This window comes from Paenibacillus sp. FSL R7-0198, from assembly GCF_038000415.1.
Classification (GTDB): Bacteria; Bacillota; Bacilli; order Paenibacillales; family Paenibacillaceae; genus Paenibacillus.
Genome location: NZ_JBBOCB010000001.1, coordinates 5,190,433 through 5,248,103, shown reverse-complemented (window position 1 = coordinate 5,248,103; position 57,671 = coordinate 5,190,433). Strand labels below are relative to the sequence as shown.

Here is a 57,671-nt window from a genome sequence, read left to right as displayed (position 1 = left end):
CCTAATCATGGTCATCAACACCGTACTGGTCGCCTTGGTTGCCATTCCATTCTCCAAATGGATAGGTCGCTTCCAGTCCCGATCTATCATGACTGTCGGTATGCTCCTCTATACCGCAGGTTTCACCGTACTTGCTTTCAGCAACTGGGCCTGGTTACTTATCTTCTCCGCTATATTGCTGACCATTGGAGAATTGATGTACGCCCCTGTTCGTCTGGTCATGCTCGCGGGTATGATTCCAGATTCGGACCGTGCTGCCTATATGGCTGCTGACGGGTTGAGTTATAACGTTGCTGCCCTCCTCGGCAGTATTGGGTTAACTATTGGAGCCTTTCTGCCCTCCTATGCGATGGCTGGTCTGTATATCCTGATGGGGCTTGGAGCGCTCATCTTTTTCCGAATGTTACTTCGGAAGGCAGAGGAACAGAATCAACATCTGCCGTGTGCAGATGCATCTTGATTTCACTTTTCCGACAACTTTTCCGACAACAAAATAATCATCCAAGGGAGCCTGCCAGGCTCTCTTTTTCATGACCAATCTCATCGCATACAGGTAAATTATCTTTAACATTTTGTAAATTATAGTTTACATTTAGTAAAATATCATGTACATTAGGTTCATGGAGGTGAGCAAGTGGAAGAATTACACAATCACGTTCGGGAGTTACGAGCCAGAGACCGGCTATCCCAAGCGGAACTGGCCAAACTCATTGGTGCATCCCGTCAAACCATTGCCCTGATTGAGCGTGGAGATTACTCTCCGTCGGTCGTTCTGGCACTAAAAATAGCACATGTATTTCGTGAACCTGTCGAAAAAATCTTTGAACTGAAAGGTGGAGATTAAAATGAAAAATTCATCATCCTCGTCCATTAAAAAGCGGTTGCGTCTTCCCTTGTATGCAGCAGGTGGCGCTGTAGTTGGTTTTCTCGGAGCTAGCGGAGTCAGTAAAGTCCCTTCTGACTTGAACTGGACGCTGTCCGTGTACTATGACTATGATCTTTTATTCGCAATACTGGCGGCTCTTGTGGTAGTTATGACGGTGTGGAACATCTTCAGTCTCTCCCGCACGCCATCTGTCCCTCCCATGGAAGATGATGCATATGGAGACTCCGATTCACTCATCTCTCCCGCAGAGCGCTCCCTCGGAAAAGCGATGATACTCAGCGGATTCAGTGTTATTCTTACGTTTACCTGGGCAGCACTTGCCTTGTCCTTGTATGCATCCAACCGAACCATGCCGAATTCTCCAGAACTGTTTAACCTCTTGAATCTTGTTGCTTCGTGCATCTCTATTATCATCGTTGTGGTCGTGCAAACTCTGACTGTGAAGCGATACAACCTTTATTTCCCTGATCGTGCGCTGGATTTGAACTCGCGCAATATGAAAAAAGATCACTTCGAGAAATTAGATGAAGGTGAGAAATGGATCGTGTATCGCGCAGCCTATCGTTCTTTTCAGATGATGAATGTACTTCTTGGTGTTGGAATGGTCTCTATGTTTCTATATTCGATGCTCTTTACCTTTGCTCCATTCCCAATTGTAATGCTCTCTGTGATCTGGATTGCCAACATTGGAATCTATTATCGTGAAACCTATCGTGCGAGTAATCAGTAATACATGGGTAAGTAACTATTTTGTAAATATTTTCATAAAGGAGTGTTTGCATGCATTTATCCAAACGAAAGACCCGTTTCAGGTTCACCTCCCTAACAGGAGCTTTCATGGCTGTGGTTCTGTCTCTCAGTCTATGGGTACCCGCAGTCCAGGCGGAGACAGCGACTCCAGTAGCTGCTGAACAAGGAAAGACGAAAGCGCTGACAACTGAATCGGCTACAGCATTTCTGGATTCATTCTTCGATTCACCTGAGGCAAAAGCCCATTATGTGGGAGCCTCCGTTGTTGTTGTGAAGGATGGCAAAGTTCTGGCGGAAAAAGGCTATGGCTTCTCCGATGTGGAGAGCAAGACAGCGATCGATCCGAAAAATACGGCCTTCCGTGTAGCCTCTGTCTCCAAAACGTTCACGTCTGCTGCTGTAATGCAGCTGGTGGAGCAAGGCAAGGTTGATCTGCAAGCTGATTTTCAGACCTATGTGAAAGGGCTCGAATTTGATAATCCTTTTGACAAACCTGTAACTGTGGAGAACCTGCTCACCCACACGACCGGATTCGAGATCCGTGATCCGCAGCAGGAAGACATCCATACTGATTTTGACAAGTACATAGCGATGGAGGATTACGCACAGCAACACATGCCTCCTGTCGTTCGAGAGCCTGGTAGCGCCTACATGTACGATAATTTTTCGTTTTTGCTGCTTGGCATGATTGTCGAGAATGTAAGCGGCGAGCCTTTTGAATCCTACATGCAACAGCATATCTTCAAACCGTTGGGAATGGATAACAGCAGTTTCGTGCTGGACAAAAAGTTCCAGAAGCAGCTTGCTACAGGCTATGATGCGGCACACAATCCGCTTGATCTGTACACCATCTCTCCAACACCAATGCCTCAAGGTGGCATGTTGTCTACCGCAGAAGACATCGGGAAGTTCATGATTGCGTTCCTGAATGATGGCGTGAAAGACAACGAGCGTATTCTCAAGGAATCCACAGTGAAAAGCATGGAACAGTACCGGTCTTCCATTCATCCACTGTTACCAAACACCACGTATGGATTCGAAGCTGCATTTCAGCTTCCCGGAGCAGGAAGTAATCCAAGTATCATTACAAAAGGAGGCGACCTGACCGGATTCAGCTCTTATCTCTTCCTTATTCCCGAGCAAAATACAGGCGTTTTCCTGACGTATAATCAAAATGGAGCACTTCGTAATCTGTTCTACCCGGCATTCATTCAAAGTTTCTTCCCGCAATATGCAGAGCCTGTACAGTTCAAGGAATACACGCCGCAATCCGCAGCTGAGCTACAACGCTTCACCGGATTGTACGCGGATTTACGAATTAGCACGATCGTCAGCTCCCTGAAAAATGAAGGTACAGAGCCTGGACAACTGAGCATTTCGGATGTTTTTCTGGGTCAACGCAACCTGATTCAAGTGGAAGATAATCTCTTCAAAGATGAATTGACTGGTCAATTCACAGCATTCAAAGAATATACAGATGGTACCACATACATGAAAGAACCTTATCTCAACCCTATGGGTTATGAGAAAAAAGGACAAAAGCCTATGGGCTTCCGGGATGTTCGTGAGAACAGTCCTTATGCTGAAGCCATCTATGCCATACAATCTCTTGGATATTATGAGAATGATGCTAACAAGTCTTTCCAACCAAAATCAGCTGTGACACGAGCTGAATTTATTGAGAACACGCTTAAACTGAGTGGATTGAAGCCCAGCAAAACAACACCTCCTGCAGGCACCGACTGGGCAGACCATGAAGCAGCCGGTTATATTCAACTTGGATATGAATTGGGTATGATTACGGGCGCAGATGAAACGCAGTTTAAACCGGATCAAGTGATTATCCGACAGGAAGCCATGGTCATGATGTGGAGAATTCTGCAACTGCAATATCCTAGTGAACTGTTCACAGATGTCAAACTTGCGGGACACACGGACCCATGGGCTGTACCAGCCGTTCAGATGATGGCGAAGCTTGGTATCCATGGACCTGAGGTAAAAGTGCTGGAAGATGGGTCCATTGATTTACTTTCCCGCAAACCTCTGATTCGTCAGGAAGAGGCTGCGATTATGTATGCGCTGCTTACCCAACCAACAGATCAAATCGTCGCTGAACTGATGGCTGCTCAGCAGCCGCAAGCTGAACCTGCTGAAGGAGCCGAGCCTGCAGAGGAGACATCTGAAACTGCGCCGGTTCCTGTACCAGCGCCGGTCCCTTCTGCAGCATCAGCACAATAAAAATAAAATATCTCATACCGATTAGATTTATCATGCTTATGACAAGAAAAACAGGCTTGTTCAGAAGGATACGATCCTTCTTGAACAAGCCTGTTTCGTTACTTTTCATAACTTATTATTATAGCGATCTGTTACTGAGTGATATCCGTCTCTATTCGATCAACGAAGATACATGGTGGTTCCCGTTGCGCTGATCAAACTTGGCTGCAGCGGTCTGAGCATGCTCCGCAAAGTAATCGGCCAGCTTGAGCAGATCGCCTGGATCGCCTTCATACGGGAAGGACGCTGGCAGACGCAATCGGTATTCTGGAGATTCTTCCGCCCAACGGCGAAGCAACGATGCTGCTCTGGCATAAAACAACATTTTGGCGTAAGGATCTTCATGATCCGCAGCGAACACCAGTGTTTCCTCCAGCACATCAATGCCTTTTGCAGGGTTCGTACGTGTGAGATAATCCATCTGTTCCGCAAAACTCTGCACAAAATCGTTCTGGCCTTTGATCAGGCGATATCCCTTGGTCTGATGTTTATCTGCTTCTGCAGTCCGTCCCAGACGGTATAGCGGCATCAAAATCTCTGACAAGGTCAGATGAGGAATCTCCGCGCAGCTCATACGCCCTTTCAGGATAGGCTGTGCCGCCTCCAACACCTTCTCATCGTCTCCTTTTAACAGGAAATATCGCATAATCTCATCCTGCTCACAGGCTTCGCAGTCACTCATAAAGTCACGGTCCATCGTTCTGAATCGATCATAACTGCGTCCCGCTTCCTCCAGCTCCCCAAAATCCATAAAGATCCGGAACCGATAATACCAGTATGAGCGTTCGCTGTAACCGTACGACTTGAAACGCCGTCCAAAATCCTCCAACAACTCCAGGATCTTCTCGCGTGATATTTCCGGGAAGTCGGGCATCTTGCCCAATATCCATTTGTACGACCACATTAATGTTTCTTCATCATATTCTTCGGGCTGTTGGTCGAACTTGCCCAGCTGCCAGGAAAAAGCAATCAAAGCTTTCATCGGATATCCACAGAAGGTGGCTACATCCACAATCTCTGAGCGTGCTTCGTACGCCTCCATAACCATGCCATTGACATCGGCAACTCTTGCCGCTTCCTCCAGCATACCAAGCTTCGCCGGACCATTGGGTAAGCCATAGGCCTCGTCCATCAATTCTTCAAAATCCATCTCTGTCTTCATCAGGCATCCCCCTTACGATCTGTATTTGCACGTAAACCCCAATCTATAAAACGAACAATGCCCTGATTTAACACTTCAAGCTCCTGTTTGCTCATCGCATAATGCCCCATCATCAGTGCATTGACATATAACATTTCAATGGCAATCGGTGTCATCTGATCATCCGGTGATGTCAGTACCCGCTGAATGATCGGATTACTCACGTTCAGATACAAGGTTGAGTATCCTGCTGAACTCATGCCAGAAGACAATGAACCCAGAACGGATGAGAACAATTCCGTGCTCTCCTCGCTTGCTTTTTCCAGTGCACGAAGTGTTGAAGATTCCTGAGACAGCGTGAACAACACCGGCAGATCCGATGGCTTGAAACCTTTCACCTCAGCCCGACAACGGAAGCGCTGTAAGGCAGAATCTGCGAGTCGCAATGCATCATAATATTGATTGCGTTCAGCGGGAGATACATCGGTGAAACTCATCGAAACCTGGTCCGGTTGTAGACGCTCCGTCTGTACATTATGCACAGCCATCGGCAATGTCTCCATCAACTCACCGTCATAGATATAACCACCATTAATCACCAGCATCGATTGTGCGGATGCTACATGGTGAATCTGACGGTACTCATCGACAGAAGACGTGAAATACAACTTCTCTCCTTCATCGATTAGCTCACCCAGTTCACGGTGACCCCTCGTGCTCTCAAATGGCAGCCAGCGATGAATCATGGCATAGAATGCCTGATCCTGTACAGCCAGTGCCTTCATGGACAAGGCATGCAGGCGAATCAGTTTCTGTAGCCGTTCCGTCTGACTCTCAGCCATGTCGGCCAGTCCCTTGCGAAGTGCGTCTCCAAGTTCGGAGCGAACTTCCTCCAGCTTTTCATTTTCATAAAAATGTTCCCGTGATGCCGTCGGTTGAAGCTCATCTGTCCAGATCAGGCATTTCACGAAGAAAGCCCATTCTGGCAAAATGTTCTCAGCCTTCTCCGAAATCAGCATTCTCTTCAGGTAAACCCGGTGAGAACGCTTGGCATTCAGATTAACCGCGTGTGGCAGTACAAAAGCAATACCCCCGGTACGGCCTGAAGCTGTCGTCAACGGAATGAAGTCCTGGAACTGCTCTCCAAGCAGCCGTTCACCAAATGCCAATACCTCCGCTCTGCGTGAGCGTGCGAGTGCAGGGTCCATCAGCCAGATCGGTGTCTCGCTGTTCACCACATGTTGCGCTCCGTCATGATCCAGCGTGACTGGATACGGTAATAACGCTCCGTAATAGAACAGAGCTTCTTTCACATAATCTGGTTCAAAGTAGTGCGCTGCGTCCGGTGTACAACGCAGATATACTTTGGTCCCCGGGGACAGCTGTGTATCCAACTGTCGAATCGTATAGGTGCCATCCGGCTTGCCCCGCCACTCCATCGAAGGGCCGCCCTTCGCGGATTGCGTCAGCATGACAATTTCGTGACTCACCATGAAACAGGATAACAACCCGATCCCGAAACGCCCGATAAACGAAGTCTCTCCATCCAGCAGCGCTTGCTGCCCCCTCTTCGAGGATTGTCCAATCATCGCCAGGAATTCATGGATGTCAGCTTCAGTCAAGCCGATGCCGTTGTCCTCCACCATCATGGTCAATTGCTCACCTGTTCCCGTCAGTTCAACACGCACTTCACCCTGATACCCTGGCTCCGCCTCCGTTCGTGCGGTAATCGCATCCGTCGCATTCTGCATCAGTTCTCGCAAGAACACTTTCGGACTGCTATATAGATGGTTGGATAAAATCTGGATCATCCCGCTCAGGTTCACTTGAAAACGATATTCATTGGATGCTGTCATGACTCACTCACCTTCCTCTAAGTCCAAACACAATATGTACCCATACGATGTAATCATATGGATGTGTTAGACGAATTCATTATGTAATCGTTAAAAACAGACGTTCCCGTGACAGGCACGCCTAAACATCACGTCAAGCCGCCCCTGGATAACCAAGACCGGCGTTATATGAATATTAAAGGCATTCATGAGACGTAAGGCCTTATCTTTCATTACCACGTTATGAATAGCAATGAAACGGATGTTCTACCCTAAAATAAGGATACATGTTACAAGACAGAGTGAAAACAAACCTGAGACCCGATTTCAGGCAGACTTCAGGGTAATTGTGCATCCTCCATTCGGGACTATTGAAGGAGGAAAATATCTTTTTTGTCGTCCATTTGAACGATATCAGCCTACCACACGTATAATCTCCAAACTCAGATCGGACGGTGAATATACATGATCGAAGTACGTAACATATCCAAGCAATTCAAGGTGCATCAAGCACTGCATGATGTCAGTTTCACAGTTAAACAAGGCAGTGTCACAGGGTTGATTGGACCCAACGGTTCGGGCAAAACCACACTGATCCGTATCATGAATGGTGTTTTGGGCGCTTCCGGTGGACAGGTAACCATTAACGGATTGGACGCCGCTCGTGAGGCGGAGAAAGTACTGGCCATGTGTGGCACCCTTACCGAACAAAGTGGATTATATGAAAATATGAGTGGGCGTGACAATCTGACTTTCTTCGCAGATGTTTTTGGCCTGAAGCATGCCAAGAAACGAATCGACGAGCTTGTAACTCTGTTCGAGTTACAGGATTATCAGCATCGAAAAGTCGGCACCTATAGCACAGGCATGAAGAAACGCTTGGGCCTTGCACGAGTACTCTTGCACCGTCCTTCCATCCTGTTTCTGGATGAGCCCACCAATGGCCTTGATCCGGATGGAATTCAGATGGTGCTGCGCATTATCCGTCAGTTAAATAAGGAAGAAAAGATGACGATTCTGGTCTCATCCCATGTGCTGTCCCAGCTGTCAGCCGTCTGTGATCATTATATTTTCATGGAAAAGGGGCGCATCGTTGAGGAAGGCACGGAACAGGAGATTGTTAGCCGGTACCTGTCCACGCCGAAGCTCGAAGTAGAAGCCGACATACCCGATGGATGGCACACGGCAACCGACTTTACACCTGAAATAATCTCCGCACATCAAGCAGTATTTCAGCTTACATCGCGTGAAGATATTCCATTACTGCTAAGGCAATTAACGGAGCATGGTCAAGTCTATCAGGCCCGCATCACGGGCAGTGATCTGGAAAGTATCTATTTTGCCATAAGGGAGGCACAACAACATGAATAACCGCCAAGCCGTACGTGCACTGGTACGCAAAGATATTAGGTCTGTCACAGCCAGCGTTCAGCTCTGGTTGCCCATGTTGATCGTCCCACTGATTATTGGAATCATTATGCCCTCTGCTCTCCTGTGGGCGGCCTCCAGAATGGAACTTCGTTCTCTGGGCAACATCAGCTTTCTACTCGAATCATTGGATGCGTTAACCCATGGTGGACAGATTCCTCAGCTTGCTTCCATGCCTACAGATAATCATCGTATTGTCTATTACTTGGCCATGTATATGTTCGCCCCCTTGTTTCTCATCATTCCGGTGATGGCCTCCAGTATTCTGACGGCCAATAGTTTCGCTGGTGAGAAGGAACGTAAGACGCTGGAAGGATTGTTGTTCACACCGATCAGTATGAACACTCTTTTTAAAGGCAAAGTGCTAGCTGCACTGATTCCTTCCATTCTATTATCCTGGGTTACTTTCCTGATCTACGGAATCATTGCCAATATTCTGATGTACCCCATGTTTGGAACGTTGATGTTTCCCAATCTGAACTGGATAATACTTGTCATCTGGGTTGTTCCCGCTTGCAGTCTTATGGTCATTTTATTGAACGTTCTGATCTCGGCCAAGGTCCGTGGGTTCCAGGAAGCCTATCAGCTCGGCGGATTAATTGTCCTTCCCCTCATCGCCTTAGTCGCTGGTCAAGCCAGTGGCATGCTGCTGATTGGTCCTTGGATGTTACTCATGATTGGAGCAGTGCTCCTGCTCATAAGTTTGGTTCTTCTTCGTCTGGTCACAGCGTGGAATAGTCGTCAGCAACTGGCGGAAAGTCAGATCTGAATGATGTGGAGTGTAACGAGGAAATTCAACAGATCACACTGTCGCTCCGCTATACAGATTGAGAAATAAATATACGCGGGTTATGATGTGGAGATATATGCTACGGGATGATTCTAGAGAGGAATGGAACAACTGTATGGAATCCAAACTACTTCAAAAATTAAAATATGCTTCACAATTAACGGCACAGGAGAAACATATTGTGGACTATATCCTGAACAATCCCGAAGTTGTATTTGATTCTACAGCCCATGAACTGGCTCAGCAGACCTATACAAGCTCATCCACTATTGTTCGCTTATGCAAAAAGCTGGGTACCAAGGGGTACCCAGACTTTCAGTTAAAGCTTGCTCTTGAATACCAACAGATACCTTCCGCGTTGCAGACGCAGGATCATGCAATTGCAGAACAAGGCAACGTGCTGGCTGCCATCGACTCGGTTCCTTACCTGTACCAGCAGGCGCTGGAGGATACCCGCCGGATGTTAAACGCTCCTGTTTTGCTACGAATCGCTAGCTGGGTCAAAGAATCCGTACGCATTGATGTCTATGGCAGTGATATGAATTATTATCTGGCTCAACAGGCTTGTACCAAGTGGAATGAACTCGGCATATCTGCGATTGCTCACAATAGTCCGAACATGCATTATTTGAACACGATGAATCCGAATAGCCTGACGCTGTCTTTTGTTATATCGCACACAGGTGAGAACCAATCCATGATTGAAGCCGCCAAAGTGCTCAATAGCAAACAGATGAAAGTCATCGCGGTCACGGGCAACAACCATTCAACCCTATCCAAGCATTGTGATGAAACGCTGCTGGCTTATGGATACAATGAACAATTAAGGCTATCCAAAATGTCTTCGATGGTCTCGGTACTCTACATTTTCGACATGTTATACATGGGGAGCATTAGCGATACGTATTAACGATTAAAGCTGGTCCGCTGCAAATACAATCGCGGCATCCTTACGTGCACTCATGAGTACACTCATCACAGACTGGCTGTGTTCGAGCAGTTCGTAACACCGTTTGTGATCCCCACTTGCATGGATGTCCCTAAACGCTTCCCACTCATAGTACAGCCAATTGGATTTGGTCTGCTCATTATACCCCTCAGCAGGCTCATTCCCGATCTGAAGCTTGATCTCCCGGCAACCGTTTGCTCCTCCCACAACCTGAAGATAACCTTTCTCGCCCTGAATGAGCACAAAGTTCATGCTGTTTGTGTCTTTGGCACCTACACATTCGGCAATAAAATCCGGATACTTGAGAACCACTACTCCTGATGTATCAATGCCGTTTGCATGCTGGTTCGCGGTATACGATACGGTATTCGGACTGCCAAACAGATTCATGACCAGATGAAGATTATAAATATTGATATCCATCAGCGCGCCACCAGAGAATTGTGGATTAAATACATTTGGTGTTTGCCCTGCAAGCAGATCATTGTATTTGCGCGAGTATTGACTGTAGTTACACTGGATGAGTTTGATCGGACCAAGCTTTGGTAGTTGCTCCTCTATGACTTTAATATTGGGCAGATGAATGTTGGAGATGGCTTCAAACAACAACAGATTCTTTTCTTTTGCAAATGCAATCAGCGTTTCTGCTTCCTGAAGCGTGGACGTGAACGGTTTTTCGCAGACGACATGTTTGCCATGTTGAAGTGCCTGATAGGCCTGTTCGTAATGCATGCTGTTTGGTGAAGCAATATATACGAGATCTACATTTGTATCTGAAAATAGAGATTCCAGGTCCGTATAGATGGTATCGACCCCATACTTACCCGCAAGCTCCTGTGCTGTCTCTCTCTTCCGGGAGTACATCGCTGTACACGTAACATCATCCAGTTCATTAATCGCAGCTAAAATGGCATCCACAATGGACCCTGTACCAATCGTTGCTATATTCATCATATCGTCTCGCTCCTGTCGTTGGTTGTTTGTCAGTTGGCTCTCTTCGCCGCTTCGATTCCGTCATGTAAAATATCCAATACATATAAAACCTCTTCATCCTTGACCGGTTTATCACCGTTATGTCGAATGGCTTGAAGCAGTTGATCATATAAAATGCCATAGTCTGTCGCTTCCGAAGGAACTTTCTCCGTATGTGATGTCCCCTCATCGTCCACATAACTAATCATACCCCAGTTATCCTCCGGTTCAGCTTGAATGGATACCCGGGTTCGTCCATCTCCATTTTTCGTTTGATGCCCACTGCTATATTTAACAAAGCTCCCTCGATCCCCGTGGACAATGAATTTTGGATGCTCGATCTTCACAAGCAGACTGCACTTAATCGTGGCCTTCATTCTTCCATATCGAAAATCAATATCGATGTAATCATCGGATTCACCCGGCGCGATCAAACTCCGAACATCATAATCAATTCGGTCAGCTACGCCATAGATGAAGATCAACTGATCGATGGTATGTACGGCCAAACCATGCAGCAGTCCAAATCCACTTCTGGCGTACTGTGGGTGAAAATAATCATAGTGGGACTGAATTTCAACAATATCCCCCAGTTTGCCGCTCTCAATCACTTTTTTCAATGTCAGAAAGTCACCATCAAATCTGCGATTTTGATTCGCCATGGCGATGAGATTTTTACGATTGGCTAGTTCAAAGATATCTTTGGCTTCCGCAGAAGTGGAGGCAAAAGGTTTCTCGACCAGCACATGTTTCCCGTTCTCCAATGCCAGCTTGGCGTATTCTACATGGCTATCCACATGGGTGGCGACAACAATCAATTCAATCTCATCATCTTGGAATATGTCTTCGAAATTGGTCGAAAAAGTAATCTCGGGATAAAGTAATTCACGCTCTGTATCGCCAACCCGGTCTTCCTCGCGACGGTATATTGTCTTCACCTTGATATTTTCTTTCTTGTCCAGATAAGGCAAATGATAATTCACCACTGCGTTCCCAAATCCGATGATCGCCATATTCAATTCCATAATCGCTCACTCCTCTGCTCTGGTTGAGAGTTATGTTATCACGATCAAGTCAGGCGGAGAATGCTTTGGGACGGGATTGGCAGCATCATGCGCAATTCGATTTCAGGTTTGAATGACTATGAAATTCAATTTCATCCTCTTCTTTTTTTCATGTTTGAGATCTAACATATCTTCCATAGTTTACCGATATAACATAAGGAATTAACGACATACATATAGAAGAACGAGGGGGACGATGAACGAATGAAAACAGGGTATACATACTTACAACGCACCATCTGTACATTGCTGTTATTTACACTCATTGCAGCAGTGACATTGGGAGGTGGAACCGCAGCCCAGGCAGCTTCACTCAGCCAATCCACAGTGTATTATGAATCTGACGGAGTTTTGTACAAAGTATCCGCGGATGGCAGCAATACAACAGAAGTATTAATTGATTTCCAAGGTGTAGACTTGCTCGCGGCAGGCTCTTATCTCTACTATACGCAGACTGCTTCTTCCACAACCTTACTTCGGGTTCCGAATGACGGGTCCAGCGATGCGGCAGAGACATTTGCTACAGATGTACTCAGCTATTATACGGATAACGGATTCATCTATTATCTGGATGCTACAGGTACCATTTATCGGGCGAATGGCAATAGTGACGCTTCATCTGTCACCAAGATTGCTGACAAGGCCGATACCGACTTTCCGTTTCTCCTGGTAACCAAAGGGCGTGCCTACTATAATGCGTTGGTTAATGGAAACACGTGGATCGTGTCCAAAACGTCCAACGGTTCTGGAGCTGTGCAGCGGATTGCCGCAGGCGCAGTGGAAGGACGTTATTTTACAAATCAAGCCAAAAACGAACTGCAACTGATGGTAAATACAGACCCGTACGAGGATTTCTATTCCACCAATGCTGTTGTCATGTATAAGGTGACTTACAACACTGGTAAGGCGACCGCTGTTAATCCCAAAGCCAAACTGGATGTGAATGCTGTATATTCCGGTGGTTGGGGAAACAATCTTTACGTGTATAACAAAGGAATCGTTCTCGACAGCAACAAGGATTACAATTATGCCAAAGGCAAAGCGTTTGCGTTAACGACTTCAGCCAAAACACTTCAACTTCATAACAAGAGCGTTCGTGAAGTAAGTGCCTTAGGTACAGACAAGGTTGTCCTTATTGATACAGACAAAAAGGCTTATGCCAAAACGGTCTCGGGCAACAAAGTGACCAAGTCTGCCAACCTGAACCTGAACAATGTAACGTATGTTGCGAATCAATTGACCAATGGTACAGCTACGGCTGCATACATCTCGGGCAACAACGGACTCTATTCGGTTAATACAGCTCTCAAGGTAACGAAACTTACCGGGGACGAATGGGATGCATTCCATATCAGAGATGATGTTGCGGGCCTCTTCTACATCAATGCCAAAGATCAATATCGCTTATATCACGTGCAAACGGGTGGAACAGGGAAAAAAGTAATGAGTGACGTTTTCCTCGACAATATTCTATTGGTGACACCGTACTAACATATATTGTTGATTCAGGCTTATAGCCATTCAACGGACTTGTCCATATCAAAAGGATTACCCGGTAGCCATAACGGCGCTTGGTAGTCCTTTTTTGGTTATCGAAAACTATTTTTTAAAAACATCTTCCATATGAGAATGATAATTGTTATCATTAAGAAAATAAGACAAAAGGATGGTCCGTATGACTGAACAGTTTCCCTTCATTGCTGAAACCTCATCTCTACCGCTCCTCTCCTCCATGTGCCGTGTGCGTCGTGGGGAGAATTTCCGTGTGCAAGGCAAGACGGTGTCACGGCCCATGCTCTGTCTTATTTTGCAAGGAGACGGTGTTCTGGTCCTGAATGATACAGTCTATACGGCGCAAGCAGGCAGCTTGTTTGTACTGAAGCCAGGAACAACCATTGAGGCCGCTGCACGCTCGAATGTGACCGAATGTATATTGCTCAGCATGGATACGGTTCGTTTGCAGCAAGTACGCGGGGAATGGAAAATGGCCTCCTCACCCGCCTTCCCGCTGGATTGGCAAACAGGCAGATTGCTGGTCCGTCACGAGCAGCAGGCTAAATTACGTTTCGAGCAACTCTATGAAACCTATCGCGGTCTTCAACCGGATCACTTTATCAGCATACATAGCCAGCTGCATGATCTGCTGCAGTTTCTCTCGGAGAACAGGCTGGAAGCCAATCATGAGAAAGTGGACCCTGCCTTGGAACGCAGTATTATGTATATGCGACGTTACATGAGTGAAGGAATTAGCATGGATCAGCTTGCCAAGATTGCTGGACTCACACCCAGCTCCTATTCCCGCAGTTTCAAGAAGGCCAAAGGCATGTCACCGACCGATTACCTGAATCGTTTACGTATAGAAGAAGCCAAAAAACAGCTGGCAGAGGAATCATGTGTCCTCAAAGACGTCGCGGTATCTGTCGGGTATGGCAATGAGTATTATTTTAGCCGCAAATTCAAACAAACCTTGGGGATTGCCCCCAGCGTATATATGAAAAGAGACCAACTTCGCGTAGCTACGGCATCTATTATGGGATTCCATGAGAACTTGGCCTCGCTTGGACTGCGCCCGGTAGCTGTGCTGGAAGGTGAAGGTGTGTTTGACCAAGAAACGGATGAATATGAACAAGAACGCCGATTAACCAGACAATTCGATCAACTTCGGCAGGCGAAGCCAGACTTGATCATCGGTGATTTTTACCATAAGCCCTATTACGATCGCCTGAAAAATATTGCACCCACCATCATCTTGGAGTCCACTGATGACTGGAAAGAGAACCATATTCGCATAGCCGAACTGGTTGGACGTGAGCAGCAGGCGTTGCTGAATTTCAAAGAACTAGAGTTTCGCAAGCTTGAAACAAGCCTGAACCTGCAACCCTATTTCGGACAAAAACGATTGACTCTGATGGAGGTTACGAATCAGTTCATTCGCTTACAAGGGACTGGCGAACATCCATTAAATCACTTGTTGTATGCTGAATTGGGACTCCAGCCTGCTCAGCTTGTATCTCCCGAAAGCTCCAGAAATGAGTATGTTGCGGATAGTATTCCCGTGCTGGACACGGATTACCTGTTGATCCATCGTGCTTCGCTTCAGCCTGCCAGTGAAAAGCTGTTCCGACGCATGAAACAGACAGCATCGTGGAATCGATCTCCTGCTGTATTGTATGGTAACGTTCACGATATCTCGAACTGGCAACGTTTATGCTGGACCCCGGCGGGCCGGTTGCAGATTCTGAACGAACTCGAAGAGATTGCTCAGCAGTCTGTAGTCTTTCCTCAGGCAGGTCTGATCGGACATTAGATGTGAACATAGGTCGATACGATGGGCAAGGTTATCTTTTACATCGTGTTTCTTCATTATAATTCAGTAAGATATTGCACAGGCCAAAGGGCCCTCTCCTATAACGGAAAGGGCCCTTTGCGTGTAATTATAAATGTTCCTTGATTTCTTCCTTCGGAACAAGCTTGTATATCTCTTCATTTTCCATGGTATCAATCAACCGATCCAACCATTTGTAATATGCTTCCGCTTGCAAAACTTTGTGTTTGTCTTCCATCAGGATGTGGATCAGTTCAGCATCCGCCTCTTCATCCAGATCTTCGAGTAATCGATTCAGTTCTTCAATTGATTTGCGTAGAACCTGAAGGTTACTCTCCACGGCTTTTCTCCACTTAATGGCAAAATAATCCGTAAACGTCTGATGCCAGTCATATTCCACTTCATATAGGTCTTTTCTGGAGCCCTTGCTCCACACTTTATTTACCATTTTCAAATCCAGCAGTGTTCGTACACCTGTACTCATACTCGTTTTGCTCATTTCCATTTCCCGTCCCATATCGTCAAGGGTCATTGGTTTGTCTGCAAAAAATAGCAATCCATATAAGTGTCCCGTCGACAGCGTAACGCCGTAAAGATCCATATTACGTCCAATGGCTTCAATGACGCGCTTACGAATCTTCAGCACGGTTGCCTGCTGTTCCTCTTGTAAATGGTCCAAGCCCATGCTTGCAACCTCCATTCTGAACATTCCACAGTCTTTGGCGAAATAATTGCAACACTTTAAAAGTCCTGCTTACATGGGAAAGCACTCGGCCGGACATCATATATGCCAGAGGGCTTTCATTCACCCAATGTATGAAAATGGGAACTTTACCAGGCTACAATTGCCTATGACTATCTTTTAACCAAAAAATTCAGCTTCAATTCAGCTCATTTTCTATTGTAGAAAAAGCGATATCAAATGTAAAGGAACCTTATTAGGCAGAATAAGGAGAATGACGGAGCATATGGGAGGAAAACTTTGTACAGTTTTTACTGTACAAACATTATGTACTGTTTATTCGGTTGCTATACGGGGTAAGTATTGTTAGAATACAAAACGTTACCCAGAAAGACGGGAAGCGAAGCAACAACTACCGGATTTCGTGGCTGGGCGCATAAGTGTATGGGCTTATGGATGCTGAAAGCCGTTCGAAGTGCACAACACATCAGAAGGGGTGAAAACATGACCATACTTGAAGTGAAAAACGTAAGTAAATTGTTTGGACCCCAAACCGAGCAAGGTCTGCAATTACTGGAGCAAGGTTGGGGTAAAGAAAAGTTGGCCAAAGAAAAACAGATAACGGTTGGTGTCAACCGGGTCAACATGGACATTAAAGAAGGCGAGATTTTCGTTATTATGGGACTGTCCGGGAGTGGTAAATCCACACTGGTTCGGATGTTCAATCGTCTGATTGAACCAACATCCGGAGAAATCCTGGTCCATGGTAAGGATCTACGCAAGATGAACAAAGAACAATTGCGCGAAGTGCGCCGGAAAACGATCAGCATGGTCTTCCAGAAGTTTGCGTTGTTCCCGCACCGTACCGTTCTTGATAATGTGGAGTATGGATTGGAAATACAAAAAGTAGATAAGGAAGTACGCCGGGAGAAAGCAAAAACCTCACTTGAGCTGGTTGGCCTTAAGGGCTGGGAAGACAAAATGCCAGATGAACTCAGTGGCGGGATGCAGCAACGTGTCGGCTTGGCGCGTGCACTTGCCAATGACCCGGAAGTACTGCTAATGGATGAAGCCTTCAGTGCACTTGATCCATTGATTCGTCGTGATATGCAAGATGAGTTGATCGAGCTTCAGGATAAAATGAAAAAGACGATTATTTTCATTACCCATGACTTGGACGAAGCGCTGCGCATCGGCGATCGTATTGCCCTTATGAAAGACGGCGCAGTTGTGCAGATCGGTACACCGGAAGAAATCATGATTCAACCGGCCAACTCATATGTGGCCCGCTTCGTCGAAGACGTGGATCTGTCCAAGGTCCTTACAGCATCTCACGTAATGCGCCGCCCTGAAACAATTACGCTTGATCGTGGTCCTCGTGTTGCCCTCGAATTAATGCGCGAACGTGGTATTTCCAACCTGTTTGTCATTGACCGTTCGATCAAACTACTTGGTGTTATTACAGCTGAAGATGCAACCCGTGCCATGCGCGAAAACAAATTGTTGAACGACATTCTGATCACGGACGGGCCGACGGTGTCGCCTGAGACCCTGATTCATGAATTGTTCGAGATTGTAAGTTCTGCCCATGTGCCGCTCGCTGTTGTTGGTGAGAATGGCCGTCTGCAAGGTGTTATCGTCCGCGGTGCCCTGCTGGGTGCGCTTAGCGGTGAAGTTGCAGTAAAGGAGGAACTTGTGAATGATTCCCAAAATACCACTAGCATCGTGGATTGAATCCATCGTTGACTGGATGAGCTCCTCGCTCTCCGGATTGTTTAATGTAATCTCTGTTGTTATTCAGGCAGTAGTCGGATTCTTCTCCGGGCTGTTCATGCTGCCGCATCCACTCTTGTTCATTGCTATATTGGGAGTTCTTGCGTTCCTCGTAGGTCGACTCCCACTGACACTATTTACGGTTATCGGGTTCTTGCTCGTAGATAACTTGGGATACTGGTCCCAATCGATGGACACACTCGGTCTGGTTATCACTTCAGGATTGGTTTCGATCCTGCTTGGTGTGCCTGTCGGAATCTGGCTTGCATACAGTAAAACTGCGGCGCGTATCATTACACCGCTGCTTGACTTCATGCAGACAATGCCTGCATTTGTCTACTTACTGCCTGCGGTCACATTCTTTAGTCTAGGTGTCGTTCCAGGTGTTATCGCGTCCGTTATATTTGCGATTCCGCCAACGATTCGTCTGACTCACCTGGGTATCAGACAGGTATCTGGCGAATTGGTTGAAGCAGCTGATGCATTCGGCTCAACTTCCATGCAAAAGTTGTTCAAAGTACAGCTTCCACTCGCTTTGCCTACCGTGATGTCGGGTATTAACCAGACCATCATGCTGTCACTGTCCATGGTTGTTATTGCATCCATGATTGGTGCACAAGGTATTGGTGCGGAAGTCTATCGTGCCGTAACACAACTGCAAATCGGTAAAGGTTTCGAAGCCGGTCTCGCCGTTGTTGTACTCGCGATTGTTCTGGACCGTTTTACACAAAATGTGTTTATGCCAGGTCGCAAAAAGACCTCACGCATTACAGCCAAGCAAAAAGCATGGATTACTGCTGCGGCAACATTCCTTGTGCTTGTAGCTGGTTTCTCACAATACTTTGTTGGTGGCACAACTTCCGCTGGTGGCAACAATTCAGCAGCCAATGCTGTAGGTGAAGAAGTAAATTATCAGATTATTGGTATCGATCCAGGGGCTGGCATCATGAAGTCCGCTGCAAAAGCGATCGAAGACTATAAACTGACTGACTGGACTCTGATTGAAGGCTCTGGTGCAGCCATGACTGCTACATTGGACAAAGCCATCAAAAATGAAGATCCAATCATTATTACAGGTTGGACTCCGCACTGGATGTTCAACAAATATGATCTGAAATATCTGGAAGATCCAGAAAAATCTTTCGGTGATGCTGAAGAAATTCACACCATCGCCCGTAAAGGTCTGAAAGAAGATCACCCTGTTGCGTTTGAATTCCTGTCCCGTTTCCAGTGGACATCGGATGAAATGGGTGAAATGATGACTGCCATTCAGGATGGCACATCCGCAGAAGAAGCAGCTAAAGCTTATGCTGAGAAACATGCTGATCAGATTGCTGAGTGGACCAAAGGTCTGACTCCAGTGAACGGTGATGCATTCAAACTGAGCTATGTGGCTTGGGATTCCGAAATCGCAAGTACGAACTTGCTGAAATATGTGATGGAAAACGAATTGGGTTATAAAGTTAACGCTCTACAAGTCGAAGCCGGACCAATGTGGACGGGTGTTGCCTCAGGCGACGTAGATGCCTCTCCAGCAGCTTGGCTGCCATTGACACACGCAGACTACTGGGAACGTTACAAAGACCAGGTGGACGATCTGGGTGCCAATATGACAGGTGTACGTACTGGCCTCGTGGTTCCTAGTTACATGACTGAAGTCAATTCGATTGCAGATTTGGAGACAGGTGCCGCTTCTTCCACTCCATCGGCAAGTGCTAATGTGGGCGAAGAGGTTAATCACCAAATCGTTGGTATTGATCCAGGTGCAGGAATTATGAGATCCACAGCAAGTGCCATTGAGAAATACGGTTTGTCTGACTGGAAACTGGTTGAAGGTTCAGGAGCCGCAATGACAGCTACGCTGGATAAAGCTGTTAAGAATAAGGAGCCGATTATCGTTACTGGTTGGACACCACATTGGATGTTCAACGCTTACGACCTGAAATACCTGGAGGATCCGGAAGGTGTCTACGGTGAAGCCGAACAGATTCATACGATTGCCCGTAAAGGGTTAAAGGAAGACAAACCTGTCGCTTATGAATTCCTGGATCGCTTCTCTTGGACAACTGAAGAGATGGGTGAAATAATGATCGCTATTCAAAATGGAGAAGATGCTCAGCAAGCTGCTGCTACATATGCAGAGAAGCATAGTGACCAAATCGCTGAGTGGACCAAAGATCTTACCCCGGTGAATGGCGAATCCATCAAACTAAGTTATGTGGCCTGGGACTCCGAAATTGCAAGTACCAACTTGCTGGAGTATGTTCTGAAGGAGAAACTCGGTTACAACGTAACTTCCCTTCAAGTTGAAATCGGTCCAATGTGGACGGGAATCGCCAACGGTGATGTAGATGCTACGCCAGCCGCATGGCTGCCACTTACTTCATCCGATTATTACAACAAGTATAAGGATCAGATCGATGATCTGGGTCCGAATATGGACGGTGCCAAAACTGGTCTGGTTGTACCAGCCTACATGGACATCAACTCCATTGCAGACTTAAAAGATAATTAAACCAGATTGAGTTGTATAAACCTGAATTTGGTAAAAAGACCACCGAAATTTTTCGGTGGTCTTTTTGAGTGTAACTTTTACTTGGTAATGTTTTCAAACCTAATCAAAGCCTGAATGTACCTGAAGTGCCGTTAAAGTGGATTTTCTCCCTTTTAATGAAAAGCTTCGCTCTGGATAGGATCAGGAGTAGAATACTCACTCACGGTTAGAGCAGAGCAAATACAAGCGCTAACGAATCGGAGACGTCTTATTCAAGGATATGAAGTGATTCCAGAAATCTAAAGAATCTGAGACACGCTATATCAGAATAAAACAGTCGTTTGCTGTGTTTTTGTCAGGGATTCCAGTAAATAACGTGTCTGATGTTCCTTACTTTGTAAAAAGAAGAACTAAAGGCGAAATAAGGCGTCCTGAGTTCCTTAGAAAATGGTCTCCCTTTCCCCAGGGTATAAAGGCTTGGGCTTCAAGACATTTTAAAAAGCTAATCTCCACATCCTAACTAACTTCGAAAATCTCAAGCATAAAGCTAAACGTACTAATCGTTACCTTCTACATTAAAGGCTGTGAAACTGAATTATGTACTCAGGATCTGCAAATTCTTCTCTTTTCTTTTCTATCCTACACTTTACCAATCAGCAACAATAGTACACCAATGACAATCATGACTACACCAAGAATACAATATACCACTCTTGCGCCCTGCCGTCCAATAGTCTTCACAAAAATTCCTGCTCTGAAGCTCTTCATAAACCAGTCCCAATTGTTAATACCACCGAGCAAACTAAAAATCCCTGCCGCTATGGCAAATAGTGCGATTAAAACGGGTTGATTTTGCATGTCGTCAACACTCCTTCAATATAATCCTGTCTACTATACCTTCACTTGGTGAAAATTAACAGGCATTAATTGGGCGTATCTCAAATCTCGCTGAAGTGCATCTTTCACCGCCTCTTCGCCCCCTGCTGCGTCACTTTCCCTTGACGTGCCCCGGCACGCCTGCAGAAAACTCCCTTGCTTGGAACGAAAGTTCGGCAAAATCTACTTCCTTCGGAGTTTTCAGACACGCCCTAGAAAAAAACAGCTTGCAGATGGAAGTCTGCAAGCTGTTTTTTTACGTCTGTATCATACGTTTTATTGCTTTTGCAACTCGCTTGCCGACAATAGCAGAGTCACCACTTCAGCACGTGTGGCTTCAGCGAGGGGGTTAAACATATTTTTACCTGTTCCCTTCACCAGTCCTGCATCATATGCAGCAGCGATATATGGAACAGCCCACGCCGGTACTTTATCTGCATCCGCAAAACTCAGTGCCGGATTCGACTGTACCGGGAGACCGAGTGCTCTAACAAGCATAACTGTCATCTCTACCCGCGATACTTTGCCCGATGAACGGAACGTATCATCCGTATACCCACTAATGATGCCTTGATCCACTGCCTGAGCAATAAAGGATTGTGCCCATGCAGGTATTCCCGCAGCATCCTTAAACGTCAATGCCTTGTTGCTGGCTGGAAGTTCAAATGCTCTCCCTAACATAACAATGAATTCGGCGCGTGTGACTGGTGCATTCGGACGGAAATTACCATCCTGATACCCATTCACAATTCCCCGGGAAATGGCCTGCTCAATGGCAGCAGCTGCCCAGTGATTTCCGATGTCCTTCAGGTCTACGACCGGAGTGGTTGGATTAGTACCTCCTCCATTACCAGGAACGGTTGGCGTAGTTGGGTTCGTAGGATTGGTTGGTGTAGTCGGTGTGGTTGGGGTTACAGGCGTAGTAGGTGTTGTAGAACCTCCACCACTGTTACCACTGCCCGGATTACTTCCATTATTGCCGCCACCATTACCAGGATTGCTTCCATTACCGTCCCCCGGAAGTGGCGCTCCCTTCAGATCCGTACTACGTCCTTCCGTCTTTTGATCAACTGTACCTACACGGTCCAGATGTTCATGGAAGATTTCATAATCGACCAGATTTAATTCGTAGAATCGATTATCATCTTTCGCCATTCTCATAGCACGATAGAAGTCTCCACCGTTAGCCATGAATGAATTGGTTGCGACGATATAATACCCATTCGGATCGATATCCGTGTACGTACCATCTGCATTCTTAATCTGAACTTTGACTACACGTTGACCAACTTGGGTTACGGTGTTGGTCGTGGCATCAATTTTTTCGCCTGGTTTCGTGGAATCGTAGTAGAACCGCATGCCTGCCACTTGCGGGAAGCGCCCTTCTCCCGTTTCCACACCACTAACGCCATTTTCCAGCGCGGCTGTGATTTCTTTACCTGTCATTTTCAACGCAGACAGATTATTACCGAATGGCATCACAGACAGGAGATTGCCCAGCGTAATATCCCCTGTCTGGAATGAAGCTCGAATGCCACCGCCGTTCTGGATCGCCACGTATCCTTTGACGTCATTTTCCTGCACAATGGATTTCACTTTCTCCAGCATACCGTCTGTCATCAGGTTTCCTAAATTGGTTTCCTGTTTCCGCACAGTGCCACGTTCTCCATCCAGGAAGACATTTGTTTTACCAATAACTTTTTTCTTGAATTGTTCCAGCTGAGGCGCATATTCTTTCAGCTTGTTTGCGGCTTCCACATCATCAGCATAGACGAATTGGCCGTTTGCATCTTTGGCATCCAGACTCAGCAATTTGCCGTTCCACTTTTTCAATACGCCTGCTTCATCAAACGTAACATCCAGTTGACCAAGAGAAACATCATATTCCCCAGTCTGCACAACCAAAGTTGGGTCCGCATGGGTATCCACCAAAACTGGTGCGTTCAGAATGGTGTGTGAATGACCACCTACCACAATGTCGATTCCTTCTACGGCTTCAGCCAATTTGAGATCCTCTGAGTAGCCCAGGTGAGTCAAAGCAATGATTTTATTGATACCTTCATTTTGCAGCATCTGCACGGTTGCTTGTGCACTTGCCTTATAATCTACAAACTTCAAGTCATCTCCCGGTGAAGAAAGAGATACCGTGTCCGGTGTTGTCAGTCCGAAAATACCGACTCGCTCACCATTCACTTCCGTAATAATCGCCGGATAGATTTCGGCTTTCTCACCCGGATTCCCGATGTGATTGTTGTACAAACCACTTAAATTCGCATCTTTTGAATAATCAATATTGGCACTCACAAACGGGAACTCTGCTTTTTCAATAAATGCTTTCAGTACGCTTGGACCTTTATCAAACTCATGATTACCAAAGGTCATGGCATCATATCCGATCATGTTCATGAATTCCAGATCAGCCAGACCGTTAAACAGATTGAAGTACAATGTACCCGAGAATACGTCCCCTGCATCCAGCACCAGGGTATTATCATTGCGTGTTTCCTTAATTGCCGTTACTCGGCGCGGGATGTTATCCAGATGCGCATGCGTGTCGTTTGTGTGCAGCACGCGAAGGTTGAAGTCCCCTTCTTCCACTGGATCTCCAATACTCAATTGTGCGAGCAGTGGATCATGGTCGCTCACTCGTCCATCTGCTGTCTCAAAATCGGCATTTACATGTACCACTTCGATGGCTGCTGTCTCAGTCAGATTTTTGCTCACCAGAATGTGATCCAGTGTCTGAGAGTTGCCGTCATAGATGTAGGAGTAACGCTGATTCTCTGGCAGTTCGTTTACCAGATTGTCCAGTTCATTACCTTCGACAATGTTCAATGTATTTGAGAATTGGAAGTCATTGAAATCACCGAGAACGGCGACATTTACGTCAGGGTCTTTGTTCAGTAACTCTTTCACAAATCCATTCACCAATGCAGCTTGTTTCGCCCGTTGAACTTCACTGCTTCGAGTGGCAGGCTGTATATTTCCAAAAGGTTTCAGGTCTCCGCCTTTGGAATTGAAGTGGTTGGCAATCACCACTACACGTTCACCATTAAATTCGAATTCAGCGGCAAGCGGTTTGCGGGAGCTGGCGAACGCCGCATCCCCTGGTGCAATACGACCCGGATTATTGGAGAGACTGCCGTCAGCGCCTACCTGAATTGCTGTTGTCGCACTTCCTTTAATTCCTTCTTTCAAGGACACACGTGCTTCATTATACAGAAACCCTACACGAATGTTGGCCCCTGGTGCTCCGCCATCCTTGTTATTTTCCGGAGCGATATCTGTGTATTTATACGTAGGACCACCTTTAGTTGCAATGGCATCGATTAGGGTTTGGAAACTAGCATCTGCAGCTGTTGCTCCACTGTCTGTTTCTCCATCATTATCTTGCACTTCCATAATGCCGATAATATCCGGATTTTTCAGATTATTGACAACAATTCCACCGATTTTAACAGCTCTGGCTGCATCCTTCTGGCTGAAATTTTCAACGTTGAAGGTCGCAATTGTTAGTTTGTCATTCGTAGGTTGAATTTTTGTTGTTGCTTGTTCGAGAGGGCTCGGTGTAATCGCTGGAAGATTACCTTCAGGAATCACTTTGAAGTTTCCATTCGAGTATGTCATAACCCCATTAACGGAGCCACTCAGCTTGTCCCCCGTTTTAACGGCCTGAGACGGTTTTTTATTGATGAACAGCCGTTGCGGATTAAGTGAGCTCTCAAACGGTTCTGCACCATCGCCTGTTAGAATAACACCGCCTGCAGGAGTGCGCAGCGCATTTTTTGTACCATTATCTACAACTACAGCGAGCCCCGGTTCACTGGAATATGGACCGATAATGATAGCATTATCGAGTTGGACTCTCATACCTTCTAAACTTTCATAAAAGTCAATGGCATCCTTATCTGGATTAAACTCACCAAATTGATCGGAATCAATTACGGTAGGAATCATTCGACCGTTTGCACCCAAAACCACAGGTTCAGGCAGATCTTTATTACTCTCTTCAACCGTAATTAATGTAGCTACAATCTCCGTTATTGCCAGCTCAGTCGTTGCTGTTGCATATTCTTTCACCTGTCCAGATACGCTTAACTTGTTACCTACCGTCATTCCATGTGAAGACTTATAGACCAGAATACCTTCAGATGTTCTGTCATCGTTATCTTCCATATCGGGAAGCTCCTGCATGTAGAAGGAAGTTGCATTTACAACATGAGTCACAATACCTTCAACATTTTGCACAGCCAAACCATCATATAAGGAATTATGGGAGGCCCCTTGAATATCGTGGATTCTGAGATTGTTCAGTTCCTGAAGAACCTTGTAAGTATAGGTATATACATTACTTGTATTCCCGCCAGACACTGCAATAGCTTTAATAACAATATCTTCATCTACTATAATCGGTCCAGTGTACCGCGTAGATGTTGATGTAGGGTTAGTGCCATTAACCGTATAATAAATTTCTGCTCCCGCCATTGGTGAGGATAAAGTCACTGTAGATCCTTTTACAATCCCCCCTGAAGGAACACTAGCTGTAACAGAAAGCAGATTTTCGACAACATCCGCTGCTGTGCGTGGGATTAATTCGAGACCATAGCTTGTGTGATAAGTCATGACGCCTGTCACTTTTTCGTATGTTTTGCCTATTGCCAGTGCAGTGGGGCTATTTTTGGCATAGATCGTGATCTCTCGACCATCCACATCTGTCGCAAAAAAGGTGGAACTGCTACTTCTTGTCACTGTGACCCCATTGACTTCGACAAGCATCCCTTCATAGTTGCCGCCCGTACCCTTGCCTCCGCCTTCAGCAGGCGCAAAGTCTTTGGATGTCAACGTAAGCGGTTCAGGAATTTCTTGTGTTTTATCCAAGATATTAATATAACCGCCTGGAAATCCTGGTTTATCCTTCTCTACCTGGAGTAGACCGTTATAAATGGTGAGTGGACCATACGCTTCAATCCGGTCACCTGGCTCAACAGTTGAATCTGTACCACGAATGACGATTCCGGCATTCTCATCCTGAATATATAGATTCGCCATTCCCCCGGATTCCTCTCGGTAGGTTACAATCCCTCGAACGGTAACCGAAGAGTTTTCAGGCTTGTTTCTGGCATCAGAGATTGAAATTGGAGTATTGTCAACGATCGTGTAATTAAATAAAGCAATTGCACTATCCAGTAAGCCCTCTTTATGTGCATAAGCTTCAATGTGCATAGCATCATTCACCGTGATGGGAACTGTGTAAGGAAGAAACGCATTTTCATCATTTAACTTGTAGTATACGGCAGCACCGACTGTAGTTGTTCCTAAAGTAACCTGTGTTCCTGCCGGAACGGCCCCTGAGGACGGATTAGCTGTGACATTAGCCACTTCCGTATCCGGTGTCTCATCAATCAGTTGAAAAGTTGTTGATGTAACGGATCGTATACCTTTAGAAGTGAAATATTGAGATAACGAACCGTTGTTAATACGTACTTTGGATTGATATAAGGAGGGATTGCTTTGTAGTCCGAACGTGCTGCGAGGAGCAGTTGTGGGTACTTGAACAGGCATCATTTTGCTAATATCTGTTTCGGCTGGACTATCAGCAATTGCAAAATTGGTGTTTACAGTAAAGGGGGGATTCAAATTTACACTTGGACCGTTGCTGTAGGTCCCGACAACATAACCTTCAACTGTGGCGGTTGATTCATCCGAACCAAGAGCGAGTGCCTCCGCAACTGTTAGCGGCTCATCAGCCGCTGCAACTTCGTTGTTGAATAAGCCAGCCGGTATGGCACCCGTAATCAGCAGAACTACAGCTAAGAATAATCTGAGCCAACTCTTTATTTGCTTACTTTGCATCTTTTTCCTACCCCCATGTTTTGAATTTTCAATCATTTGTTCAGACAGATTGTACATTAGTTCAAATATAAGATAACTGAATAACAGGCTTGTGTAAACAATATTTCTTCTTAATGAAAGAAAATATAACACTAATATTACACATCCTAAACGAATCTCTATAATAATGAATAAATAGTACTGAATTTTGATTAAAAACATGTTATTAAGCCTACTAAAGTTATACAAATGTTAGATATACGGTTATTTAACGTCAATTAAATTAACATTTATACTGAATATATATACGAATTCGACATTTAGTGACAGTACTCATTTCTTTAAACCCACTAAAACCTGAGTCTTGAGACATGCATTTTCACATGAAAAACGATATGTACGGATCACTTTAGATCACCACATTAACTGAGTATAAAAGAGAACTATTAAGCGCAAAATCAGTATGAGTTAATGGAATGTTAATTATTACTTGATAATTAACAAAGACATATAACCACATCAAAAAAAACCACAAGAACATCTCCAATTACTCTCAGAGACTTTCTTGTGGGATAATATAAAATATGAAAAATGATACTAATTTCACTTTTTCGAAATGTTACAGACGGTTTTCAATATACTTCTGTGTCTGGTGTCAAAGTAATATTACTTCCATAGGGTTCAATTAATCCTTGTTGCTCCAAGTACTGGTCAACGTATCGATCTGCATTCAGTGAAGTTGAGCCGATCCAGTCTGAATATGTTTTTCCAAACATTTTATATAGTATGTCACTAGTATATTCATTACTTAATTCCCCAAAAACAGTATACAACTGTTTTACCGTATTTGTGTGTTTTTTCCCCTCTAAATCGGTCCATGTTACTTTTTTATTCAGATCTACCTTCCTTATATCCTTAGTATATATTTGTACATTTGACCCATTGACTTTGAAGTACACACGGATGCTTTTTTCGTAAGGATGACCCTTGAGAATGCTCCACCCTTTCATATCTCCAGTAGCTGGCACAGCATAAAGTTTCCCTTTTGTTGGAGTTGTTCCTGTTACACTGTTTTGTTTTTGAGGTTGTTCAATATTAATAGTCATTTTACCTTTACCAATGGATACTTGCATCTGCTTAGATTTAGAGTTATAAGTCACAGTTCCATCCAGAGCATCTGAGAGAACAGAAGCAGGAAACAAAGTTACGCCATTTTGAACAAGCAACGGGGACTTGAGAGTTAATGGCTCTCCATTTAACGTTGCTTTTGTTCCCGTTTTCGGGAGAGTTAGTTTGGTAGAACCAACTTTAATCTCGAAGGCGTCCTGTTGAGCAATGTAACTAACACTCCCTCCCAGTGCCTTGAATACCTCTTTCATCGGAACAAGAGTCACACCATTTTTTATGTATCCTCCATCAATTGCTTCATCCAAACTACCTGAAATAGTAACTGATCTTTCAACATTTTCGACTTTAACAGTAATTGTTGAAGAACCTACACCTATTACCTTTACCATCCCAGTGCTCAGCACTTGAAGTATATGAGGTTCACTGATCGTATAATCTGTTTTTGTAAGACCTGTATTTCTTCTGTAGTATGGATCGTTATCGCTATGTATTGAATTTTCGTCATCATACACAACAACTATATTAAGATTAATCTTACCACCGACCGAAACTGAAGTATTAGGGATGAGTTCAATATCTTTAACTTTAAGTTCCTCCGCATAAACACTTGAAACAAACAACAACATAAATGCCATCATTAGAACCGTTACTCTTTTCATTCACTTGTACTCCTTCTTATTTTTAATATTGTCCATTGCTTTTCATGAATCCATGTATTGGGATACCCCTTTCAGCTTCCTATTCTATTTTCGGAATCATTAACAAAAAATGTTAGTCTTTCTTTTTAGTAAAACAAAAAAATTGAATGCAGCTTAATCACTGCATTCAACACTGATATGAATTAAATTATTTCTTCACCGTGCTGTTATATTGCGCAATCTTGTCTGTAATTTGTTTGGCTGCTGCATCCAATGCTTCCTGTGGTGTACCTTGTCCATTCAGAACCGTTTCAATCGCTCCTTCGACAAGTTGTCTGGCTTCCGGGAATACTCCCATTAATGCCCCGGATGTTGCTGTCGAATCCGCGGAAGCGTGCAATTGATCGACTGCTGTCTGGAATTGCGGGTACTTCGCCATATTATCCTTTAATACTTGCTCATTGTAGGCTGCTGTCGTAATAGGGAAGTATCCTGTCGCAACACTCCAATTCGCTTGTACCTCTGGTGTAGCCAAGTACTTGATGAACTCCCATGCCGCTTGCTGTTGTGCTTCTGATTTGTTATTCATAATGTACAAGCTTGCTCCACCCACTACAACGCCGCCTTCTTTGGCATCCGCTGGACGAGGCAGGAAGCCTGTTCCCAGTTCAAACTTGCCACCTGAACCTTCTACGATTTTACGCAGGCCAGCCGTGGAATCCAGGGTCATACCGATTTGCTGAGCGGTAAATGCTGCTGTTGTATCATCTGTGCTACGCCCCAGATTGGAGAGGGTTTTCTCGTCAATCATCTTTTTCCACCACGTTAATGTCTTCACTCCAGCTTCGGAGTTCAGCAGAGATTCTGTAGCTGCTTCAGTTCTTCCGTTTCCATTGTTTACATAATCTGCATTCTGGTTTGCAAAGAACTGTTCCATAAACCAGCCATAGATCGCCATGGATGCACCTGGCTTACCGTCTTTTGCGAGTGCTTTTGCCGCTTGCTCAAACTCTTCATACGTCTTTGGCGGGTTCTCCGGGTCCAAACCTGCTGCTTTGAACATATCCTTGTTGTAGTACAGAATCGGGTTCGATGTGTTAAACGGCATGGCGTTCAACTTGCCATCGATGGTGTAGTATCGGATGATGTTTGGCTCCAATTGGGACAGGTCGAACTGGTCCTTGTCGATGAACTGTTGTACTGGCGTAATCATGCCTGAATCGATCATGAACTTGCTGCCGATCTCATAGACCTGGATAATGTCTGGACCGCTGTCTGAGCCCATGGATGCTTTGAGTTTGTTCAGACTCTCATCGTACTTCCCTTGATAGATGGGTTTCACCTGAATGCCGGGATGACTTGCGTTAAAGTCGGAAGCAAGTTGGTTAATGGCTTTCTCCCCTGCGCCAGACATGGAGTGCCACCAAGTCAATTGTGTTGTTTCAGCTGCGGCCGCTTCTGCTTGAGCTCCACTTGCCGGGCTGCTTGTTTCCGCTTTTGTTCCGCAAGCGGAAATGACCAACATGAGTGCAGCCAGCATTAATGCAAATGTTCCTCTTTTTTTCAAACGAAATCGCTCTCCTTTTATATGGCTCGCGTACAATAAAATCTTGGGGATGACGCGGTGTGGCCGTTACGGTTACGAATCGTTCTTTTGATCGCTGTTATCCCCGGATTTCTTTTCATCCCCTTTCAAAGGGGGAAATCCGGGGATAAAGGCGAACGCTTTGCTTCTTCAGAATCGATTTCGTCCCCTCCACTACTACCGTCGTTCATTTCAACATCTTATTTGAAGCACGAGCCTCATTTTATTCGCTCCTGGTATCAAAATCTTTAGATCAAAACCTTCAGAGCTTACACTTCAATTAAATAGTATTAAAACTTTCTCACCTTACCCCTTCAGTGCGCCTGCTGCCATTCCGCGTACAAGCTGTTTCAACCCGAAGATCAATAACAATAAGGATGGTAGAATGACCATCGCTGTTCCGGCAAATACCAGATTCCACGCTGTGGATTCCTGGAACTCCAGCATCGAGATCCCGATCTGAGCGGTTCTCATTTCCGGTGTGTTTGTCACCAGCAGCGGCCAGAGATACGAATTGTACATGCTTAAGAATGAATAGATTGCCAGTGTTCCAAGTGCCGGACGGGACAAAGGCAAGACGTGCGATATGAAATAGCGAATATGACCACAACCGTCGATCCTCGCCGCCTCGAACAATTCCTTGGGCAATTGCATGAAGAACTGTCTTAGCAGGAATGTACCAAACGCCGTTGCCAGAAACGGCACGGTAAGCCCTTGATAACTATCCAGCCAACCCCAACTGCGAACCGTCAGGTAGTTGGGGATCATCGTCACTTCCCATGGAATCATCATCGTTGCGACAAACATGCTGAAGATGACGTTTTTGCCTTTGAACTGCATTTTCGCAAAAGCATAGGCTGCCATACTCGCTGTAATCAATTGACCAAGCGTTGTCAGTCCTGCGACAAGAAAGGTATTGCCGATAAATCGACCGATCGGAACAATATCAAATACTTCGCTAAAGTTGGACAGATCGATTGAATTTGGAATGATATGCGGCGGATAAGCACTCGCATCTTCCGGCGTCATCACGGCCATGAAAAAGGTGTACATCACCGGGTACAGCACAAGCGCTGCACAGATCGTCAGTAATCCATACAACAGCGTTTTGGTCCATGTTGCACTCATTGGTAATGCACTTTCCTTTCTACCCATTTGAACTGGATCAGGGTCAGCAGCATAATCACCACAAACAGGATCAATGCCTGTGCACTACCTGTACCAAAGCGGAAATTAACGAAGGCTTCCTGATAGATGGAATAGACAAAAACATTTGTACTGTCCATCGGACCACCCCGGGTTAGAATGTTAATCTGACCGAACGATTGAAAAGCACCAATGATCGATACGACCGTAACAAAGAATAACGTGGGTGACAGTAGCGGCATCGAGATTTTGCGAAACGTCAGCAATGGTCCTGCGCCGTCAATCTTGGCACTCTCGTAGATCTCATCCGGGATGCCTGCCAAACCACTGGATAGAATAATGTAGTTGAATCCAAGATTCATCCAGATCGTCATGATGGAGATCGAGATCAATGCCCAATCCGGGCTGGTAAGCCAGGGAATTGGGTCGATGCCTACTTTGCCAAGCAGATAATTCAGCATGCCCAGGGTCGGATGGAAGAGAAACTTCCAGATGACCGCTGACGAACCGACGGATAACACCACGGGCAGAGAGAACACAAACTGGAATATACGCATTCCCTTGAACCGGTTGTGAGTCAGTGCAGCCAGAATCAGAGCAGCCAACATACCTGTGGGGACTGTAAACAGCACAAATAGTAACGTCACTTTCATCCCTTGCATGAACAGTCCTGATTGGAACACGGCCTTGAAGTTATCCAGTCCTACATAAGCTGCAATCTGCCCCGTCGGATCTGTGGAATGCAGACTGAGGTACACGGACTTAAACATCGGGTAAAACAGAAACACTGCAAACAAAAGCAGCGATGGTGCCAGGAAACCATAGGCCAGCAGATTCTCCCGCATTCGCTGCACACGCAGCGAGGCTGTCCGGCGCGCACTCGTACCTGATACGCGCCGTTTGGCGGCGGGCAAGCTGATCCGGTTATCAAGCTCACTCATCGGATTTTCTTCCCCCTTGTTTCACGCATTCAGTGTGTGTGAAATGTTACATCAACTTCAGCACCACGTTATCTAGTGTAAGAGTCGAATGTCACAGCAAAATTCATTCTGAATCAACGTAACGTTAATCATGGACAAGGGAGTTTACGCAAATGTGCATCCATTCGAAAGCGGTATCCAGACCTTATCTCATGACAAAAAAACCGCAAGAACTCCCCTTTTTGGAGATATCCCTGCGGTTCGATGTGTAAATGGAATATGAACGTTTGCCTGTTAAAGAACATGACTCATTTTACAATAATCTGTAAATCTTCCACACGAGGTGAAGCGATTAACCGTTCGAATTAACGATTAAGATGATATGGCACAGTGGTGACAATCACGTCTTTGTAATTGATCAGATAGGCCCGGATCATGAAGCTGGTCTGGTTATGCAGTACATTTTGCCACCAGTGCTTGGTGATGAATTGCGGGATTAATATGGTGATGTGATCGGTCTCGGCCGTTTTCCACTCTACGGTATCAATGAATTTCTTCAGCGGCCCCATAATGCTACGGTATCTCGATTTGATCACAACCAGACGAACACCTGGATTCCACTCTTCCCACTTCTGCTCCATTTTGCGTATAGCCTCATCATCGAATCCAATGTACAGCGCGACCACGTGATCCGACATCGTCTGGGCGTAACTGATTGTGTTCATGACGACTCGGGTAATACCCGCAACAGGAATGACTATCGTATTGCCTTTTTTGGCTGGCTTATCAACCTGAATATCAATCCGCAGCTCATCGGCAATGTTGCAATAGTGACGGTGAATACGCATGAACACATAAACAACGAAAGGCAAAAAGATAAAGATGACCCATGTCTGCGTGAACTTGGTGAAAATAAAGATCAGGGTAATCGATAATGTAGTCAGCATACCGACCGTATTGACCAGCAACTTCATCTGCCAGCCAGACGGCTTGACTTTGATCCAGCGAATCATCATACCGAGCTGCGACAGAGTAAATGGAATGAACACCCCTACCGCATAGAGCGGAATCAGGCTTTCCGTATTTCCTTTGAACCCAACCACCAGCAGCGCAGACATCACACTGAGGAAAATGATCCCGTTTGAGAACCCAAGGCGGTCTCCTCTGACCATAAATGCATGCGGCATGTATTTATCCTTTGCCATCATGAAGGATAATAGTGGAAAAGCCGAATATGCTGTGTTGGCTGCCAGGAACAGGATCAGTGCCGTTACACCCTGGATAATAAAATACATCGTGCCCCTGCCAAACGTCGCTTCAGCAATCTGGGAAATGACCGTTGCTTTGGGATCAGGCTTCACTCCGTATCCATAAGCCAGTAAGGTGATACCAATGAACATGGCTCCCAATATACAACCCATGAGCAGTAATGTACCTGCGGCATTTTTCTCGGCAGGCTGCTTGAAGTTCGGGATCGCGTTACTTACCGCTTCCACACCAGTCAAGGCCGAACATCCGGAGCTGAATGCTTTTAATAACAGAAACATACTCACATGGGATAGACTTGTTCCGAATTCAGGTGCAGCTGCTTCCATCCCCCCGGCAAGAAATTTGATTCCGCCCGAGATAATCAGAATTGCAATCGAAAATATAAACAGATAGATGGGGATCGCGAGCACAGACGCTGACTCCGTCACTCCCCGCAAATTCATAATGGTTAGAAACACAATCATAATCAGAGCAATCACAACACTGTAATCATGCAGCATAGGAAAAGCCGACGTAATCGCATCCGTCCCTGCGGACGAACTTACTGCAACAGTCAAAATATAATCGACCAGCAGAGATCCTCCGGCAATCAGACTGGATGTTGTACCCAGGTTATCCTTGGCTACGATATAAGCGCCGCCCCCTGTTGGATAAGCAAATATCGTCTGGCGATAGGAAAAAATTAAAATGACGAGTAATCCCAGCACGGCGATGGAAATCGGAACGGAGTACCACAGGGCGGCGAATCCGGCCGCAACGAGCACCAGCAAAATCTGTTCCGTACCGTAGGCAACGGACGATAGGGCATCCGAGGATAGGATGGCGAGTGCCTTCCATTTCCCCAATTTTTCTCCATCCAGTTCAGCCGATTTCATTGGCTTGCCTATTAAGATTCTCTTCATTTTGCCAAGCATGATCATAACATCCTTCCGTCTCTCATCTGTGAAGCATTGTTATTATGCAAAATCGCAGAGCCGTTGACAATACGTCATTTCACCCGAATTTCGCCAGCGCGTGATAATGCATTCTACGATTCAATAATCGATAACAAAGCCATTCTTGTTTAGTATTTTGAACTATTTTGAACCAAAACGACGTTTGTTAGCCGAAAAACAGAAAATGGCCTTTGGTTCAGTGAACCAAAGACCACTTCCTGTATATAACGAATCAATATTCTCAATCAGAATCACTACGCGTCAGATCAACCTTTCAATTGTTGTTAACCTCGGATTAATTCGTTACACCTTCACGTCCAGAATGCCTGGACGAGGAGTAACACCAAACGCTTGTGCCAGTGTGGTCAGCTGTTCGTCCGTAATTCTCTGCCGGATCTCGTGACCAGCAACCAGCATATACACTTGGGCTGCCTTCTCGATGGTCTCAATCAGACCAAAAGCTTCGTCAATCGTTGTGCCTGTTCCAAAGATACCATGTTGCGGCCAGATGACCGCGTGGTATTCTTTCATTTTCTCAGCCGTTTCGCGGCCAATCTCGTTCGATCCAGGAATCATCCATGGAATAATGCCAATTCCATCCGGGAATACAACCACACACTCCGTGCACATTTGCCAGAGGGTCTTGGTGAATTTTGCTTCATCCAATTCGTGGATAAACGTCATGGCCAATACATGAGTGGCATGGTTGTGCATGACAACCCGGTGGTTGGGGTCCAGCTTCAAACGTTCAATATGGCTCATGAAATGTGTAGGCAACTCACTTGTTGGGTTTGCCCCCGACTTCAATCCCCAGAGCACTTCCAGCTCCTGACCATCTTGCGATACACGTAGCAACCCCAGGTTGCTCTCGGGATCAGCGAGTACATTTTTAAAATATTTGCCCGATGCCGTCACAATAAAATACTTGCCTGCTAGCTCTTGCACCGAAAATGCCGGTTTGATCTTGCGAATCACATGATGGATATCTATATATTGGGCTACTTCCTCTTCCTCCAGCAGATAGCTGACATTACCACCATTGCGCTCATCCCAGCCATTTTTCCACATATGTTGTGTAATCTCAGCCATCTCACGGACAAATGGAATATGGAAACCTGCAACCTGTGTTGTGTCATTCGTAAGGGTCACGTTCATGATCAATCTCTCCTTATATTGAAAATCATATGGCTTGCCACGTACATAGTAAGTTCTTTATTTCACATTCATTATACCTTTGTTTATCTTTGATAGTCAATAAAAAACACAGAAATAAACTTTTATTTATTTTTGTTTAGTTTTGTTTATTTGAAAATAAAACAAAAAAAATACCCCACCGGCGTCCGGCGGGGTCAGTCACACATCTATTTAACACGAGAAGGGGTTTACAAGAGTTATCATACCTCCGCTACCTTAATAGAAGCTGAAAGCGAAATAAAAAAAGCATGAAAACATATATCCCCGGTGGACAGAAATTTGAGTGCCTTCTTTTCAGTCAGTACATCTATCTCTCTGTCCAAACGCTTTCGTCAATTCTAACATATACTATTCTAGCTTTTCTCAGGAAAAGACATTCATATAAAAGGAGATGAACCTATGGCAGTCCTTTCTACAGGCCCGATCGAGAACAATCTCTCCGGTGGCAGCAGGCCTACACAACAAGTCACCATCAAAATGGTCAACACCGATTCCATCAATACGTCCAATGTACTCATTCAAGGTTATTTCCTGAATGGAACGAGGACCTTATATGTGCTTCAATCCGTTAATCTGACCCCCGGGCAAGTCTTCTCTCAAACCTACTTTGCCAACCTGGATGGATACGAATATGTATTCACAACGGGTGGAGGCGCAGCTGCATTAACTGAAATTTCAGTGTGGGGAAAAGACAGCACCGGGCAAATTGTCACCGCACATCGCATTGTTTCGAATGAACTAGTTCTATAAAAGGGGGGAAACCAGATGCCCTCAATCCCTGTCCTTTGCTGGTCGAGGGTTTCTTATTTTCGCAGCACATACGATGGATGCATCTTTCCTGTCGGTTCATAACGTTCATCACCTGTATACTCAAATCCCAGCTTGATCAAGATGTGACGTGACACTTCATTATCCGGATGATGCCCGGCAAACAGTGCCTTCACGTTCATTTTGTCAAAGGCATAACCAATTGCCGCCCGTGCCGCTTCCTGCGCATACCCTTTGCCCCAGTGATCCCGGGTTAGATGAAATCCCAATTCATACATATCCTCTTCTGAAGAATACGGACGCAGGCCACAGCAACCGACAAACACCTCCGTCTCTTTCTCAAAAAGGGGCCAATATTGCACTCCCGCTTCCTTCTGCCTTTGAATCTCCTGTGTTAATCGCGCTTCTACTTCATCCTCACTCAGAAATCCCTTGCTGCTAATCCATTTGGCAACCTCATGATCGCCCCACAATGCAAACGCCAGCGCACGATCTCCTTCGTTCCAAGTCGCACATTCCAACCGTTCCGTTTCAAATAAGATTGTTCTGTTCATCATCCACTAACCTCCTGTATGCCAACACCAATCTGCGTGCCGCCTATACCTTAAATTAATCGAATGACCGTCAGGATAAACAACATTTATATTTGTATACGTTCATACCTTCTAATCACACTTATAATTGCTTAGCCAATTCCTCAAATTGATTGATGTGAGGCTTGATCTCTTTCTCTACACTTTTTATGAAGGAACTAAATTGCTTAGGATTATACTCATCTCCAACACCAACACTTTTATATATTTTTCCCTTTTGGTATGTAAACGAGAAGAAATAGTTATTCTTTAATCCATTCAAAATATTTCCGGCATCTCCCAAGATCTTAAGACTCATTTTCGAATCTTTGTAAGCAAAATAATATGGCGGATCATATTCTCCATTTCGTACATCATAGCCTGCAATCCACTGATCTTTTGCAAATGTCCCTGTTTGGATTCGCGATTCCAGCATATCTCCAGTCAATGCTATTTCGTTAACCTGAAGTTTACCTTTACCATCCTTTTTGTCATTCCTCCAGTTCCCATCATACTTGGACTCTGTAATACTGTCCTCTCCGCGTGTTATAACTTTATATACGCCGTGTCCCGAACGTTTCCCCTGTGCCCAGCTTCCTTTGTAGGTTTTGGTTTTCCCCCAGGTCATGGTTCCATTCCCGTGAGGTTTTCCATTTTTGGTCTCTCCATAATATGTAGCCCCATTGCCATACTCCAGAGTAGCCAACTCAGTCACAGCCTGAGCAACATGTGGTAACAGAATTACAGACAATACTAAGGTTATCCCCAAAATACAGATGAACATCTTTCTAAACAACAAATCTCCCTTTCTCTCGCTGTATAAGAAATTCATTCTTATAACAACCTATTAATAAATCAAATAATAAGACTCTAGTATAATATCACTTTTAATCCAGAAGGTTCCACATAAAAAAAGAAAAACCCCTGCCGACAAGATGTCCGACAGAGGCCATTCCATTCCAGTCCACATCAATTACAAATCTGCTGTGGCAAATTGAATTGTTCCGGAAGCTGCGCCGCCAAGGTTAGCTAACAAGGCAAAAACCAGAACTCCACCTGCAGAAATGGTAAGACTGCTGTTTACAGGAACAACGTAAGTGACTACTGGTGCATTAACACGTGTAATCACGAGAGATACCGGAAAAGGTCCAAAGTTGTTCACTGTAGCGCTGGCATTGGTGCCTCCAGCCAAGTTTTCGTAGTAAGACTTACCTACACCTGCTGGAAGATTGTAAAACTGTTGCGGTAAAAGGATGGCCATCGAAATCACCTCCTTTTGCTGTGATACGGTATTCTATGCTTGAAATCTATTAAAGCAACGGTGAATTACCAGCGTCATAATGTCCAATTTTGATAGACTTCATAGATTGATAGACGACTGTACGCAAAAAAAAGCCCCACCGGACCATCCGGTGGGGCTAACTAAGCTTACTTTATTATTACAGGTTTAATTACGCATACAGCATGAAAAAGTTCAGTTCATGGCCCTGCTGCTTGAGATAGTTATACAGCTGCGAACGGTGATGGAATACATGCGTTACCGTTTCAATCTGCCATTGTACCTGCAAATGACCATGTTCCATATAAAAAGCTTTCGTTGAACGATTCAAAAAGTCATCTTCGCTCAATCCCGTGATATAGGCTTTGTAGGATTCGAAATTGCTCCATAATGTTGCTTCAAGCTTCTCGATATCCTCAATCCCCGACAGGCTATTCTCTACCAGCCCAACCTCAGCTTCACCTTTTTCCTGCATAATGGCAAGATCGGATGCGGTAATCTGGATAAAATGATGCACTAGCTCCACCAATGAACGCATATTCTCCTGTGGACGATAAGACCAATCCTCCGAACGGATCAAGCGAATTAACGAAGCCCCCGTACGTACGCCTGTTTCCAATTCATTTAACAAGTGATCCCGAATCTGCAATGTTCCATTCATATATGATGTCTCCCTTACCTTTTATTCTCACGATTTAAGTATAACCGACGTTTCTACAGATCTATTGTACAAATCGGACAACATCCTGCCATGCTCTCTGGCTGCCGTCAATGGAGTCTCTCCATAAAACTTGCGAAATTGCCGAATCAGATGGGCTTGGTCAAAAAATCCATGATTCTGGGCAAGCATTGCCCAGTCTGCCGTGTTTCCCTGATGAATATCGCTCAGCACACGATGAAAACGAACCACCTCACTGAATCGTTTGGGGCTGATTCCGACCCATTCCGAGAACTTGCGATGCAACTGCCGTTCACTAATCACTTCACGCATCGCCAGCTCTTGGACAGTCATACGTCCCCCATCTATAAAGATGCGGTGCAGCACGTTTTTCATCAAATTGTTCTCAGATGTGCTTGCCTGCACGGGCAACGGACTCAAGTACGCATTCATAACCTCTACTCGCTCTGCAAAACTATTCGTTTCGGCCATCCGTTCCTGAAGCTCGTTAAGCTTCTCCGGCCAACATTCCTGAAGGGCAATTCGCTTATCCGTAAACCACTCCAGAGGCATGCCATGGAAGACATGCGCTCCACCCGGGAAGAACCGGACACCAAAGGTGTAGTCTCCAGCAGGGGAACCATCATCGGATGGCTCAGGTACAGCGAATGGCTGTGTATAATTGCCACAGTAAGCATAGGAGTGCTCTGAACAGACTGGGTCGTATGTAATCAGCATGTCCGTGCAACCATCCGGCAATACCCGGGCAGGTGCCGTCGTCATCAATCGCTCTGGACCTTCTCTATTAGCAACATCTGCATGCGTGTTCGGAAGAGATCCTGATTCCCAATAACAGGCCACATAAGCCATCAAGCCGGCAGCAGGTATTTTCTCAACATAATAACTGTTAGGGTACGTTCCATTTATCTGAATAGGCTTAAACAACGGGTGCAGGCTGTGATCCACAATTCCATCCTCCGGTCACTAGAGTTGGTTACACATTATGTATTCATCTATCATACCACCAACCGAAGAAATGAAGAAAAAAAGTGCCCTACCGGAGGACAATCCGATAGGGCCAGTCACACATCTATTTAACACGAGAAGGGGTTTACAAGAATCATCTTACCTTCCCAACCTTAATAGAAACTGAAATTAGGATGAAAAGAACATCAATTTTTCTAAAGTGTCTTGATCAGTATGGACGCAATCAGCACGGATGCCGTTGTGACAGTTGTGAATCCACCCACCAGCATTGGTGTTAAAATCTCATCGAGGATAGCTTTGCGTTCATTTTCATCACGCCCAACTGAACGGCTTACTTCCTCACAGATAATGTAGTCACCCGGAAAACCAAATAGTGCGGTCAGTGCCACAGGCAGACCTTTGAGCGGGTCCCATTTGAACAGCTTTGAGCCAACAAATCCACCGATCAGCACCCCAACTACACCAACTGCGATAATGAACAACACCGGAATAATAGAACTAACCACCGCATCAAAAGTGATCGACTCCATACTTGTCATAACTACAACAATCAGACCTGTCATGGCAATTCCCGATGTACTTGCTTTATCCAGAATACGAGAAGGGAATAGCCCGATCAGATGACCCAGAACACCAAGCAACAGAGCCCAGATACTATAGCTAAGTCCAGTTACATTTCCCAGATAAATGGAGAGACTGCCCATAATGAACAAGAGCAACAGCAGAATAGGTGCGGTCTGGAAACGCTGTGGAAGGAATGTATTGGCATTCGCTTCTTTAATGTTCACATGGCCTTCCCCTGCAACCTTGTTTTCAAATGCGCCCTGCTTCTGCAGTTTTAACGCATATCTGCGTAACATATTGGTTGCAATCGGCATCCCCACGAGGGAATGAATACCCAGAATGACAGCCGGAATTGTAATCAGATGACCCAAGTTCATCTCCTGCAACTTCGTGGTTGTGATCAGATAAGAGATAATGCCACCAACAACCGGACTTGATCCGGCAACAGCCGTAGGATAACCATAGAACGGTGATACGATTAACAGGATCAGACCTGTCGCCGTGAGTGATGCGAACAATGAGATCAGTATAGCTTTATATTGGGACCGTATTAATTTCAGCGGTATTAATGTCCCCATGTGTACAATCAGCGGAGCCACCATGAGAGCCCCGAACGCCGTCAGAGCAGAGCTGGAGACCACTCCTTTGGGAAATAACCCCGCCCAGTTCAGCAGCAAATATCCGATCAGAATAACAAGCAAGGAAGGAATTCGCGCTTTGGACCAGATCGAAACCAGTTCCCCTATAGCTAAAATAACAAGTAATACTGTGGCGATATATATCGGTTGACTAAACATGGTGGCTTCTCCCCATTCTCTATGTTGTCAGTGCAGTTCAGTACACATAGAACCATCTTTCTTATTTCAAGCGTTCACCTGATAAATAGACCTGTTCGATATTCTCTGTGTGTTCGAGCAGTCCAATATCCGTCAACGGATTTACATTCAATACCAGCAGATCAGCAGCTTTGCCAGGTTCAATCGTACCGATCTCCGCTTCCATCTGCATCGCTCTCGCCGCATCTCTTGTTGCAGCTACGATCGCTTCCATCGGCGTAAATCCAACATCTTCAACAAGCAATCGCAATTCGAGCGCATTCCCGCCATGCTCAACAGGTGCACACGTGCAGAAATCTGTCCCTACTGCGATGGTTACGCCTGCCTTACGCGCGATAATCATATTCTCTATATGCTCCTGATATACACTTTTGGCTTTGCGAATGCCAAATTCGGGAACACCGTATTTATGCCCTTCTTTGATGATCCGATGTACAATGGCCAGCGTTGGAACCAGAACCGCCTTTTGATCCAGCATCATGCCAATGCCTTCTTCATCAATGTAGATCCCGTGTTCAATGGTGCGTACGCCCGCTCCCAACGCATTTTTGATCCCCTGTGCACCTTGCGCATGTGCAGCCACATAAGACTGCACCGCTTCCGCTTCATACACGATTGCCTTCAGCTCATCCATGCGGAATTGTGACCAGCGAGGGTCATCTTTCTCCGAAAGTACCCCGCCTGTGGAACACACTTTAATGAAATCTGCCCCTTCACGGAACTGCGTGCGTGTTGCCTTAATGACCTCCGGAACGCCGTCACACACGGTGAAGATATTCAGTTCCGTTGGAATCATATGGATATCTGCATGCCCACCCGTCTGAGAGAGCATATGACGGGAAGTTTTAATCCGCGGCCCCTTCACCACACCTTCCTTGATCAGATCGCGAATGTATACAGCAACATGGCTACCCACATCCCTGACGGTTGTAAAGCCCGCGTTGATCAGCTTCGGCAGATCCTGAAGTGCTCTCCCCATTTGAAGTTCATTGGCTTCCAGCGCCACCGCAGCCATATTCAGATTTTTGGCCCCGTGCACATGTACATGAGCATCGATTAATCCGGGCATCACCGTTTTGCCTGTTACATCAACAAGCTTGGCATTTTCCGGGATTGGAACGGCTGCCTTCGCACCCGCAGCTATGAATTTCCCGTTCTCAACCAGAACCACACTATCGGAAACAGGCTCTCCACCTTGTCCATCGATTAACAATGCACCTGTAAAAGCAGTAATTTGAGTCATCTGTACTCCACCTCATTTTTCAGACTTGGTTGTAAGTCCAACTAAAGAATATTCACACTCCCACTCCGATGACAGAATAACCTTCCGATCGCTGTTATCCCCAGATTTTTTTGATTCCCTTCTCCAAAGGGAAAATCCGGGGATAAAGGCGAACGCTTTGCTTCTTCACGTTATTTCTGTCCTCTCCGTTCTCGTGTAAAAAGTTAAGTTGAACTTAAATATTACGTGTACATTTTCGATTTACAGCTCTACTGCTGTACTACAATGAAATTGTATTGTGTTAAAGTTAATGACATTATATAAGTTGCAAATGTATAATGTCATTGTTGATAACAACAGCATTTTGATATTTATTATGGTGATACACACAATACAGAATATAAATTACACAGTATAGTGAAGGTCATGTTATATATGTAAGTATTTTTCAATGTGAATACGAAAGGAGTACGTTTGCTATGATTCATGAAGCGGTTCGCTCATTTATGGTTCAGGTCTTTGGATCTGCTTCGTACGGAATCTGGATCAAGGATGAATACGATTTCCAGTGGAATAACTGGCTGTGCGAAGGAGAAGTACCTGAATATACAGATCAAGAACAGCTCGAGTCTTCCTGGAAGATTCTCAGGTATACGTTTGTTTTTTTGTCCAATATCAACATTCGTGTGGTTATCGATACCCAGAAGCAGCTCACTCTGCTACAGAGTGAACGTCTGGAGTCTTTGATTCGGGAAGGACTGTTGAAGCAGCAGATTGAGATGGAACGTGCGCACAATGATCGATGGTTGACCGGGCTGCGAGAGCTAACCTGTTCCCTGGAGTTGAACGACTTGTTACTCAAAATCATGGAGAATGCGCTGCATGTCATCCCCTCTCTTTCCTGCGGACTGTTCATGATGGTTGATCCGGACTCTGGCAAGATGATTCCTAGAGCCAAGGTCGGTTTTCAGGATAGTGTGTATCAATATCAGGGCGAGCTGGATGAGGGCATTACGGGAAAGGTATACGAGGAAGGCATTGGCCGAATGTATAGCACACCGGATGATGCCTTTAAGGATATGGGCAATGTCAGTCAGGAGAATGCGAATATCATTGTAAGTTCACTGCCAGACGGTATTATGGCCAAAGGACTTATCGCCGTTCCCGTGACCATGAACACCCACAAAATCGGGGTGATGCTGGTATACCAATTTGAACAAAACAGACGATTTGCCCCGCATGATCTGAACGTGATGCAAGGGTTTGCGGATCAGGCAGCCATTGCCATCTCCAACGCCACCATGTATTCAGAACTGCTGGAAACGAATCGATATCTCGTTAGCCGCAATGAAATTCATAATCAATTCACGGCACTTTCCATTGAACATGTGAGCCTCGGTCATATCATTGAGACGGTTGGATCGATGCTGAAGCTTCCCACCTATTATGTGGATATGGCGAGAAATGACTGGTACCCGATTCTCCCGGAAAGTGTTTTGCTAAGTGAGCTCGATATTTATACCGCTCTAGACAGTCAGTTTAACCCGATCACCTTATCCGGTGGAAATGATCAAAGCGATTATTACCTGTATCCCATTGTGAATGGATCTCTGGTGCTTGGCTGTTTTGCCATCCAGTTAGATCATCCATTAGGCCAGTTGGATCATGTGATTTTGGAACAAGGCGGAGCTATTGTAATGCTGGAGATGGTGAATACCTACTCACTCACCGAGATGTCCTATCGGAAAAACCATGATTTTTTCAGCGATCTCGTGCAATATCGAGAACCACAGCAGTTGGAGGCACGACTTTCCAGCTTTCAGTTGCCAGCCCATCAGTCCTTGTTCGTCGCACAATTGCAGCTCTATGGGGAACATCCTGATATGAAAACAACTGAAATTTGGGTGCGCAAGTTGATTGGCTTTATCGAAAAGGAACTAGGCACCCGTGAACATCTATTGTTCAGTGCACATCACAAAATTACGATTTTGGCTGCTGCATCCGAGCCCAAGGTCAGACACTGGATCATCAGCAGGCTGGAAACGGCTGTGGAGAAATGGACCACCTCCAAAACTCCTGCCCTATCCATCGGTATCGGTGGACTTTATCAAGGACTTGAGTATGTGTCCAAAAGCAATGATGAGGCTACACGCTCGTTGTCCTTTTTGCTGAAACAAAACAAAGCTGGCGTGATGCTCTACGAAGAAATCGGGATCAATCGGCTGTTTCTGAATCAGGAACCTTCCGATATCGAGAATTACATTCATGAAATTCTGTCCCCTCTTCAACAGCAAAAATCAGGAGAGCTTGAACTCACACTCAAAACCTATATTGCTGCGAATCGATCTGTGCAAGCCACAGCAGAACGTTTGCATATTCATACCAATACGTTGTATCTGCGCCTGCGCAAAATAGAGGAGATTCTAGGTATTGATCTGAACGATTCCGAGGGTTGGATGAAGGTGTATCTGGCATGTCATTTAAGCGAAGTATACTCTGTTGCTCCTACCGCGAGTGGAGCATTAAAATTGTAACTCCATCAATTCAGTCCGTGCAGTTTGCGAAAACGCTCTGGACTCATGCCTGTATGCCTTTTAAACATCGCACAGAAATAACTGGCATTCTCGTAACCCACCAGATCAGCAACTTCATATATTCGGAGCTCTCTATCACTGAACATAAGTTGTTTGCTCCGATTGATCCGTTCCTGGTTCACGTAAAATACAGGTCTGGTATGGAGCGCCTTCTGAAAAAGCCTGCACAAATATTGGGGAGATACCACCGCCACATCGGCCAGTTCCTTCAACGAAAGTGAACGGTCCAGATGTTCTGTGATATAACGCAGCACAGGCTTCAAACGCTCCAGTTCATCATTATAATTGGCGGATGCGATGAGCAGTGGCTTCAGATCCAGCAGCAGGGCATATAATTGTTTGGAGCAATCAATATCGTAATCTCCGTAATCCGTTGTATCCCCATTCTCTCCTCTAACCAGAAGTTGCTCCAGGCCACGCAGCAGCGTGGCTGTCCTGAGTCTGCACACGCGTGAACCGGTTATGCCCGCATAAGATAATAACTGGCTCGCCTCTCTCCCCTGAAACGATACCCAAGCCAGCTCCCACCGGTCACTGATGGGCATATATCGATGCGGGACATCGGGATACAGAAAGAAAACGTCACCCGGTCCGACGATATACTCGTCTTCTTGTATAATCAGTCTCCCCTGGCCATGAATAATCTGATGGATCTGATAATCCGGGAATCCCTCTGGACGCTCGGTTTCATATTGGTGTTCCCAGTAACCAACCGTGGTCATATAGATCGGCAGGCGAGCAGCTTCTTCTGTTTTACCAAAAAAAATCCGGGTATTCATCCAGTACACCACTTTCTTCATCGTTAGTTTCATATTGTGATATATATGGGCAATATTCTTTATTCTCTAAGTCATCATTCAATTCTATAATGACAATATTATAACATTTCAGAAGGAGTTGCTGTTATGCGAAAGAAACTGGTACACACCCCTCCGGCAAATGGATACCCGGAATGGAACAACAATCCCGAGACTTTTCAAGTAGGACGTCTACCCGCACATGCGTCTATGGTAGCGTTTCCATCTATAACAGAAGCATTGTCCAATGATTCCAGCGCATCGCCATGGTACGAATCACTGAATGGTCAATGGAAGTTTGCCTTTGCGGAGACTCCAGAACAACGGATTACATCCTTTTATGAAAACAATTATGATGCCAGTGACTGGGACGAGATCGCCGTTCCTTCCAACTGGCAGCTGCAAGGTTACGATTATCCCCACTATACAAATATGACGTACCCGTGGGTCGAGCGTGAGCCTGAACTGAAGCCACCATTTGCACCAACAACCTATAATCCGGTGGGTTCGTACATCCGCACGTTTACGGTTCCTGCTGACTGGAAAGACCGTCCTGTCCTGCTGCACTTTGAGGGCGTTGAATCTGCCTTTTATGTATGGGTCAACGGGGAGCTGGTCGGTTATAGTGAAGACACGTTCACGCCCGCAGAATTCGATATCACTTCGTATCTAACGGAAGGTGAGAACAAGCTGGCTGTCGAGGTATATCGCTGGTGTGATGCGAGCTGGCTGGAGAATCAGGATTTCTGGCGGTTAAGCGGAATCTTCCGTGGTGTATATTTGCATTCACCTTCACCGGTTCAGATCGCCGATTTCTTTGTTCGTACTGAACTGGATGACGCGTATCAGGATGCGGAGCTACTGCTGGATTTGAAATTATTTAATCATAATGCCGCGCAGACCACTGCCGGACTATCCGTTCAGGCACAGCTCTATGATGCACAGCAGCAGACTGTATTGAAGCAGCCACTTACTGCCGCCGTTTCTTTCCAAGGTGAGGATGAACTTTCATTCCAGTTGTCAACAGAGGTAATAAAGCCGCTTCTATGGAGTGCCGAGTTCCCTCATCTATATACACTTGTGCTGTCCATTCAGAATGAATCGGGCAAAACGCTTGAGGCTGTTCGCAGCCGGATTGGATTCCGCAAGTTTGAACTGAAGGACGGCCTGATGCAAATCAACGGCAAACGCATTGTGTTCAAAGGCGTGAATCGTCATGAATTTTCCCCGGATAAGGGTCGAGCCATTGGGCGGGAAGACATGATCCGTGACATCGAGCTGATGAAGTCCTATAACGTTAACGCGGTGCGCACATCCCATTATCCGAATCAGTCACTCTGGTACGAACTGTGTGATGAATATGGCCTCTATGTCATTGACGAAACGAATCTGGAAACTCACGGCACATGGTATTATGGGCAAAAGGAAATGAATGAAAACAATATTCCCGCGAGCAAGCCAGAATGGCGTAATAATGTAATCGATCGCTGTAACTCGATGTTCCAGCGGGACAAAAACCATCCGTCCGTTATTATCTGGTCTCTGGGTAATGAATCCTTCGGCGGCGATAACTTCATCGCCATGTACGATTATCTGAAACAAGTCGATCCAACCCGTCTCGTTCATTATGAAGGGACTTTCCATTATCGTCCTTCTGATTCGGCAAGCGACATTGAATCGACGATGTATATCAGCCCACAAGATGTGGAGCAATACGCGCGCATGAAGGGTCCGAAGAAACCTTATATTATCTGCGAATACAGCCATGCCATGGGTAACTCCTGTGGAGGTCTGCATCTGTATTGGGATTTGTTCGATAAATATGATGTGTTGCAGGGTGCATTCATCTGGGACTGGGTCGATCAGTCCATTCGTACCACTACGGCAGACGGTGTAGAATATTTCGCTTATGGCGGTGATTTCGGTGAATCCCCTCATGATGGCAATTTCTGCGGGAACGGATTGATTCTTGCCGACAAGACAGTGACACCGAAGCTGGAAGAAGTGAAGAAATGTTATCAGAACGTTCGTATGGAAGCTATCGATGTCAAAGACGGCCTGCTGCGCATCCGAAACCAGTTCCTGTTCACGAATCTGAGCGAATATTCGCTCGTATGGACAGTAACACACGATGGTGTATCCGTAGAGAACGGCACCTTGGATATCGCGGTACCTCCAGGGAAATCAGCTGAAGTCCGCATCCCTTATACGCCATCATCCGATCTGTTCAAGGAAGCGGTGCTGACTGTATCTCTGGTTACGAAAGTTGCAACCAAATGGGCAGGAACAGGTCATGAGATTGCCTGGGATCAGTTCGTGGTATCTCCGCGATTGCGTCCAATCCAACCGGTACACCAAGGACAAGGCAATGCGCTACATGTTCAGAATCTGCAAGATGAACTAAAAGTAGCTACAGGCCAAGTCACGTTGAGCTTCAATCCAGCTACTGGCGCTTTAACGTCTTATCAAATCAACAATCAAGAGCAATTGCTCGCACCTGTCCGGCCGAATTACTGGAGAGCCATGACAGACAATGATATGGGGAACCGCCTGAATGAGCGTTCTGCCTTCTGGAGAGATGCTCACGCTACCAACAGATTAATTCGTTTCGAGCACAATGCAGACGAGCAAGGCATTCTCGTGACGACCGATTATACGTGGGATCAACATCCGGGATGCACACTGTCCATCACATACCGAATTGATGCGGATGGTGTATTGGAAATCTGTCAAACCCTTATTCCAGGCGTAGGCTTACCTGATCTACCGGAATTCGGTATGCTGCTACAACTGAATAACCGCTTGGATACAATCTCTTGGTACGGCAGAGGCCCGCATGACAATTATGCAGACCGTCTAACCAGTGCACGTCTCGGCTATTACACAGGTGCGGTTCGAGATCAATTTGTTCCATATCTGAAACCACAAGAGTGTGGTAACAAAACGGATGTACGCTTCGCTGAAATAACGTCAGCGGATGGTCAGCTTGGCCTGCATGTAGAAGCCACCATACCATTTGAAATCAATGCGTTGCCGTGGACACCGGAGGAACTGGAAGCAAACGACCATGTGTACAAATTACCTCAGAGCACACAGACTGTCGCCCGCATCAATTACAAACAAATGGGTGTTGGCGGAGATGACAGCTGGGGCGCACGTACCCACGCTGAATACACCTTGCCAGCCAACCGCGCGTATCACTTCACCTTTACGGTAAAACCTGTATAACATCAAGCAAGCACTGCCGGCATGCTGCCAGCAGTGCTTTTTTTGTATTCATACAATCTTACATTATTGAAAGATTCGTGAAAGATAGATACATAGGAGTTACAACCAACATTGATTATACTTTAAACCAACAAGATGCTGACAATGAATATATAAAATAAATGGAGGGGTTACAAATGGATCTAATACAGATTATAGGCAGAATATTGCCTATCTTAGCTATTGCATTGGCTGCGGGAGTTGTTGTAATCGGTATTACTTATTCCGTATATATTGCATACAAAAAAAGAGGGGGTAAACGAAGCATAGCCCGCAGGCAATTTATAGCGTCATTTTTGCTCTTGGGTTGGTTTGTTATTGTCATGACTTTAACCACATTTAGCAGAGGAGCTAATTATGAGGGTTGGATCAATTTAGAGCTATTCAGTGGCTATATAAATGCATGGAATCAATGGTCGTTGAGCGAATTCCAGCTCATCATTTTTAACATGTTGATGTTCGCACCACTCGGTTTCATACTTCCGCATATCGGAATGAAAACGCGTCACGTTAAGCCCGTGCTACTCATATCGCTGTTGGTAACGTTGGGTATCGAAATTTTTCAAATGAGCACCGGCAGGGGGATATTTGAACTTGATGATATTCTACATAATACACTAGGTAGTGTGGCAGGATATTTGTTGATGAGAGCGATCCTCGACAGTGTTGAGCAAAGAAAGATCACCTTAAGATCACTATGGAAGGCACTCTGCATACCACTAGTTTTTACGATGCTTTTTTCCAGTGCTTTTATCATTTATCACAACAAAGAACTTGGTAATCTCTCCATACGTCCAGCTATTTCTCAAAATATGAATCAAGTCGAAATCACGCTTAACACAAGGTTACCTGATGAGGCCGAGAAAGTGTCTCTTTATCGCAGTAGTGAAATTCACAACCTGGAATATGCCAAACGAGTTGCCTCTCTAATGAAGGATTATTTTGAATTACATCAGAAAGGTAGCATATCTATTGATGGATACAACCGAATTTGGACTTTTCTTGACAATACGGGAACAGAATATACCTTTAATTATGACGTCAGTAGCGGCACATGGTGGCTGGCATCTAATATCGAAGCAAGCACTCCTGTAAAACCGGAAGATTTAATCAAACAAGGACAAGAGTATGGCAGTTGGTTGACTCAGAATGACTTATTGCCTAAGAAAGCGATATTCAGCACGCAAAATGGAGACACGGTTCGATGGGATATCGAAAACACAGTTACAGATATCGCGAAGGGTGACAGCGATTATGATACCGGACTAATTATGATTGTCCCATCAGCAGAACCTATGATTCCTCAGAATTTATTTTACTCTATGAATAAAAATATTTATGTGCGAGTGGTTGATATTATCAGTCCGGCTGAAGCATACGAAGAAATTCCCAAGGGAAACTTTTCGATCTATAACAACTTAAAGAAAGGAGACAAACTACATGTGAACAAGTATGAACTGACTTACACCTATGACTCAAAAGGTTATTATCAGCCAGTTTATCGATTCGAAGGAGAGATTAATGGAGAGCATTGGGATGCTTTGATCCCAGCAGTAAAGAATTGATTTCAGCTTCTACGTGTCTTGATGCATGAGTTTGAAGTTTTTCATGAGAACATTATAATAAATGGGGTGCTAGAACGTTGAAATTATTTTGATTACGAGGTGAGAATTTGCAATATCCGTTTACCGCTCTTTTCATTCTTGGTTTTATCGCTTTCTTGGGATTTGTTGTTGGGATGATCCTATCTATTTGCAAAGGCAATAGGTTCCCGATCAGATATATTTTTCTAACGACGGCTTGTTTTGCGATTGCTTCAATAGGATTGTATGGCATGCTGACTTTATCTTCGAACCCTACTCAGTCTGAAATAGATCAGGCGGTGGAACACGAATCAAGTGACGCTACAACAGAAAAAAATCCGGCTACTTCACCCCAGATTAAACTTTCTGGCCTCCATATGACTACCGATGAATTTAAAAACAAGTTTAATGGCGCCGTAGGCAAATACCGACTGAATGGGTTGAGTATTACCCGCTTGAATATGAATAACTCTTCTGAGCAGGGCACTGGCGCTTTCGAGTATATATTCAATGATGAATTGCGCTTGGTTGGTGTAGTGAATGCAGATGAGAGCGTACAGGAAGTCCGGTTATATGGAACTGGTGATACGAGCGAACCAACGGGTGGAGTTTTTTTGACCGCTATCGCCACACTCATTCTCACAACCAATAGTGAGTACACGTATAACGATGCACAAGATGTCATCCAGGATATTGGTCTATTGGATCGCGATGTGAATCAGTCTGATTTTGATGAAGCGACGGTTCGAAACAGATTGGAATATCGCTTCAACGTACAGGATCATGATCACTCGACTTTTGAAATAACTGTTGCGAAATAAGATACGATTGTGCAAAAAGGCCGCTCCATGAAGGAACGGCCTAACGTATGATATATGTACTTTAGAAATGGTTTAATAGTTGCCACCAAACCAATGATGAACACCTCCCGAATGCGAGATTCACTCAAAAGTTACAGTCTCGCTTTGATTGTTCCAACTCATTTTAAAGGTAATCGGGTCTTTCGTTTTCTCCGCCTCAGTAACCGTTCCCGACATACTAAACGGTACCCCTTGTTCCTCAAGCGCTTTCCCCTGTTGTTTTATATTATTGCCGGTAAGGTCAAACACAAAATCTTTTATACGCTTTTCATCACCTATATAAGTAATCCTATAGCTCCCTGTCGATCTCTGAAGAGACACATCCCAGTTACCGCTTTTTCCATGTAGCCTATCATCCGCACCACAAGCTGAGACAATAGATAAAAGTAATATAACACAAAGAATGATTGGCAGTTTAAATAATTTCATAAAATCCCTCCTTTTAGGAATATACCCAAAAATGTGAGTTATGATATTTGCTAATCATTCCTAAGCATCTACTCTAGTATAATGTGTCTTACCTTTGAATCACATGACTAACGATCTTCTGAGCATCGTATTTAACCCATCCCAACAGTGCTGAACCCCGAGATGTTTGCCAAGGTAACCCTACAAAGTACAGCCCAGCAACCGGTGATACGCCTCTCTCGTGTATAATTACACCTTGGGCATCAAAAGCAGTATTGATATCGATCCAACTATCATTTCGTTTGAACCCAGTCGCCCAAATAATATTGTCTACTGCTGTCTCACTACCATCCTCATACAGGATGCGATCATCTATTGCATTAATGGCACGTGGGCGCAGGTTAATTTTGCCCTGGGTCATCAACTCTTTTAACTCATAGCCATAGACGTACTCTGGCTGATTTCGCAACCATTTTCCAACCATATGGTCTGCACTTGCACGTAATATTCCGAGCTTTTCAAAATACCAGAATATACTTCGTCTCATAATATGCAAAGGCCTAAAGGTAATATTTCGAGCTATGGATATGTATACGGTTTGTTTATCATCTGATGTTAACTCTACGGCGATTTGGGCACCTGAATTCCCTCCACCTACAACTACTGTTGTTCCAGGAAGCAATTGAGACATATTCTTATACTCTGATGAATGAAGCTGAATTACACTCTCGGATAATAATTTCGCAAAATGAGGCACATTCTTGGTCTGGAAAGGCCCCGTCGCAACGATAATATTGTGCGCTTCAATCATTCCATCATTGGTTTCAGCATAGTACACCTTATCTTGTTTCGAGAGACGCGAGATTTCACAGTTTAACTTTATAGGAAGATGCATTCTCTTGGCGTAACTTTCAAAATAATCTGCAATTTCATCTTTGCTTGGCAGGCCATTTTCATTCCCCCTAAGCGGCATTCCCGGTAACCCATCATACATTCGTGGAGTAAACAGATGCAAGGAATCGTACCGTTTACGCCAAGACTCCCCGACAGATGAGGCAGCGTCGACAATTAAAAAGGTTAACCCCGACCTCTGAAGATAGTAACCTGCTGCCAAGCCTGCTTGCCCAGCTCCGATAACCAATACATCATACATATGTCTCATCTCCAATATCATTTACGTATTAATATATGAGTACTTATTCATATGTATATTTTACTTAACAACTGTCAGTTTAGCAATAGATGCAAAGATCAGTACTTTTTTCAAGAAAATTTAATATTAAAAAGACTCCCTCACGGGAGCCTTTACTCATTGCAGCGTAGGTTGCATATAACTTAACTTTGATGCTAAGTATGATATGTTCTTTCGTTCGTTAGTTATTACCTGGTGTATCGATCAATGTCATCGATCGCAGATTGGTGCTCTCTTCTATGGTAATCTTCATGCTGACGAACGTCGTTCTTTAACTTTGCTAAGAATCCCCATCCCATAAAGGCAAGTAAAAGCACGGTAATCAGTGCATAAGCAAAGCTATATAGATTCATAAAAAAGTTGATAAATATTGCAGCGAGCATCAAGCCCAGAATCAACAATGTCCACTTTGTACCCTTTCTCAAATCATTTCCTCCTCAAGTCGTTACTGATTAAGCTCTCTATGTATCACAGTACATACGAAACCATAGGAACGAGGTTTCAATCACAAGGCTTCAAATCTGCATTTAGAGCGAATTACCGAATCTTTAATTAACATCAGTTCCCAGAGAAACATCTAATGTGCCAGACATCCCTTGCGCAGAAGAGGTACTTACATAATACAAACCCGTCGACAACGCTTTGTCACTATAATATGTATGCTCTTTTCCATCTGCTGGAACACTTCCAGACGTTATTGCGGTTCCACTAGTAGATCCTTTATTAATCGTGAACGTGAAGTGTTTCGAACCCGTGTTTTTAAAACTCACCTTCACATAACTAAATCCTGCCGGAATATCAAACCGATGCGTATTTGTAGTACCTGCGAAATTCTCATTATTAATTACTGTTAATGGAGTTGATGGAGTATTTATAGGTTCATTTGCTTTTACGAATCTTCCTTCAGAATTGGAAGTGAAATTATAAATTAAGATGATAACAGCAGTAGACAGCAAACCTGCCACTATCATTTTTCTAATATATTTAATGATATATGACCTCCATATCTCTTGATACTACTTTGATTATAAAATACTCAATAACACAAAAACCACTCCTTAATAATTTCTAAGAAGTGGTTTTTGTATTCATTTATAATTTGTAACAGTGACTGCTTCACAAATTCTTGTCACATCGTAACGAGAATTCACTCTGCCAGGCACATGGTGCTTTAAAGGTTTTTACACCTTTATTACATCATGCCGCCCATTCCACCCATTCCGCCCATGTCAGGCATTCCGCCACCAGCACCTGCAGGTTCTGGTTTGTCAGCGATAACTGCTTCAGTCGTCAGGAACATTGCTGCTACGGAAGCAGCGTTTTGCAATGCATAACGAGTTACTTTCGCAGGGTCAACGATACCAGCTTCGATCATATTAACCCACTCGCCAGTTGCAGCGTTGAAGCCGATTCCTGTTTGTTCTTTTTTCAGACGTTCCACGATTACGGAACCTTCTTCGCCAGCGTTAGCTGCGATTGTGCGGATTGGTGCTTCCAGAGCACGCAGGACGATGTTTACGCCTGTTTGCTCGTCACCGGACAGAGCTACAGCCGCAACCGCGCTATATACGTTCATGAGCGCTGTACCACCACCGGATACGATACCTTCTTCAACCGCAGCGCGAGTTGCGTTCAGGGCATCTTCGATGCGAAGTTTGCGTTCTTTCAATTCTGTTTCAGTAGCCGCACCAACTTTGATTACTGCTACACCGCCGGACAATTTAGCCAGACGCTCTTGCAGTTTCTCTTTGTCGAACTCGGAAGTTGTTTCTTCCAGTTGTGTACGGATTTGGCTAACACGTGCATCGATATCGGATTTGTTACCAGCACCGTCAACGATGATTGTGTTTTCTTTTGTTACGCGGATTTGACGAGCTGTACCCAGTTGTTCCACAACAGCGGATTTCAGGTCCAGACCCAGTTCTTCCGTGATCAATTGGCCACCAGTGAGGGCAGCGATGTCTTGCAGCATTGCTTTACGACGGTCACCGAATCCTGGAGCTTTAACAGCTACAGCATTGAATGTACCACGCAATTTGTTCACAACCAGCATAGCCAGTGCTTCGCCTTCGATATCTTCAGCGATCAATACCAGCGGTTTGCCTTGTTGAACGATTTTCTCAAGCAATGGCAAGATATCTTGCGTGCTGGAGATTTTTTTGTCAGTGATCAAGATGTATGGATTGTCCAAAACAGCTTCCATTTTGTCCGTATCAGTGATCATGTAAGGAGAGATGTATCCACGGTCGAATTGCATACCTTCAACCACTTCAAGCTCTGTAGCGAATCCTTTGGATTCTTCTACTGTGATTACGCCATCTTTACCTACTTTTTCCATAGCTTCAGCGATCAATTCGCCTACTTCTTCGTCAGCTGCAGAGATTGCTGCAACTTGTGCGATGGATTGTTTGGAATCGATTGGTTTGGAGATGGATTGCAATTCAGCAACCGCAGCTTTAACCGCTTTGTCGATCCCTTTACGGATACCGATTGGGCTAGCGCCTGCAGTTACGTTTTTCAGACCTTCTGTGATCAGCGCTTGCGCCAATACAGTTGCTGTTGTAGTACCGTCACCGGCAACATCGTTCGTTTTCGTTGCTACTTCTTTAACCAGTTGTGCACCCATGTTCTCGAATGCATCTTCCAGTTCGATTTCTTTAGCAATGGTTACACCATCGTTAGTGATGAGCGGGCTTCCGAATTTTTTCTCCAGAACCACGTTGCGGCCTTTAGGACCGAGTGTTACTTTTACTGCATTAGCCAATGCGTCCACACCACGAAGCATGGAGCGACGAGCGTCTTCACTGAATTTAATGTCTTTAGCCATGTTAAGAAAACCTCCCTAGTTTTTGTTGGAAAATGGTCGTGCTATATGGTTCGGTTATCCGATTAAATTTGAATTAGTCGAGAATCGCGTGAATATCGCTCTCTTTCATAATCAAATATTCTTTACCTTCGAATTTGATTTCTGTACCGGCATATTTGGAGAAAATAACGCGATCTCCTTCTTTCACTTCCAGAGCTACACGTACGCCGTCTTTCAATACTCCAGCACCAACTGCAATGATTCTACCCTCTTGCGGTTTTTCTTTGGCGGAGTCCGGGAGTACGATCCCGAAAGAAGTTGTTTGCTCTTGCTCCAGTGGTTCTACCAATACGCGTTCACCTAAAGGTCTGATCATGAAAAATAGCCTCCTTTTGAAATTATATAACGTTACATTGTAGGTTGTAGCCATATGTATTAGCACTCGACAGTGTTCAGTGCTAACAACCAACTTTATGATACTCAACTTGAAGCATGATTTCAAGTCCTTTTGACGAATTCCTGCGAGAATTTACGTTGAATTTACACGAACATAACCAAATTACACCCGCTGCGCCTGGTTATATGTTGCAATTCACTAATCTTATTCTACGAAATTGTTTAGCCCTTCTGCAACGTTAGCGGACAGTCCCTTTCCCATTGTATCCATTGTTGAACATAATATGCCTGCTTGTCCTGTCGTGTTGGTCGGCAGTCTACAGAAATAGCCCGGATAAGAACACACCGTCTTCTCCGGGCACATTACAGCTTATCCTCATTCAGCCCACATGTTTCTTATCCTCGGCACGAACGTAGCGGGATTCGATCTCTTCATCGGCTGCAAGCTGCTTGCGATATACGATTGCGGATAATAACACACTGATCTCATATAACAGGAGCAAAGGAATCATCACCAGCAGATCAGATATAAAGTCTGGAGGTGTAATAACCACTGCAATGAAGATCAGAACAAAATAAGCAACTCTGCGCATCTTGCGAAGACGAATTGGATTCAGAATCCGCAGTCCTGTCAGAAACATAATAAGTAAAGGAAGTTCAAATAACAGAGACACAGGCAGCACAATGCCAAACAGGAAGCTGAAATACTGCTTCATCCCATAGGTCTCCACAAGTCCCATCTTCTCCGTTATCGCTGTTGTGAAGGCGAGTGCCATCGGAAAAATAACATAATACGAGAAAGCCATACCTGTCAGAAATAAAAGAAACACATAGGGCACATACTTCAGCGTTGCTTTTCGTTCGCGCGGCTTTAGCCCTGGACTAACAAACTTCCAGATCTGATACACCGTAAACGGCAGCGTAATAATAAGTGAAAACAAACCGGCAATCTTCATGTAGATGCCAATCCCGTCCCAGAACGAGAAGGCATGT

General features: G+C 45.0%; 45 protein-coding genes (2 of these 45 only partly in view). 16 read left to right on the top strand and 29 right to left on the bottom strand.

Annotated elements, in window-relative coordinates:
- The 4 genes from MKY87_RS22715 to MKY87_RS22700 all read left to right on the top strand — a co-directional run.
- Positions 1–460, top strand: partial view of an MFS transporter gene (locus tag MKY87_RS22715; RefSeq protein WP_339785551.1) — the 3' portion only. Its footprint begins 791 nt before the window's first position; 460 of the gene's 1,251 nt are visible here — the last part of the coding sequence; its start codon lies off the left edge, out of view; it ends in the stop codon at positions 458–460.
- 174 nt (positions 461–634) lie between these two features.
- Entirely contained in the window at positions 635–844 is a 210-nt protein-coding gene (locus MKY87_RS22710; RefSeq protein ID WP_017690042.1) for a helix-turn-helix transcriptional regulator, read from the top strand.
- Position 845: 1 nt separating this feature from the next.
- Positions 846–1,616 (top strand): DUF3169 family protein, encoded by a 771-nt coding sequence (locus tag MKY87_RS22705; RefSeq protein WP_339785554.1) that lies wholly within the window; start codon positions 846–848, stop codon positions 1,614–1,616.
- Between the two features lie 50 nt (positions 1,617–1,666).
- Positions 1,667–3,874: a serine hydrolase gene (locus MKY87_RS22700; RefSeq protein WP_339785556.1), complete on the top strand. Its 2,208-nt coding sequence runs from the start codon at positions 1,667–1,669 to the stop codon at positions 3,872–3,874.
- Between the two features lie 151 nt (positions 3,875–4,025).
- On the opposite strand, the gene MKY87_RS22695 is transcribed toward MKY87_RS22700, so the two are convergent.
- Positions 4,026–5,075, bottom strand: a complete 1,050-nt coding sequence (locus MKY87_RS22695; RefSeq protein WP_339785559.1) for a hypothetical protein — start codon at positions 5,073–5,075, stop codon at positions 4,026–4,028.
- On the bottom strand, positions 5,075–6,910 hold the full coding sequence (locus tag MKY87_RS22690) for an HSP90 family protein (RefSeq protein WP_339785561.1): 1,836 nt from the start codon (positions 6,908–6,910) through the stop codon (positions 5,075–5,077). Before MKY87_RS22690 ends, MKY87_RS22695 begins: the two co-directional genes overlap by 1 nt.
- Before the next feature lie 444 nt (positions 6,911–7,354).
- Here MKY87_RS22690 and MKY87_RS22685 point away from each other — a divergent pair, with 444 nt between their 5' ends.
- The 3 genes from MKY87_RS22685 (at position 7,355) to MKY87_RS22675 (ending at position 10,017) form a co-directional block, all read left to right on the top strand.
- Positions 7,355–8,260 carry an ABC transporter ATP-binding protein gene (locus tag MKY87_RS22685; protein WP_339785563.1) on the top strand — a complete coding sequence of 302 codons (906 nt, stop codon included), beginning with the start codon at positions 7,355–7,357 and terminating at the stop codon, positions 8,258–8,260.
- On the top strand, positions 8,253–9,086 hold the full coding sequence (locus MKY87_RS22680) for an ABC transporter permease subunit (protein ID WP_339785564.1): 834 nt from the start codon (positions 8,253–8,255) through the stop codon (positions 9,084–9,086). The genes MKY87_RS22685 and MKY87_RS22680 overlap by 8 nt, the downstream gene beginning before the upstream one ends.
- A 136-nt stretch (positions 9,087–9,222) precedes the next feature.
- On the top strand, positions 9,223–10,017 hold the full coding sequence (locus tag MKY87_RS22675; RefSeq protein WP_339785566.1) for a MurR/RpiR family transcriptional regulator: 795 nt from the start codon (positions 9,223–9,225) through the stop codon (positions 10,015–10,017).
- A gap of 3 nt (positions 10,018–10,020) precedes the next feature.
- On the opposite strand, the gene MKY87_RS22670 is transcribed toward MKY87_RS22675, so the two are convergent.
- Together MKY87_RS22670 and MKY87_RS22665 are read right to left on the bottom strand one after the other, a co-directional pair.
- A complete protein-coding gene (locus MKY87_RS22670) occupies positions 10,021–11,007 on the bottom strand; it encodes a Gfo/Idh/MocA family protein (protein ID WP_339790759.1) in 987 nt (328 codons plus the stop codon).
- A 32-nt stretch (positions 11,008–11,039) separates the two neighbouring features.
- Positions 11,040–12,053 carry a Gfo/Idh/MocA family oxidoreductase gene (locus tag MKY87_RS22665; RefSeq protein WP_339785568.1) on the bottom strand — a complete coding sequence of 338 codons (1,014 nt, stop codon included), beginning with the start codon at positions 12,051–12,053 and terminating at the stop codon, positions 11,040–11,042.
- 243 nt (positions 12,054–12,296) lie between these two features.
- On the opposite strand from MKY87_RS22665, the gene MKY87_RS22660 reads away from it, so the two are divergent.
- Positions 12,297–13,583 (top strand): DUF5050 domain-containing protein, encoded by a 1,287-nt coding sequence (locus MKY87_RS22660; RefSeq protein WP_339785570.1) that lies wholly within the window; start codon positions 12,297–12,299, stop codon positions 13,581–13,583.
- 184 nt (positions 13,584–13,767) lie between these two features.
- Positions 13,768–15,399, top strand: a complete 1,632-nt coding sequence (locus MKY87_RS22655) for a helix-turn-helix domain-containing protein (protein WP_339785572.1) — start codon at positions 13,768–13,770, stop codon at positions 15,397–15,399.
- Between the two features lie 127 nt (positions 15,400–15,526).
- Here MKY87_RS22655 and MKY87_RS22650 read toward each other — a convergent pair whose 3' ends face one another.
- Positions 15,527–16,102 carry a GbsR/MarR family transcriptional regulator gene (locus tag MKY87_RS22650; protein WP_338592117.1) on the bottom strand — a complete coding sequence of 192 codons (576 nt, stop codon included), beginning with the start codon at positions 16,100–16,102 and terminating at the stop codon, positions 15,527–15,529.
- A 501-nt stretch (positions 16,103–16,603) separates the two neighbouring features.
- On the opposite strand from MKY87_RS22650, the gene MKY87_RS22645 reads away from it, so the two are divergent.
- Complete coding sequence (locus tag MKY87_RS22645; protein ID WP_307414572.1) at positions 16,604–17,833, top strand: quaternary amine ABC transporter ATP-binding protein; 1,230 nt, start codon at positions 16,604–16,606, stop codon at positions 17,831–17,833.
- Positions 17,799–20,387, top strand: a complete 2,589-nt coding sequence (locus tag MKY87_RS22640; RefSeq protein ID WP_340966310.1) for a glycine betaine ABC transporter substrate-binding protein — start codon at positions 17,799–17,801, stop codon at positions 20,385–20,387. The genes MKY87_RS22645 and MKY87_RS22640 overlap by 35 nt, the downstream gene beginning before the upstream one ends.
- Before the next feature lie 618 nt (positions 20,388–21,005).
- Here the strand turns inward: MKY87_RS22640 and MKY87_RS22635 are convergent.
- From MKY87_RS22635 to rhaD, 9 genes are all read right to left on the bottom strand, one after another.
- A complete protein-coding gene (locus MKY87_RS22635; protein WP_340966309.1) occupies positions 21,006–21,224 on the bottom strand; it encodes an immunity 17 family protein in 219 nt (72 codons plus the stop codon).
- A gap of 33 nt (positions 21,225–21,257) precedes the next feature.
- On the bottom strand, positions 21,258–21,422 hold the full coding sequence (locus tag MKY87_RS22630) for a hypothetical protein (RefSeq protein ID WP_339785579.1): 165 nt from the start codon (positions 21,420–21,422) through the stop codon (positions 21,258–21,260).
- Between the two features lie 96 nt (positions 21,423–21,518).
- Positions 21,519–27,095 carry an S-layer homology domain-containing protein gene (locus tag MKY87_RS22625; protein WP_340966307.1) on the bottom strand — a complete coding sequence of 1,859 codons (5,577 nt, stop codon included), beginning with the start codon at positions 27,093–27,095 and terminating at the stop codon, positions 21,519–21,521.
- Positions 27,096–27,706: 611 nt separating this feature from the next.
- On the bottom strand, positions 27,707–28,861 hold the full coding sequence (locus MKY87_RS22620; protein WP_339785582.1) for a copper amine oxidase N-terminal domain-containing protein: 1,155 nt from the start codon (positions 28,859–28,861) through the stop codon (positions 27,707–27,709).
- A gap of 187 nt (positions 28,862–29,048) precedes the next feature.
- A complete protein-coding gene (locus MKY87_RS22615) occupies positions 29,049–30,407 on the bottom strand; it encodes an ABC transporter substrate-binding protein (protein ID WP_445669430.1) in 1,359 nt (452 codons plus the stop codon).
- A 324-nt stretch (positions 30,408–30,731) separates the two neighbouring features.
- A complete protein-coding gene (locus MKY87_RS22610) occupies positions 30,732–31,553 on the bottom strand; it encodes a carbohydrate ABC transporter permease (RefSeq protein ID WP_340966306.1) in 822 nt (273 codons plus the stop codon).
- Complete coding sequence (locus MKY87_RS22605; RefSeq protein ID WP_339785590.1) at positions 31,550–32,512, bottom strand: carbohydrate ABC transporter permease; 963 nt, start codon at positions 32,510–32,512, stop codon at positions 31,550–31,552. Before MKY87_RS22605 ends, MKY87_RS22610 begins: the two co-directional genes overlap by 4 nt.
- 344 nt (positions 32,513–32,856) lie before the next feature.
- Positions 32,857–34,674, bottom strand: a complete 1,818-nt coding sequence (locus tag MKY87_RS22600) for an APC family permease (RefSeq protein ID WP_340909358.1) — start codon at positions 34,672–34,674, stop codon at positions 32,857–32,859.
- 324 nt (positions 34,675–34,998) lie between these two features.
- Entirely contained in the window at positions 34,999–35,850 is an 852-nt protein-coding gene (rhaD, locus tag MKY87_RS22595) for a rhamnulose-1-phosphate aldolase (protein ID WP_339785595.1), read from the bottom strand.
- Positions 35,851–36,288: 438 nt separating this feature from the next.
- On the opposite strand from rhaD, the gene MKY87_RS22590 reads away from it, so the two are divergent.
- On the top strand, positions 36,289–36,639 hold the full coding sequence (locus tag MKY87_RS22590; RefSeq protein WP_339785598.1) for a hypothetical protein: 351 nt from the start codon (positions 36,289–36,291) through the stop codon (positions 36,637–36,639).
- A gap of 53 nt (positions 36,640–36,692) precedes the next feature.
- On the opposite strand, the gene MKY87_RS22585 is transcribed toward MKY87_RS22590, so the two are convergent.
- The 7 genes from MKY87_RS22585 to MKY87_RS22555 all read right to left on the bottom strand — a co-directional run bounded on the left by MKY87_RS22585 (position 36,693) and on the right by MKY87_RS22555 (position 42,796).
- Entirely contained in the window at positions 36,693–37,214 is a 522-nt protein-coding gene (locus tag MKY87_RS22585) for a GNAT family N-acetyltransferase (protein ID WP_339785601.1), read from the bottom strand.
- A 118-nt stretch (positions 37,215–37,332) separates the two neighbouring features.
- Positions 37,333–37,998, bottom strand: a complete 666-nt coding sequence (locus MKY87_RS22580) for a hypothetical protein (RefSeq protein ID WP_340966304.1) — start codon at positions 37,996–37,998, stop codon at positions 37,333–37,335.
- A gap of 204 nt (positions 37,999–38,202) precedes the next feature.
- On the bottom strand, positions 38,203–38,490 hold the full coding sequence (locus MKY87_RS22575) for a hypothetical protein (protein ID WP_339785605.1): 288 nt from the start codon (positions 38,488–38,490) through the stop codon (positions 38,203–38,205).
- Between the two features lie 190 nt (positions 38,491–38,680).
- Positions 38,681–39,169: a DinB family protein gene (locus tag MKY87_RS22570; protein WP_091033740.1), complete on the bottom strand. Its 489-nt coding sequence runs from the start codon at positions 39,167–39,169 to the stop codon at positions 38,681–38,683.
- 27 nt (positions 39,170–39,196) lie between these two features.
- Positions 39,197–40,132 (bottom strand): helix-turn-helix domain-containing protein, encoded by a 936-nt coding sequence (locus tag MKY87_RS22565; RefSeq protein WP_340966302.1) that lies wholly within the window; start codon positions 40,130–40,132, stop codon positions 39,197–39,199.
- A gap of 215 nt (positions 40,133–40,347) precedes the next feature.
- Complete coding sequence (locus tag MKY87_RS22560; protein ID WP_340966300.1) at positions 40,348–41,514, bottom strand: hypothetical protein; 1,167 nt, start codon at positions 41,512–41,514, stop codon at positions 40,348–40,350.
- Between the two features lie 61 nt (positions 41,515–41,575).
- Positions 41,576–42,796 (bottom strand): metal-dependent hydrolase family protein, encoded by a 1,221-nt coding sequence (locus MKY87_RS22555; RefSeq protein ID WP_340966298.1) that lies wholly within the window; start codon positions 42,794–42,796, stop codon positions 41,576–41,578.
- A 458-nt stretch (positions 42,797–43,254) separates the two neighbouring features.
- On the opposite strand from MKY87_RS22555, the gene MKY87_RS22550 reads away from it, so the two are divergent.
- Positions 43,255–45,309 (top strand): helix-turn-helix domain-containing protein, encoded by a 2,055-nt coding sequence (locus tag MKY87_RS22550; protein ID WP_340966296.1) that lies wholly within the window; start codon positions 43,255–43,257, stop codon positions 45,307–45,309.
- Between the two features lie 5 nt (positions 45,310–45,314).
- Here the strand turns inward: MKY87_RS22550 and MKY87_RS22545 are convergent, their stop codons facing one another.
- On the bottom strand, positions 45,315–46,181 hold the full coding sequence (locus tag MKY87_RS22545; protein WP_340966294.1) for a helix-turn-helix transcriptional regulator: 867 nt from the start codon (positions 46,179–46,181) through the stop codon (positions 45,315–45,317).
- A gap of 93 nt (positions 46,182–46,274) precedes the next feature.
- Between MKY87_RS22545 and MKY87_RS22540 the strand changes: the two genes are divergently transcribed.
- The 3 genes from MKY87_RS22540 to MKY87_RS22530 all read left to right on the top strand — a co-directional run bounded on the left by MKY87_RS22540 (position 46,275) and on the right by MKY87_RS22530 (position 51,837).
- On the top strand, positions 46,275–49,394 hold the full coding sequence (locus MKY87_RS22540) for a glycoside hydrolase family 2 TIM barrel-domain containing protein (protein ID WP_340966291.1): 3,120 nt from the start codon (positions 46,275–46,277) through the stop codon (positions 49,392–49,394).
- 176 nt (positions 49,395–49,570) lie between these two features.
- Positions 49,571–50,998, top strand: a complete 1,428-nt coding sequence (locus MKY87_RS22535; protein ID WP_339785625.1) for a VanZ family protein — start codon at positions 49,571–49,573, stop codon at positions 50,996–50,998.
- A gap of 269 nt (positions 50,999–51,267) precedes the next feature.
- Positions 51,268–51,837, top strand: a complete 570-nt coding sequence (locus tag MKY87_RS22530) for a hypothetical protein (RefSeq protein ID WP_339785628.1) — start codon at positions 51,268–51,270, stop codon at positions 51,835–51,837.
- Between the two features lie 120 nt (positions 51,838–51,957).
- Here the strand turns inward: MKY87_RS22530 and MKY87_RS22525 are convergent, their stop codons facing one another.
- The 7 genes from MKY87_RS22525 to tatC all read right to left on the bottom strand — a co-directional run.
- On the bottom strand, positions 51,958–52,305 hold the full coding sequence (locus tag MKY87_RS22525) for a hypothetical protein (protein WP_339785629.1): 348 nt from the start codon (positions 52,303–52,305) through the stop codon (positions 51,958–51,960).
- Positions 52,306–52,393: 88 nt separating this feature from the next.
- A complete protein-coding gene (locus tag MKY87_RS22520) occupies positions 52,394–53,446 on the bottom strand; it encodes a flavin-containing monooxygenase (RefSeq protein WP_339785631.1) in 1,053 nt (350 codons plus the stop codon).
- A gap of 218 nt (positions 53,447–53,664) precedes the next feature.
- A complete protein-coding gene (locus tag MKY87_RS22515; protein WP_339785634.1) occupies positions 53,665–53,901 on the bottom strand; it encodes a hypothetical protein in 237 nt (78 codons plus the stop codon).
- A 123-nt stretch (positions 53,902–54,024) separates the two neighbouring features.
- Entirely contained in the window at positions 54,025–54,447 is a 423-nt protein-coding gene (locus MKY87_RS22510; RefSeq protein WP_339785637.1) for a hypothetical protein, read from the bottom strand.
- Between the two features lie 221 nt (positions 54,448–54,668).
- The gene (gene groL / locus MKY87_RS22505) at positions 54,669–56,303 is read right to left on the bottom strand and encodes a chaperonin GroEL (protein WP_036611259.1); all 1,635 of its coding nucleotides are present in this window, start codon (positions 56,301–56,303) and stop codon (positions 54,669–54,671) included.
- 73 nt (positions 56,304–56,376) lie between these two features.
- Positions 56,377–56,658 carry a co-chaperone GroES gene (groES, locus tag MKY87_RS22500; protein ID WP_017690077.1) on the bottom strand — a complete coding sequence of 94 codons (282 nt, stop codon included), beginning with the start codon at positions 56,656–56,658 and terminating at the stop codon, positions 56,377–56,379.
- A 400-nt stretch (positions 56,659–57,058) separates the two neighbouring features.
- On the bottom strand, positions 57,059–57,671 hold the 3' portion of the coding sequence (gene tatC / locus MKY87_RS22495) for a twin-arginine translocase subunit TatC (RefSeq protein ID WP_192133095.1). Its footprint extends 170 nt past the window's final position; only the last 613 of its 783 coding nucleotides appear in the window; its start codon lies beyond the right edge, outside the window — the gene reads right to left on this strand; its stop codon occupies positions 57,059–57,061.

Coding starts and splice junctions, on each gene's coding strand:
- MKY87_RS22705 (WP_339785554.1), top strand. CDS start 846: ATGAAAAATTCATCATCCTCGTCCATTAAAAAGCGGTTGCGTCTTCCC.
- MKY87_RS22700 (WP_339785556.1), top strand. CDS start 1,667: ATGCATTTATCCAAACGAAAGACCCGTTTCAGGTTCACCTCCCTAACA.
- MKY87_RS22695 (WP_339785559.1), bottom strand. CDS start 5,075: ATGAAGACAGAGATGGATTTTGAAGAATTGATGGACGAGGCCTATGGC.
- MKY87_RS22690 (WP_339785561.1), bottom strand. CDS start 6,910: ATGACAGCATCCAATGAATATCGTTTTCAAGTGAACCTGAGCGGGATG.
- MKY87_RS22685 (WP_339785563.1), top strand. CDS start 7,355: ATGATCGAAGTACGTAACATATCCAAGCAATTCAAGGTGCATCAAGCA.
- MKY87_RS22680 (WP_339785564.1), top strand. CDS start 8,253: ATGAATAACCGCCAAGCCGTACGTGCACTGGTACGCAAAGATATTAGG.
- MKY87_RS22675 (WP_339785566.1), top strand. CDS start 9,223: ATGGAATCCAAACTACTTCAAAAATTAAAATATGCTTCACAATTAACG.
- MKY87_RS22670 (WP_339790759.1), bottom strand. CDS start 11,007: ATGAATATAGCAACGATTGGTACAGGGTCCATTGTGGATGCCATTTTA.
- MKY87_RS22665 (WP_339785568.1), bottom strand. CDS start 12,053: ATGGAATTGAATATGGCGATCATCGGATTTGGGAACGCAGTGGTGAAT.
- MKY87_RS22660 (WP_339785570.1), top strand. CDS start 12,297: ATGAAAACAGGGTATACATACTTACAACGCACCATCTGTACATTGCTG.
- MKY87_RS22655 (WP_339785572.1), top strand. CDS start 13,768: ATGACTGAACAGTTTCCCTTCATTGCTGAAACCTCATCTCTACCGCTC.
- MKY87_RS22650 (WP_338592117.1), bottom strand. CDS start 16,102: ATGGGCTTGGACCATTTACAAGAGGAACAGCAGGCAACCGTGCTGAAG.
- MKY87_RS22645 (WP_307414572.1), top strand. CDS start 16,604: ATGACCATACTTGAAGTGAAAAACGTAAGTAAATTGTTTGGACCCCAA.
- MKY87_RS22640 (WP_340966310.1), top strand. CDS start 17,799: ATGATTCCCAAAATACCACTAGCATCGTGGATTGAATCCATCGTTGAC.
- MKY87_RS22635 (WP_340966309.1), bottom strand. CDS start 21,224: ATGCAAAATCAACCCGTTTTAATCGCACTATTTGCCATAGCGGCAGGG.
- MKY87_RS22625 (WP_340966307.1), bottom strand. CDS start 27,095: ATGCAAAGTAAGCAAATAAAGAGTTGGCTCAGATTATTCTTAGCTGTA.
- MKY87_RS22620 (WP_339785582.1), bottom strand. CDS start 28,861: ATGAAAAGAGTAACGGTTCTAATGATGGCATTTATGTTGTTGTTTGTT.
- MKY87_RS22610 (WP_340966306.1), bottom strand. CDS start 31,553: ATGAGTGCAACATGGACCAAAACGCTGTTGTATGGATTACTGACGATC.
- MKY87_RS22605 (WP_339785590.1), bottom strand. CDS start 32,512: ATGAGTGAGCTTGATAACCGGATCAGCTTGCCCGCCGCCAAACGGCGC.
- MKY87_RS22600 (WP_340909358.1), bottom strand. CDS start 34,674: ATGCTTGGCAAAATGAAGAGAATCTTAATAGGCAAGCCAATGAAATCG.
- rhaD (WP_339785595.1), bottom strand. CDS start 35,850: ATGAACGTGACCCTTACGAATGACACAACACAGGTTGCAGGTTTCCAT.
- MKY87_RS22590 (WP_339785598.1), top strand. CDS start 36,289: ATGGCAGTCCTTTCTACAGGCCCGATCGAGAACAATCTCTCCGGTGGC.
- MKY87_RS22585 (WP_339785601.1), bottom strand. CDS start 37,214: ATGATGAACAGAACAATCTTATTTGAAACGGAACGGTTGGAATGTGCG.
- MKY87_RS22575 (WP_339785605.1), bottom strand. CDS start 38,490: ATGGCCATCCTTTTACCGCAACAGTTTTACAATCTTCCAGCAGGTGTA.
- MKY87_RS22570 (WP_091033740.1), bottom strand. CDS start 39,169: ATGAATGGAACATTGCAGATTCGGGATCACTTGTTAAATGAATTGGAA.
- MKY87_RS22560 (WP_340966300.1), bottom strand. CDS start 41,514: ATGTTTAGTCAACCGATATATATCGCCACAGTATTACTTGTTATTTTA.
- MKY87_RS22555 (WP_340966298.1), bottom strand. CDS start 42,796: ATGACTCAAATTACTGCTTTTACAGGTGCATTGTTAATCGATGGACAA.
- MKY87_RS22550 (WP_340966296.1), top strand. CDS start 43,255: ATGATTCATGAAGCGGTTCGCTCATTTATGGTTCAGGTCTTTGGATCT.
- MKY87_RS22545 (WP_340966294.1), bottom strand. CDS start 46,181: ATGAAACTAACGATGAAGAAAGTGGTGTACTGGATGAATACCCGGATT.
- MKY87_RS22540 (WP_340966291.1), top strand. CDS start 46,275: ATGCGAAAGAAACTGGTACACACCCCTCCGGCAAATGGATACCCGGAA.
- MKY87_RS22535 (WP_339785625.1), top strand. CDS start 49,571: ATGGATCTAATACAGATTATAGGCAGAATATTGCCTATCTTAGCTATT.
- MKY87_RS22530 (WP_339785628.1), top strand. CDS start 51,268: ATGCTGACTTTATCTTCGAACCCTACTCAGTCTGAAATAGATCAGGCG.
- MKY87_RS22525 (WP_339785629.1), bottom strand. CDS start 52,305: ATGAAATTATTTAAACTGCCAATCATTCTTTGTGTTATATTACTTTTA.
- MKY87_RS22520 (WP_339785631.1), bottom strand. CDS start 53,446: ATGAGACATATGTATGATGTATTGGTTATCGGAGCTGGGCAAGCAGGC.
- MKY87_RS22510 (WP_339785637.1), bottom strand. CDS start 54,447: ATGATAGTGGCAGGTTTGCTGTCTACTGCTGTTATCATCTTAATTTAT.
- groL (WP_036611259.1), bottom strand. CDS start 56,303: ATGGCTAAAGACATTAAATTCAGTGAAGACGCTCGTCGCTCCATGCTT.
- groES (WP_017690077.1), bottom strand. CDS start 56,658: ATGATCAGACCTTTAGGTGAACGCGTATTGGTAGAACCACTGGAGCAA.